Raw genomic sequence first — 57,671 nt, 5'->3', positions numbered from 1 at the left:
TGCCATCCTTTGTCATCAATTTGATTGGCAAAGTATTTAATCCGCGCATCAGCGATAATTTGGTCTAATTGCGCACCTTTACTGGTGTAAGTGTCAGTGATGAAAGAAGCGGCTGGATTGAAGACCGCTGTTTCGGCATCCCGTGTTTCTAAAGAAGCCCGTAATTCAGCAAACGCTTTGTCGCCATCTGTAGCTGGTGCTGCTTTTGGCAACTTCCAACCAGTAACACCCATGGACATTTGCGCATAGCTTTTAGCGGCAGCAGCAACTTCTGTAGCTTCATCAGTGCCTTCAATGGCTTTCGTGAATTGTTTGGTATCATCCGTGTATTCGAAGTTGACGCCTTCAATCCCTGTATTTAACAACAATTGCATATCGTCAGAGTTCATTTCGTCTAAGAAAGTTAAAACACGATCTAAGTCCTCTTCAGTTTTAACAGAAGCTTTCGGAATAGCTAAGAAACCGGAGTAACCATCTGTTGGTAAGGAGTAAGTGTTGCCATCTTCATTGGCTAAGTTCCCTAAAATTGTTACTTTAGCGGCACCAGAACCAGCTTCTTGTTGATCAAACAATTTAGAAATGGAAGCGGCCCGTGAATACGTATCTAAGATAATGCCGGCTTTGCCGTTGACAAAGTTTTCGTTCCATTTTTCAGCATCTAAAGTTGCATAGTCTTTATTGATTAAGCCTTCGTCAATCATTTGTTTAACATACTTCATGGAGTCTAAATATTCGTCCGTTTGGAAAGAAGGAATTAAGTCACCATCTTTTTCCGTCCACGCATTGCCGGCCCCAAACCAAACAGCTAACATATCGTAAGGGCTAGAAGAGTTGATGGAACCAGGCCATTTTGGCATGTTAATCCCAAAAGTATCAGCTTGACCGTTGCCATCTGGATCTTGTTCCGTGAAGGCTTTAGCGACGTTGTATAAGTCTTCTACTGTTTTTGGTTCGTCTAAGCCTAATTTTTCTAACCAATCTTTACGAATAATTACCGTGGAACGAACTAAGTCCCGTGAGCGATACACGCCGTAAACTGTTCCGTTGACGCTAGAAGCTTTCACGACATCTTCATTGGCTTTTGCTAAGTTCGGATAATCTTTTAATTTATCGGTTAAATCCCAGAAGGCACCATTTTGGGCGGATTTAATAAAGCCGGCATCTTTACCTTGGATGACCATGACTTCTGGAATATCATCACTAGCTAAGGTGATATTCATTTTATCGGCGTAAGAAGTATTGGGTACCCAAGTCACGTCAATCTTTTCACCCGTTGTTTTTTCGATTTCTTTTTGGATTGCGTTGCCTTCTTTAGGGGGTGTCGTTTCAATGTAGGGCACCATCAAACTGATTGTGTCATCAGAACCAGACTTGGCAGAGCTTTTATCACTGCTACCGCCACAAGCACTTAAGGTTACCGCAGCTAAGGCACCGAGCCCTAAAAGAGGTAATAATTTTTTTAATTTCATCTTTCTTTCCTCCAAAAAATTATTTTTTATTTTCAGCGGGTAAGTACTCGCTAATAAACTCTAAACACATAATGACATTGAGACACCATTGGGAAACACAATTGGTGGAAATCCACGGCAACTCTTTCACCGTCTTAAAAATAGTAACTTCTTCAGCAGAGTCAGCTACGGGTAAAGGAATACCTCCCAGCTCTTCATGGAGCAAGATATCCCACGCGTGACGCGCAAAGCGCTCTTCATGGAAATACTTAGCCGCATAGCCCATTAAACCGGTGGCAAACATTGGCCAATTTAATTTACCTTCCACCAGTAAGCCGTTACTATGAGCTGCTTTTTCTTCCGGCGTATAGGCATAATGACGACCAAACTCGGCTAGCATCCGTTTCAACTCTTCATCGTGGGTATTTTCAGCAATTTCCAGCCAATATTGTGGAGCGCCAAAAGAGATGATCATGTGGTAACCTCCGACGCTGTTATCGCCGATGTAATTCATTTCCTTGGTTGCTTTATCAAAGAGGTACGTAGGCCCAGACATTAAACCATAAGGCGTTTGCTTAATCGTCTTTAACCCCGTTTCAATTTTGGCTAAATAAGCTGGATTGCCGGTACGTTCCCATTCAGTAAACCAGTTGGAACATAAGGAAGACCAATCTGGACCGACACGAATCGGATACTTATCGTCGACTTTTTCCGGATAGAATTCTCTTAAAGGCGCTAACTCATCAAAGATTTGATTCTCGTTATCTTTCACCGCCGTTAATAAATCGCCAATCCGTTCATCGCCAGTTAAATAATAGTAGTAACGGTGCAGACCCGCTGCGGAAATCCGAGCTTCTTTACACTGGCAACCCCAATGTAAAACGTTATGGCGTGAACCTAAGCCTTGATATTCTCCTAAGTGGTATTGATCCACATCGGCAGTGTGTTTCGTCATGGCTTCCGCCAGCTTAAAAGCACTAACATCGCCGGTGCGTAAGAAATCTTGCCACAGCCAGATGTTCGGAACTAGCTCGGTATTTTGCCAAGCATAGCCGCCAAGGTCATAGCGCCAGACGTGACGGTCAGCATCATAGGTATGCATTACATCCCCGTAATTCCAAAAACCGTACCAGTCTCGTTGTTCGACTTCCTGGACATAAAACTCCCGCAAATAAACCATTTGATCTTCTAAAAAGTTACCAACCGTTGTCGTGCGTTGCGGTAAGGACCAGACACCAAAGACTTGCGTTTGATAGTAGTCCTTGGGGGTAGCCACGATTTTTTTAGGCTCGGTAATTTCTGTGGCAAAAGCTAGTAGTTCTTCACTGGTGATGGCATCTTGGGTGAACTTAAAAGTGACGGTATTGGTATTGGCAATCCCTACCGGCGTGGAGCGAATCTCTTCCATCCCTTCATAAGCACTTAACATGTGATCACGTTTGGAATAATGGCTAAAGTCCATTGTGCCGCCATGAGGACTCCATAACCAGATAGTCATGGTGGTGCTGGCTTGATTCAAGCCCCGAATTTCCAATTGGCGGGGCGCTTTTTGCCAAAAGTTTTCCACCCCGACACTGACGGAACCATTGATACCGCCAATCGCGACGACCCCTTTGGCGCGACTGCCGTAACCAATATCAATGGGGGCGTAACCATCTTGCGTTTGTTTAGTTAAGCGATAGCTGCGATGATTCCCTTGTACTAAATCAAAATTATTCCAAATGGCATTTTCTTTAGCGTGGCGCAACATTTCTTCGTCAGCCGCGGAAATTTTTACTACTTCGCCGTTGACTTGTTGGTGATACAACGCATTGTTTTTCCAGTGGCGCCGGGAAATTAATAATTGCGCCGCTTCCGTGTAGACGCCATCTTCCCCCACTAAAGAGATGTGGCGATTCCAAGGATTGCCTGCTAATGGCGCTTGGGCACTTAAGTAGACCCCTTCAATCCCTAAGGCTTCCCGAATCACTAAAGTGTGCACCACTTCAAAAGTATTGAGGTCTTTAAAGAAGCGTAAGCGCAAAATAAAATCTTGCACCGGACTGCCATTTAAAAGCAAGCTCCCGGTAATTTTAATGACGGCTTTAATGGGACCATTTTCTTCTAAGGCTAAGCTTTCGATTTGAGTGGTGGTAGGTTTCCCTTCCATCCGCGTGCCTAAAGTTAAATCCGTCAGTTTGATATCGCCATCTACTTTTAACCACTCCATGATGTTTTTGCCAGCACCATGTTTCGGCAAGTAAGCCCTTAAGTGGCCGTTATCAATGTAGATGCCATTATATTTTTCTTCAGCGATAAAGTTTTCCTTTGGGACCGGTTGAAAAGTAAGGGCGGCCGCTAAAGAGCTTTGCGGCGGGAAAATTCCAGTATGTGCGGTCCATTTAATGGAACCATCAGGCCAATAGGCTAAAATTTTTGACTGGAGGGGCGTTGCCCCCAGTGTTGCGTTGGTGGTGAAATTATCTTTGACTAGCGCGCCCTTTGTCCACGGATGGCCAAAGGTGATGGCTTGCGGGAGCGTCGGTGCTTGGGTTAACCACTTCAGCGTCATGATTGGTTGTCGCCTCTTTCGTTAATTTTTCTTCGTTGACTTCAAACAAACGTAAATGAATACCCATTACTACCATGCACCAAAACCCGATGGCAAAAAAAGGAATAATGCCTGGTAATAAGTACGAACCGTAAAAACAAATGCCGCTAAAGAGTAGCGTCAAGATACTACCGAGAAAATTGTAGAAGATAAATTGGAACGCTTTTTGTAAACAAACTTTCGGGGTCAATTGATAAAACTGCCACATGCTGCTGGCATAAATCACCATTAACGCCAAAATTACTTCTACCACTACTAAGGCTACGAGGACGCCGCGACTGTCTTGGAACAAGTAGCCGTCCCAGATGGTAAAGGCCATCACGATAAACAGCGGCAATAACATTTTGTTAGCGGTTAAAAAATGTTCCTTGTAAAAACGCCAATACTCTTTAAAAGGATGGTTCAGCTCTTGACGATGATGTAACTTCGCCAAATGGAAAGTGGTGAGTAAACTAGGTGCCAGGCCAAAAATTCCTAAGCCGGCGACTGTCCCTAAAAGGAAGAGCACATTTAAACCGGCACAGACATAAATCAAGGACAAGCCGCGATAAATTTTCCCCACCCAAGAATCACTGTTCATAGAAATCCTCCTTTATCTTTGGTCTAAGTCATAAATTTTCAAGTTGCGATACTTAGCCACCATTGGGGCCATCTGTCTTAAGCCAATATAGCCCTTTTCTAAGACCGGTCCAAATTCTTGGCCGTCATCTTGCCATGAAAAAATTGCTAAGTCGTTAATATAAAATTGAATTAAACCATTACGCTTCATGATTTTCATTTGATAAAAATCGGTTGCATCCTTAACGTCTGGTAAAGGGTCGCCCCCTTGGGTAATAAAATGAAAGCCGGCACTCTTCCGTAAGTTACACGTGCGAAAAGCTCGTTCGCTAGGATGTTTATGGCGGAAATAAGAAATGTGATAGGCGTTAAGGTCACCGGAATGATATTGCGGATAAAAGCCATCCCGTTTGGCTAAGTTTTCACTAAAAATACTCTCGCCGTTTTTCCCTAAGGCGCTGAAAAACATCATACATAAGCCCGGTTCCGCAATAGGTAGAAACTCCCATTCAATTTGTAGATTTTTTGGAAAGACTTCAGGCAACCAGTAAGTGAAGTGGGCGTGATCGCCAAAGCTGGCATCCTTGCTGCTAGCTAAAATCAAACCTTCTTGAAAACTTTGGTTAATGCCTCCTTCGGCTACCCAACCCCTTACATCGGTTGCTTGCTGCAATGGATTGTCATAAATTAATTTGCCAATACTCGCCAAAATTTTTCATCTCCATTCCTTGGTACGCTCCTAATGTAACCGCTTTTCTTTTTTCTAACAATTGACTTTTTTTGCTCAACAAAAAAGAAACGTTGATTTCTCAACGTTTCCATGGATAACGGTCAATATTTTACAATTTTTTTAGTGCTTAGGAAATTTTTATTGCTGTTGACTCTCGTTAAATTTTTTCCGATATTGTCCAGGAGTAATGGCAAATTTTTTCTTAAAGAGGCGATTAAAGTAGCTAGGATTGTACCCCACTGCCTCGGCAATGTCGTTAATTTTTAAATTGCTTTGGGCCAATAGATTTTTCGCTTGCTCTAAACGGAAGTCCGTCAAGTAATCGATAAAGTTGACTTTGGTAATCCGTTTAAACTCGCGGGAGAGATAGCTAGCTTCTAGACCCACGTAATCAGCGGTTTCTTCTAAAGAAAGACTAGGATTTTGATAATCTTCCTTCAAGTAGGCGATGGCTTTTTCCACCGCGCCTTCTGTTGAGGTTTGTTGACTTTCTTTAATCAATTCCATGCCCGGTGCTAAATAACTCTCCATAAAGACGGCGGTAATTTGTTGCGGCGTTACTTGGCGCCGAATTTTCCGCAGCAATAATTTTTTCGCCATATAGCTAGTTTCTGAAACGTGTTTATTGGTTAAGACATAACTAATTTGATCGTAGAGCTTGCCAAAAGTTTTGACAGCCACTTCTAATTCAGCCCCACTAGGCAAGACAAAATCGCTAAAGGCTTGCAAATCTTTTTCCACAGCCGCCACTTCTCCCCGTTGAAATTCCCCGACAATTTTTTGAGCGATGTGTTCAGGATAGCTGTACTCCCTTAGCCGTTGCGGTGCTTCTGCCGCAATTACTTGATTTTCCGCGACAATTTTTTGGTAGTTACAGAGTCGTTCCACTTCATTCACGCGGAAACTCAGACGCCCTAATTCATTTTCGGGGCGGCTAATGGTAATCACCACGTACTTATGAATAATTTTATTGACAAAGGTAAAGACATTTTGCGTGAATTCTTGAAGTGCTGTACTTTCAGGATTAGCAACAAATAAAACTAAACCGTCTTCGCGGTACTCCACCTCACTAAAGTCAGGGAAGAAACGCTGCGCTAAGTCGTGGATGAGGTTGCCTAAAATAAAAACTTCCGAAGTGTTTACCATTTCTTCGGCTTGAGCTGTTAACTGCCCTGTCACACGAATAAATAGTATTTGGTACTGACTGACAGGTTTATTCCAGCCATTTTTTTGCAGGAGCTGTTGTAAATCTTTTTCGTTTAAGTAGCTGTATTTCCCTTCCAGCATGTGGGACAAGACCGCCTGCTTTAATTTGCTAGCAGCACTGTGGGATTTCAATTCCAACTCACTTTTTTCTCGCACGATGGTTTGCCAACGCTGAATCAAGTAATCAAATTCGTTACCTTGGGGATTTTCTGTTTTATCGTCTAAGATGCGGGCCATTAAGTTGTCCACTGGTTGATACGTTCGGCGCGCAAAAATTTGTCCTAAAATTAAGGAAATAAGGAAGAGCAAAAACCCAATTAAAAATAAAATATTGGAAAAATGGTTTAACGGCTCAATGATTAAAGAAATGGGACTAGCCGAATAAAAAATCCACTCTTGCGAAAGGCGCGTCATGCGGGCAGCCACCAAGCTGTACTTGACGCGGTTTACTTTTTCTTGCCATGCTAACGTATCTTCTGTTAACTGCGGTAAAGTTTCGTGGCTAAATAAAGCGCCCGAACTGACGACTAACTTTCCATCCACCCCTAAGGCTACTGAGCCATCCTCGGTGGCACTGACTTTCAAAAGCGACAAAACTTTTTCTTTATTTAAAGTGGTGGCCAAATAGGCAGAACCTTGCGCCACAATGGAGCTGATATTTTGCACAAAGACGACTTGCTCTTGATTATCGGTCAACCACTGATAATTTTTACCGTTATTGATAATGTATTGACGATAACTTTTTAAGTTACTCATGGGATACGTTCCCCCATCGCCAATTAAAAAAGATTCATCGCCGTTAAAAACGAGGATCTCTGCATTTTTAATTAAGGAATTACTATTTTTTAAAAAGAATAAATCCTGGCTCAAATTGCCAATTTCTTCATAAGAGCTTAAGCCTTGCAAAGGTCGCAAATCAAAATCCGTCGTGAAACTTTGCCCTTGAGAGCTAACTAATACTTCGATTTGCCCCAACTGTTGATCCAGGTAAGCGACTTCTTGCATCACGGAGTCATTGTGTTGACTAATATAATTGCTTTGGATTGGTCCGTTAAAATAAATTTTAATGACAATGGCAATGAGAATAATAGGCAAACAAAAAAGTACGCTAAATAAGCGCATGGAATTCTTAAAACTGCGTTCTTTAAAAAAATGATTCATTGCTCCTCACAGCCCCTTTGTCCTAAATTGTACCGACTTTTAAATTCAGACACAAGGATTTTTCCGCCTTCTTCACCAGAAACTCATCCTTGCTGGCCTTCTTTCCTACAACGAAATATTAATTGTGCACTCCTTTAGCAAAGGAAGAAAGCGCTGTACCTTTGATTGTAGAGCTTTTCTTTAGAATTTCCTTTCACTATCTTGATTAACGACTACACTATCTTGTCAAAGAGCTCAAGCTCTCCTTAAAAAATAAAAAACAGCGACTCCCACTACTGCCGTCTTCCGCTTTGTCCCCACTAATCGGAGGGAAGGACAGCCCTACGTAATCAGGGTCGCTGAATTATTTAATTTAAGTTTAGGCTTTTTTTAAAGCCGCCGCTAACCACTGAGCGTATTGCATCGCTCCTTTTTCATTTAAATGGACGTGGTCTGCTAAATAGTAACTGTCTACTTCGGCTGAGCTTAATTGACTGAAGTAGTCGCTACTTATTTGACGTAAGTTGATAAAAGGGATGTCTTGGTCGGCAGCATACTGGGCCATCACTTGCGTATAGGCCCCTAACTCTTCATCTAGCGCTTTTAACGTCTCATCTTTAGTGGCTGCTAAACTAATTGGCGCCAGTAAAAGTGGCGTCGCCTCGTTTTCTTGAGCCACAGCGACAAATTTTCCTAAAGCCGTGGGAAAATCAGCTAGGGGCACGTAGCGTTCTGGTTTTTCCCGATTGACATCGTTATGGCCAAATTGAATTAATAAGGTATCGCCTGCCGTAATTTTTTCCGCAATCTTGGCTAAGCGTTCTTCCGCCAGAAAGGTCTTAGTAGAACGGCCCGCTTTAGCAAAATTCACAACCGTGGTAAATTGGTTCGTAAAACTGGAACTTTCTGCCGTGTGTTCTGCGGCAATAAAGTAATCTGGCGCCAGGGCCGCTAATAATTTTTCACCCCAACCAAACTGCGGGCGTTCTTCAGAACGATAACTTTGGGCCGTACTGTCCCCGGCAATAAAAATTTGTGGTTTCCGTTTCAGCGCCGGAAGGACTTCCGACATCTCCATGTCGCTAGCGTAATAAAAACTTGGGTAACAAGGTTGATTGTAGCAATTATTTTGCCAAGCTACACCACAGCGATATTGCGGATCATGCATCAAGGTCATTAATTTATGTTGACTGACTTCTGTATTAGTATAAATCCGCAGTGCAGCATCATCAGCGGTCCGCAAAACTAATTCTTCCCGATAATCGCCAAAAAGATCGGCCACTAAACACGGATTGCCTTTCGTACCATTGTTAACCGCTGTACCTTGGGGTTGTAAAACAACACCGTGACGATAATCATTCACTACCCCGGAACCATTGTTGGCTAAATAATCCACACCGTCAATAATTTGCGTTGTAAAGTCGGGGGTAAAACGAATCGGCATGTTGGTGCCTAAGGTTTCTTTTTGGACAAGGTTTCCATGACAATCAAAGGTCCCGATGGTATTCACCCAACAAGAATACCCACGACCATCAAGAATATCTCCCACCATACAGCGCCCAAGGTCGCGTACAGCTTCATGTTCACCAAAAATGGCCGTCCCATCTTCAGCCCGTCGCAAGGCGTACCCATAAGGCGCATGACTGGCTTCTTCAAAGACGTTAAAAATTTCTAAACCAGGGCGATCAGGATCAATATCCGCTACGTGCATAGCATCACCGTGACCAAATTTCGCTAAGGTCCCATCCGGCAAGTAATCATAAGAACTGTACAGCAGACTACCGTCGTGATCGATTGTCGCGCCACCGTAAATAATTTCCATTTTACCGTCTTGATCCACGTCGGCAAAAGAAAGAGAGTGATCCCCTTGGGCCGCTAGTCCACCGTAAATTGGATCCGTTCCTTCTTGTACGTGGAGCTGATTGTTAAAAGGATTATCCATCGGTACATGACCACTATCGGCCCGCCACTCTTCTTGCAAGTTTTGACCATCAAAACGATAGGCAGCCACACAAGCTCTCGTATAGTAGCCACGACAAATCACCAGGGATGGATGGACACCATCTAAATACCCAACGCCGGCTAAGAAACGATCCACCCGGTTACATGGTTCGATGCGGTTCCACGCATAATCCCCCCACATTAAACCATCATCCCCCCGTTCAAAAGGAAAAGGAATCGTTTCAAGTTCGTGCCCATCACCGGCAAAAATCGTCAAGTACTCTGGCCCTTGATAAATAAAACCAGCAAACTCATCTAAAAGATTTTTACTACTTCGTTGTAAGGCATATTCTTCGATAAAATAAGTTACTAAAGTTTCGGCATCCTCATGACTCAAAGGATAATCGTAACGCACCGGAATCGCGAAACATTCTTCTAAGGTTTGGGGCCAATGATGCGCGATAACTTCCGGCTGACGCTGCCAGTCCATAAACAGTGCCACTAAATGTTGGCGATAATCAGCCGGTGAACAAACGTAATTGTCCGTATGGGTTACCCCACTAGCGATATCTTCTGCCGGTAGCGTAATATAACTTTCTTTGGTGACCTGACCATCAGCGTCAAACCATTGAATCTTCGTTCCCGGCGCAGTTTTAAAAGCAATCTCCCCGCGGCCATCACCATCAAAGTCGTAACACATAAATTGCGTATAGTGGGCCCCAGAACGAATATTGACCCCACAATCAATGCGCCATAACAAGCGACCGTCCAGCCGATAGCAATCTAAATAAGTATTCCCAGTATAGCCCCGTTGGGAAACATCATGGGAATTACTAGGATCCCATTTTAAAATAAATTCATAAGCACCATCGCCGTCAACATCCATCACCGATAAATCATTGGCGTGATACGTGTAGGCATCCCCCACAGGTGTTACCCCGTCGGCTGGCTTTTGCAAAGGTAATTCTAAATAGCTGTCGGCCCACGGTGTGACGCTAGCACAAGGCGTGCCATTAGTTGGCGCCACGCTGTAAGCATCGGCTGCCGTTCCTTTAGCATCTAAAAAGTTCGTGCTATCGGTGACGTTGGCAATGGCTTCATCATTACGATACACAGTGAAGTCGGCTCCTGTTAATTGGCGCTCATTAAACCCGGCAACTTCATTTTTTAAAAAGCGCCACGTCAAAAAGATGCCTTCCTTAACCGGCACGGCAATTAAACCGCGATCTAATTTTTCTAATTGCACTTCCGGTTGCCAACCAATCGGCGTTTCAAAAACCGCGCTAGTTTCAGTACCAGCAACTACTTTTAAATAATGAGGAACGTTAGTCGCTTTAGCCAAAGTAAAAGAGGTTGTCCCCACAACTTGCCCAACTGGTAAAAATTGTGACGTTGGCAAATTTTTGTCCGACCATAATATTTCATAAGAACCGCTAGTGCCAAAAGCGGTCCATTGAATCGTAACAGACGCTTCGTTTAGTTCTTTGACTCTAATCATTGTAATTCTCCTTCCAGTGAAGCCCTTTCTTTAATTGTAAAGCGCGGCGAAAAGAATTGCTTTTCACTTTTTTGGGAGACCCTTACATTATCTTGGTGGACAGTAAAAAGACTACCCATTCTGTGGTCAACAACCTATCATGGTTCGTTTCCTTTAAACGAGTAGTCTTTACTAGCGTAACAAAAACAAATTATTCTGAATTATATTTTCTTTTTTGTAACTGATGATGCAGCAAACCCCAAAATAAAACGACCCCTACTAAACCTGTTGCCGTTAATATTTTTAAGAAAAAGAGACATTCATAACTCGAATCCATGGCTAAAAAGACAATCGCTAAAAAGCCTTTAAAAAAAGTTGCCAGGGCCAACGCTAAAAAGGTGACAATCCACTTCATGTTACGAACCTCCTTTATCTTATAGTTTAAGCTTATCAGAGGATTCCGTTATTTAATATAGCTTAGAATAAATTTAAATTAAAAACAAAATAAATCTAATTTAGCTATCAGCAAACTATCACGTAAGTATTGTGTCCCGATAATTTTTCTAAAAAAAGACACCAACAACTCAATTGTTAGCGTCTTTTTGTAATTTTATTTTTTTAGTGCAGCTAATGCTTTAGGGGGAATTTTATTTTCTTCAATATTATTGGGACCTAGGACAATTCGTTTTTGACTAATTTCCGCTGTAACATAACTGCCTGGGGTTAAAGGTTGCGGATTGCTACCGGAAACTTCTACTTCCCATTGACGAATCTTTCCCTCTTTGTCGGCCCAGGTAATATCATAGTTATAGCTATACGTATCTGGAACTTCTTTGCCACTGTTATCCACGGTGGCTTCTTTAACGGGAACCTCTTGCGGTACGATGGCATAGTAAGATTGTCCTACGTAAGTTTCTTGATAATATTTGTAACCGAAGTAGCCCCCGGCCGCTAAAATGACTAAGGCGATGACGCCAAAAATTTTTTTCATCTGGTAACTCCTTGCTGTTTATTTATTAATGAATAGTAGTAAAATTTATTTTTCTTTTTTCAACACGATACCTGTATAAATCCAGGTGGTAACAAAGTAATAAGCCAAGTAAAGGACAAAGAAGATAGCAAAAGGTAACCAAATGCCTTGATAAGGATCAGCCAACAAGACGGCAAACATTTGTAAGCCAAAGAGCACGTGGACCACGCCTAAGATACCCGGTAAAGCGAACAAGACGCCGATTTCTTTGCGAATGGAAGACCGTAATAAGCTGTGCCGGGTCCCAATTTTATCCAGCATGCTGTAACGTAAGACATCGCTGTTGGCCCCTGATAAAATTTTAAACATTAAGCAGCTGGCTAACATGGTTAAAAAGGCTAGCCCTAGGAAAAAGCCCATAAACTCTAAACTAGAGTACATGCTGTTAGACACTGAGTAAGCATAATATTTTTGCGTAAAGTCTTCCATCGGTAAAATAGATGGATTATTGGTTTCGTTTTGGGTGACTAACTTGCTAATATCATCTAATGTATCTTTAAAGTCGGCGACCTGCACCACTTGTAATTGCGTTTCCGGCAAACTCAAAGCCGCAAATTCAGCCGCTGGGAGTACTTTGATTTCTTTAAGACCTTCTTCAGAAAGTTCCAAGTCTCGCAATTGACTTTGTGCCTCTTGATTGCTGGCTAACGTTGCACCATCTAGTTCTACTGTTTTCCGTGGCGCAGTGCTGTCGACAAATTCTTGATAGCGCAAAGGATGTTCATCAAACTCGGCTTGAGAATAATAGATGGTATTGGCATCTGATTTTTGCGTATAAGTGACATTTAAGGTTGGTTGCAAAGCCGTTACCTCTGCTTGGTCAATCTTTTGCGCATTATTTAACACGAGATCATAGCTGGCCATCGCGTTAGTGAGACGATCAATTTCATTGTGAAAACCAAGACCCACCGTGCTGGCGCCTAAAGCTAAGGCAAAGAGAATCGCCACCATGGAAAGCATTTGCGTGTAATCCCGCACCCGAAAAGATAATTGGGACAACGTAAAGTTGTTTAACCCTTTAAAGGCCAACTTATCCGATTTTTTCAAGAGGGTAATAACCGCCACAATCACGGAGCGGAACAAAAAGTAAGTGCCTAAAACAATGGTGACTAATGCTAGCTCAATGCCAAACATTTGCAAGTCAGCAATATGGGCTAAAGCCGTGTAACCCACTCCTAAGAAGACAAGACCGATAATGGCTTCAGCGAATAAACGGAATTTATTTTTTTGCAGCCGGTTAGGTGTCGCACTAGCTCGTAATAATTTTAAAATTGGTTTTTTAACGGTGGAGCCGGCATTCAATAAGGCTGCCAAGAAGAAGAGTACCGTATAAAAAAGTAAGGTGACCACAAGGCCATTGACACTGAAGGGTGAAAAGTTAGCTGCACTAACATGGAGTTGCTGGGTTAATAACTTATTTACCAAGGCAGTCAACCCTACCCCCACAACTGAGCCGGTAACGGTGGCCAAAATGCCCACCGCAAAGGTTTCAATAAAAATCATTTGCGCGATTTTACCACTTTTCGCTCCTAGCATCATAAACATCCCGTAATCTTTTTGGCGCATCGCCATTAAAAAGGAATTGGCGTACAAAATATAGACTAAGGTAATCAGCCCCAAGAGAATTGAGCCAAGACGGAAGGCTAACATAATCATGGACATGGAGATGACTGAAACACTGGCGAGAAAATCTTTATTGGTAGCAATGGCTTCAAACATATAAAAAATAGCTGAAGACATGACGAGACCGAAGAATAAGACGACGTAGTCCCGCAGACGTCCTTTAATTCCCGTAATTGATAATTTCCAAAGCATCATTTTTCCCCCTTACTGTTCCAAGTTGCCTAAAATTTGGAGGATTTGGCGATAAAAATCTTCCCGCGCCTGATTTTCCCGGTGCAATTCTTGGTGAATTACGCCGTCTTTAATAAATAAGATGCGATTACAATAACTCGCCGAAAAAGGATCGTGGGTGACTAATAAAATCGACACTTGGTCTTTTTGATTCAGCTCTTCCATCATATCTAGTAAGTCCCGCGCACTTTCTGAATCTAACGCCCCCGTTGGTTCATCCCCTAAAAGGATTGTCGGTTGCGTGATTAAAGCGCGAGCCGCAGCTACCCGTTGTTTTTGTCCGCCAGAGATTTCTGCGGGATACTTGCTTAGGATTTGGGTAATGGATAAGCGTTCAGCGACAACTTGAACTTTTTGCCGAATTTCTTTGCCGGATTTTCCTTGTAGCGAAAGAGGTACGGCAATGTTTTCAAAGGCCGTTAAGTTTTCTAGCAAGTTAAAATCTTGAAAGATAAAGCCAATTTCTTTGCCGCGAAAATCAGCTAGCTTATTGCCCTTTAGACGTGTAACGTCTTGCTTACTAATTAAAATTTTCCCGGCCGTTGGTTTATCAATGGTGGATAAGATATTTAATAAAGTAGACTTCCCAGAACCAGAAGCCCCCATAATCCCCACAAATTCGCCTTTTTCTACTTCAAAAGAAATGCCTTTTAAGGCGTGGGTTTGCTCTTCATTTTTTTTACCGTAAGTCTTTTTGACTCCTTGTACTTCGACAATTTTTTCCATCTGGTTTCTTCACTCCTATAATGATCGCCGTCCCGCTGAAAAATTGGTTACTGCGGCCTAAAATATTTTTTTAATAATCATCAATAATTCCTGTTAACAGTTGTGATTCTAGCTTACCTTTGGGGGATTGACAAGCTATCTGGTCCTTCTTAACTTTTACTGAACCATTATTACATTTTTGTTAGACGCTGGTAAGCTGTTGCTAGCAACAAGTGACAAAATTGTCGGGAACAAGAAAAAACCTGCGCAATTTTTTGCGCAGGTTTCGTTTTTTTTAAGTAAGCTTACATTAAGCTTTGATACAAAGCGATAATGTCTTCAATGTTCGTATCTCTTGGGTTACCTGGTGTGCAGACGTCTCGTAAAGCATCTTCAGCAATTGCTGGTAGATCTTCAGCTTTGACCCCTAATTCAGAAATTGTAGCCGGGATGCCGACTTCTTTACTTAAGCTATCAATAGCCGCACAAGCAGCGTCTCTGGCTTCTTCAATAGACATTTCTTCAATGCCGGCAACGTGTAATACACGAGCGATGTCCCGATATTTTTCACCAGTGAAGTCTTTATTGTATTTCATAATGGTTGGTAATAAGGAAGCGCAAGCAACTCCGTGAGGAATGTTATACCAAGCAGATAAAGGATGCGCCATCCCGTGAACTAAACCTAAACCAACGTTAGAAAAGCCCATGCCGGCAATATATTGACCTAAAGCCATTTCTTCTCTAGCAGTTTGCACACCTTTTACGGAATCAGGTAAAGATTTCCCAATGATTTCAATCGCTTTGATATGGAGCATATCGGTCATTTCCCAAGCGCCTTTAGTGATGTACCCTTCAATGGCGTGGGTCATGGCATCCATCCCGGTAGAAGCACATAAACCTTTCGGCATCCCCATCATCATATCTGAATCAATGAAGGCGACGATGGGCACATCATGCGGATCGACACAAACGAATTTGCGGTTGTTAGCTTTATCCGTAATGACGTAATTGATGGTGACTTCTGCGGCCGTACCGGAAGTAGTTGGAACAGCTAAAATTGGTAAGCAAGGATTTTTCGTATCGGCGACACCTTCTAAAGAAAGGACATCAGAAAATTCAGGGTTGGTGGTGATGATCCCAATCGCTTTGGCGGTATCAATTGGTGAACCGCCACCGATAGCGACTAAACAGTCAGCTTCAGCTTCTTTCACAAAAGCTACACCGTCTTTCACGTTTTCAATCGTGGGGTTAGGTACAATGCCGTCGTATACTTTGAAGTCGATGCCTGCTTTTGCCAATAAAGCCGTAACTTTCGTAGCCACTTCAAATTTAATTAAGCCAGCATCCGTAACGACGACAACTTTTTTAAAACCCCGCCGTTTGATTTCAGGTACGATTTCTGCAATTGCCCCTTTACCAAAATAAGATGTTTCATTTAAGATCATACGATTTGCCATGATAACTTCCTCCTAAAATATATTTTTATTTTTTATGAGCTTTTGCTCAAACAATCACAAGAAAGTTTAGGAGAAAAGGCCAACCACGCTGGCTTGACCTTTTCATTTTTTAGTCTAAATGGAAAACTTCTGGTAAGTCATAACTGACAGGTGAATTGTCAGGATTCGTTTCCATCACGTCTTTCATAAAGTCCCACCACTTACGATTAATAGCGGTGTCGGCCATTTCCCCCCACAACTTTTCATCCGTAATTTCTACATAACCAAAAAGTTGACTGGTTTTTTTATCTAAGAAAATGGAATAACTTTTTAAACCGTGCGCTTTCAACTCCGCCGCCATTTCTGGCCACAACTCGTTGTGGCGTTTTTCATACTCAGCATGACAATCTGGATAGACTTGCATACAAAATGCTTTACGAATTGTATTCATCTTATTTACCTAAATAGCCAGGATGCGGCGTAACACCAAAAGCATTGGCTAAGGCCCAAAGATTTTCATCAGTAATGGTTTGTTTTACGCCGCCTTGTGCTTGAACGTACGTGTAGACTTTGGCTGCTTTTTCAGCTGTTTCGATTAAGCCGAAGACTTCATCCATCGTTTCCCCAGCGCCATAAACACCGTGTTGCGGCCATAAAACTAAACGCGTTTCTTTCATTTTTGCAGCGGTTGCTTCGCCGATTTCATTAGTTCCAGGCACCATCCAAGGAATAATAGAAATACCTTCAGGGAAAACAACTAAACATTCCGTACACATTTGCCATAACGTCCGGGTGAAAGCTTTTTCGTCTAATTCATGGGTGAAGGTCATGGCTAACAAATGGCTAGCATGGTTGTGCATCACAATGCGGTGCTTAGGATCGACGGCTAAACGGGCAATGTGACTCATTAAGTGACTAGGAAGTTCACTAGTTGGGACAGCATCGTTTTCTAAGCCCCATAATAAATCTAATGTTTTACCATCTTCACAAATGCGGATGATGCCCATATTTTCAGCAGGCGCTTTTTCCACATTTTTAAAATATTTACCAGAACCAGTGACGATAAAGTAACGACCTTTTAAAGCAGAGGCATCAAAAATCATGGGAATTTGACGGACAACTTTATTTACATCGAGAAAAGGCGTCACGTCTTTTTCGTCTAACAAGTAAGAAACGTTCCCACCGTTACGTTCATCCCAACCTAAGCGGTATAAGTTAGCCGTTGTTTCCATCATTTCTTGGACATAAGGGGCCGTTAAAATATCTAATTTTTTCATGATTGTTCTCCTATCTTTTGGCTAAAACATTTTTTTCGTAATTTTTAACTTCTTCAAACCAATCTAAGCCAACAGGCACATTGTTTTGTTCACAGTAATAATTCCAGACATCCGCAAATGGGAAATCTTTTAATTCTTCAGTGAAGACTAAACGTGTCGTAAAGTCGCCGGCCAATTCTTTTTCTTTTAAGAAAGCAGTTGGTTCCAACATCGCTTTTAATAAAGCTTTTTGCGTATTGCGCGTTCCAATCACCCAAGCGGCTACCCGGTTAATGGTGGCATCAAAAAAGTCTAAACCAATATGGGTTTTTCCTAAAAGATCGTTACGGACTAATTCTTTACCGATTTCTTGTAACTCATCATCCATAATAACTACGTGGTCAGAATCCCAACGTACGGGGCGAGAAACGTGTAACAAAATACCTTTGCTAAATAAAGCTAAAGAAGAAAGTTTGTTAGAAATTACTTCCGTTGGATGGAAATGGCCAGCATCCAGACAAACTAATTTGTCCCGCGTTAAGCCATAACCCATATAAAATTCATGGGAGCCTACAGTATACGCTTCAGCACCTAAACCAAAAAGTTTGCTTTCTACCGCATCTAAGGTGTATTCATCCCCAAGATCTTCAGCAAAAATTTCATCTAGTGCTTCCATCAAACGTTTGCGAGGGGTGTAACGATCAATGGGATTATCTTTATAACCATCTGGTACCCAGAAGTTATTGACACAGACTTGCCCTAATTCTTTCCCAAAGTAAGCGGCAATTTTGCGGGAACGTTTGCCGTGTTCAATCCAGAAATCCCGGACTTCAGGATCAGGTGACGCTAAAGTGAAACCATCTTTAAACATCGGATGGGAGAAGAAGGTTGGGTTAAAGTCTAAACCTAAACCTTGTTCTTTAGCCCAAGCCACCCATTTTTCAAAATGTTTGGGTTCAATTTCGTTTAAATCTACTTTTTCATCTGTATCTAAATAAATAGCGTGTAAGTTTAATTTATGTTTCCCAGGAATTAAAGAATAAGCTTCTTCTAAATCTTGACGCAATTCAGCAGGCGTCGTCGCTTTACCAGGATAATTTCCTGTTACGGAAATTCCACCGCTTAACGCTTCATCGCTTAAAAAGCCTTGCACATCGTCTCCTTGCCAAACGTGCATGGAGATTTTAACGTCCGCCAAACGTTTTAAAACTTCGTCAGTGTCGACGCCAATTTCAGCATAGCGTTCTTTGGCTTGTAAATATTGATCAGTAACTTTAGACATGTTGTATTGCTCCTTCTTGTAAGAATTTTTCATAAGCTGCTAGAGGAACAGCTTGGTTAGACTGGGGGGTAAAAACTTTTTGCGGGAAAGATTGTTTTAACACGTGGCGCGCTTCAGTGACATCTTTAAGTTCGCCGGTGGCTAACATTTGCATCATGACATTCCCTAAAGCGGTAGCTTCCACGGGACCGGCATAAACGGTGAGTCCGCTGGCATTAGCTGTCAATTGATTTAAAAATTCATTTTGACAACCACCACCCACAATATTTAAACTGGTGAGGGGTTTTCCTGTCAGCTGTTGTAACTCTTTCAACTCTTTGGCGTAACACAAAGCCAAGTTATCATAAATGGCTCGTGCTAGTTCACCCGGTGAAGTGGGTACTTTTTGTTGCGTTTTGCGACAATAATTTTGTAAAGCCGTCACCATATTATCGGGATGCAAGAAATCATTGTCGTTAACCTCAATAAATTGGGCAAAAGCAGGTTCTTTTTTCGCTAGTTCCACAAACTCAGCAAAAGAAATATTGCCATCAAAGTTACGAGAAACTTCTTGAATCAACCACATACCCATAATATTTTTCAAAAAACGATAGGTGTGGTTGACGCCACCTTCATTCGTGTAGTTAGCGGCAAAACTTTCAGGATTAGCGATGGCCGTCGCATTCTCACTACCTAGTAGCGACCACGTGCCACTGGATAAGTACGCCCAGTTTTCGTCAGCTTCTCCTGGCGTTGCTAAAACCGCCGACGCGGTATCATGAGAAGCAATCGCAATCACGGTCACTGCTGGTAAATCAAAACTTGGAAACTGCGCCGCGTTTAACTTACCTAAAATGGTGCCTGGTTCCACAACTGGCGGGAACAAGTCACGGGAAATATTTAGAACCTTTAATAACTCTTCGTCAAAGTCATCTGTTTTTAAGTTAATTAATTGAGTGGTAGATAAGTTAGTTTTTTCTAACGCTTTGACACCGGTTAAGCAGTAGTTCAAATAATCAGGAATCAACAATAAACTTTGCGCTTGGGCTAAGCGTTGCGGTTCTTCTTTCCACAATTGGAACAACGTATTAAATGGTAGGATTTGAATCCCGGTCTTTTCATAAATCTGCGCAATGGGGAACACTTGATTCATTTCCACAATAGCATTTTCCGTACGGTCATCCCGATACGCAATCGCCGGTCCTAGCCGCTTACCTTCAGCATCTAATAAGCAGTAATCCACTGCCCACGTGTCAATGCCCAACGTACACTGGGTAATCCCTTGCTTTTTCGCTTGGGCTACACCAGTTAAAATTTCTTTTAAAAGACCATCCACGTCCCAAACTTTATATTTGCCTTGTAACGTGGCGCCATTTTTAAAACGGTGGAGTTCCGTCAATGTAATTTTACCAGTGTCATCGCGTTGACTTAACATCACGCGACCGCTGGATGCCCCTATGTCCACTCCTAAATATGCCTTCATCTTTTCACCTCGGAAGTGTTGTTATTCTTTACTATGTATCCGTTTCACATCCTTAATTTAAAACAAATTAAAGACTTTTACATCAAACGATTTTGAGATATAATTGCACTATCTTGGCAAATAAGTTTGCGCTGTTTTTTTAACAGCCCTGCCAAAATATGTTTAAGAAATGAGGGCTTTGGATGAACTACTTTCAAAATGCTGACTACTCTTGGTCGGAGGACTCCCTGCGCTACATTCACACGCCATCGCAAAAGACACAGGAACTTTTTTACTATATTCAAGAGATTGGTCACTTTAAGGCCTTTCCGCCGTACTTTACGGAGCGGGCCGGCTTGCCTTCTTACTTAATGAAGTTTACCCTCAAAGGCCAAGGGGAATTAACGTATCACGACGAAACCTTTACCTTAGACGCCGGCTCGGTTTTCTTCATTGACTGCAAGGACTATCAGTACTACCACACTAAAAGTCGTGACACCCCTTGGGAAATGGACTGGATTCATTTTTCTGGTGGCAATACCGGGCGCTTTTACCAAGAATTTATGCGCAGCGGTAAAAATGTTTTCCAAGTTACCGGTAATCCGCAAGAAAATGCCTTGCATTTAATTATGCAGCAACTCTTAAAATTGCAAGACCACCCTAACGCCAAGTCGGAGTACCAAGCTTCCGTCTTGATTCACCAACTTTTAAATGAACTCCTCTTGCAAAAATTTCAACAGGATTTTACCGAAGAAGACATTCCCGCCTATATTTTGGGGATGAAGGATTACTTAGACACCCACTTCCAAAAAAATATTACGTTGGACTCTTTAGAGCATCGCTTCCATTTAAATAAATTCCAGTTGAATAAGGAGTTTTCTTTTTATATGGGCTTGCCCCCCATTGACTACGTGATTTCCAAAAAAATTTCCTACGCCAAAGATTTATTGCGCTACACTAAAGAAAATATCCAAACCATTTCGGTGGACTGTGGCGTTGATAACCCCGCCTACTTCTCCCGCCTCTTTAAGAAAAAAACCGGCTTTAGTCCTAGCGAGTATCGGAAGATTAATTAAGGACTTCCTTCTTAGCTTGAAAATTAGTTGCGCCTAACTTTTTTTTAAGCCAAGAAGGTTTTTTCTTTGACTTTATAATAATTCTAATGTAACACTATTGAGTGGGAATGCCCGAGAAAATTTTAGGAGGTCTTTGTTATGTCATTAGTTGGAAAAAAAATCGGTGAATTTAGTGCTGAAGCTTATCGCCAAGGAGAGTTCATTACGGTTAGTCACGAGGATTTGTTAGGCCATTGGTCAGTAGTCATGTTTTATCCTGCAGATTTTTCTTTTGTCTGTCCAACTGAATTAGAAGATTTACAAACGCAATACCAAACATTAAAAGAGTTAGGGGCTGAAGTATATTCTGTTTCCACCGATACTCACTTTGTTCATAAAGCTTGGCATGATCACTCCGCAGCTGTCGGAACAATTGAATACACCATGATTGGTGACCCTTCACAAAAAATTTCTCGTTTATTTGACGTTTTAGATGAAGAAGCAGGCCTTGCCCAACGGGGAACTTTCATCATTGATCCTGAAGGTGTCGTACAAACGATGGAAGTCAACGCAGACGGCATTGGCCGTAACGCTTCTGAATTAATTGATAAAATCAAAGCTGGTAAATACGTAGCCGCACACCCTGGGGAAGTTTGCCCGGCCAAATGGAAAGAAGGAGAAGAAACTTTAACACCCGGTTTAGATCTCGTAGGTAAAATCTAAGGAGGTCATTACATGTTAGACAAAAATTTAATTGCTCAACTTAAAAGTTATTTAGCGCTATTAGAAGAACCCGTGGTAATTGTCACTGACTTTTCTAGCCGTGAAAAAGAAGCACAAAAAGTCGCCAGCTTTTTAAATGAAGTCGTGACTCTTTCTGATAAATTATCTTTAGAAACAGGAAATTTCAGTCGACAACCCGCTTTTGGTTTAAAAAAGCCTCACGATGAAAATCCCCGGCTAGTTTTTGCCGGACTGCCTTTAGGTCATGAGTTTGCTTCTTTTGTTTTAGCGTTACTGCAAGTTTCTGGTCGCCCGCCAAAAATTAGTCCTGATGCTCTAACTCAAATTCAAAGCATCGCCACGCCTTTAAACTTTGAGACTTATGTCAGTTTAACGTGTCACAATTGTCCTGATGTAGTACAAGCTTTAAATATTATGGCCGTCTTAAATCCCAACATTACTTCTACTATGATTGAAGGAGGGATGAATCGCCCTGAAGTTGAAAGCAAAAACGTTTTAGCCGTTCCTACTGTCTTTTTAAATGGTGAAGAATGGGCCAATGGTCGTATGTCTTTAGAAGAAATCTTAGAAAAAGTTTTACAAGCAGCTGGTCCTAGTCACGTAGCACCGGAACTTTTAGCCACTACCTTTGATATGCTAATTGTCGGCGGTGGCCCTGCTGCCAGCAGCGCAGCCATTTATGGCGCTCGTAAAGGCTTAAAAGTCGCCATGGTGATGGGTCGCTTTGGGGGGCAACCCTTAGAAACTCTAGGAATTGAAAATATCATTGGTACACCTTACATTGAAGGGGAAACCTTAATGGCTAACGTGGAACAACATGTTGCTAAATACAATGTTCCTTTAATTAAAGGTCACCTGGCTGAAAAGCTCACGAACCAAAACAATTTGAAAGCTTTAACTTTAGACAACGGCGACGTTTTAAAAGCTAAAACTGTTATCTTAGCTACTGGTGCTCATTGGCGGGCTATCGGCGTGCCTGGTGAAGAAGAATTTAAAACGAAGGGCGTTTGCTACTGTCCTCACTGTGATGGTCCTTTATTTACAGATAAAAAAGTAGCAGTCATTGGTGGCGGGAATTCTGGTATTGAAGCGGCTATTGATTTAGCTGGAATTTGCCAAGAAGTCACCGTTTTAGAATTTTTACCTGAATTAAAAGCAGATGATGTACTGCAAGAAAAGCTAGCAACTTTAAGTAATGTCCGCGTAATTACTAATGCCGCCACTAAAGCAATTACCGGCCAGCAAAAAGTGGAAAGCATTCAATATGAAAATCGCACAACAGGTGAACTCCAGCACCTAGATGTTGCAGGCGTCTTTATTTTAATTGGCCTCCAACCTAATACTCATTGGCTACAAGATACCCTTGATTTAAATTCCCGAGGAGAAATTGTAGTGGATGAGCACAACACGACGAGTCTTTCTGGCGTTTTTGCTGCGGGAGACTGTACAACCGAACCTTATAAACAAATTGTCATTGCTATGGGGTCTGGTGCTACGGCAGCCCTTAGTGCCTTTGACTACCTGATTCGTCAAAAGTAATAACAAGAAACGCCTCATTAAAGTTTATTGGCCAAAAACTTTAATGAGGCGTTTTTTTAGTTACACCGCAAAACTTTTAACACCTTCCATAAATCCTTTTTCCAAAGGGTTATCTTTACTCAAAATTTAGAAAAGGTGCTATGCTCGACTCATAATAAAGCTTTGGAAGGAAAGGTGTCATGATGAGTAACGAAGCACAGGAAAAGTCAGCAGCCCACTATGAAGACTTGCATCCAAATGAAGTCTTCGACGCTCTGGCCACCCGCGCAACGGGTCACACAACAGCGGAAGTGGCAACGCTGCAACAAAAGTATGGAGCTAATGAAATCGCTGAAGTAAAAGGTGAATCCACCATCATTAAATTTTTAAAGAACTTTATTAGTTTGATGGCGATTTTACTTTGGGTAGGCGGTGCCGTAGCATTTTTTTTCACCGACACGCCGCAACTAGGGATTGCCATCTGGTTAGTCAACGTGATTAACGGGCTCTTTAGTTTTTTCCAAGAAAATAAAGCCAGTAAAGCAACGGAAGCTTTGAAAAAAATGTTGCCACAATACGCGCGAGTGGTGCGTAACGGGCAAGAAGAAAAGATTTTAGCCGAAGACTTGGTGCCAGGAGATATCATGTTGATTGAAGAAGGCGACCGCATCTCGGCTGATGCCCGCTTGATTGCCACCACCGATTTACAAGTCAATCAGTCCGCCTTAACTGGGGAATCTAATCCCGTGCGGAAAAATGAACGGCCAGTTTTCCAAAAAGATTTAGCCGTCTTTGAAATTAAAAATCAAGTCTTTGCCGGCACCACTGTTTCTGCCGGTAGCGGACAAGGGGTAGTGACTAATATTGGGATGGCGACGGAGTTTGGGAAAATTGCCGGCTTAACTCAAAGTATGGAAGAAGTGAAGAGTCCTTTACAAATTGAGCTAGATAAACTCACTAAACAAATTTCCATTATCGCCGTTTCCATCGGGATGTTTTTCTTAGTGGCAGCTGTTTTATTTGTGAAACAACCCGTGGCGCAAGCCTTTGTCTTCTCCTTGGGGATGATTGTCGCCTTTATTCCTGAAGGCCTCCTCCCTACCGTGACCTTGTCCTTAGCCATGGGGGTGCAGCGGATGGCTAAAGAGCACGCCTTAGTCAAAAAACTTTCTTCGGTAGAAACGTTAGGCTCCACCTCCGTGATTTGTTCCGATAAAACAGGCACCTTAACGCAAAATGAAATGACCGTCAATCACGTCTGGTTGCCCCATGAAGAATTAACAGTCACCGGACTTGGGTACGCACCTACTGGCGATATTTTAGCCGGCAGTACAAAAGTCAGCGCCAAAACCGATACGAATTTGCAATTAATTTTAACGGCAGCAGCTCTTTGTAGTAACGCGCGGGTCTTGCCCCCTGATGAGGAGCATCCTCGTTATACCGTCTTAGGAGACCCCACGGAAGCTTGCCTTGGAGTGGTGGCGGAAAAAGCAGGACTAACCTTAGCTGATTTAGAAAGAGATCTGCCGCGTTTGCGGGAATTGCCTTTTGATTCCAGTCGCAAACGCATGACGACCATCCATCAATTAAAAGAACCTTTAGCCGGCAGCAAACGCGTCGCCTTTACTAAAGGTGCACCGAAAGAAACTAGTGAGCTTTGTCAGACGATTGCTGTTAATGGTGAACTGCGCCCCATGACTGCAGACGACCGTAAAAAAATTATGGCCGCCAACGACCAATATGCTAGAAATGGCTTGCGGGTTTTAGCGGTGACTTACCGCCCTCTCGATAATGCTTCCGACTTACCCAAAGCCATGAGTGCTTACACGCCAGAAAACATCGAACAAGATTTAACCTTTGTTGGTTTAGTCGTGATGGCCGATCCTCCGCGGGTGGAAGTGGCCGCTGCGGTGGAAAAATGTCGTCAAGCTGCCATTCGCATTATTATGATTACCGGTGATTACGGGTTAACAGCAGAAAGTATTGCCAAGCGCATTGGCATTGTCCAAGGTGAACATCCGCGGGTGGTGACTGGTCAAGAGCTGGCTAAAATGAGCGACGAAGAACTAAAAACGGCTTTAGCTGACGAAATCATTTTTGCCCGGGTGGCTCCGGAACAAAAATATCGCGTGGTGACTAATTTACAAGCCATGGGGAAAGTTGTCGCCGTAACAGGTGATGGTGTCAACGATGCTCCGGCTTTAAAGAAAGCCGACATTGGGGTCGCCATGGGGATTACCGGTACGGATGTCGCCAAAGAGTCCGCCGATATGATTTTAACTGACGATAACTTCGCTTCGATTGTGCGAGCAGTGGAAGAAGGTCGGGCCGTTTACAACAATATTCAAAAATTCCTGCTCTACATCTTTAACTCCAACATGTCAGAAGCCGTGCCTTCTGCAGCGTTCTTGTTTTCCCGCGGCTTGATTCCTTTGCCTTTAACTGTTATGCAAATTTTAGCCGTTGACTTAGGGACAGATATGATGCCTGCTTTAGGGCTAGGCACGGAAGATCCAGAACCGGGCATTATGGAACGGCCACCGCGGAAGCTTTCTGATTCCTTGCTAAATAAAAAAATCGTCATTAAAGCCTTTTTATGGTATGGCTTACTGGAAGCAATTATTTCCATGACTGCTTACTTTTATACCAACTGGCTGAATGGCAATACTTTCCAGACTTTAGCTAGTAGCGGCGTGGAATACCGGCAAGCCACCACCATGGCCTTAGGCGCGATTATCTTTTGTCAAATTGGAGCGGCCATGAACTGTCGGACCGAGAGCCAGTCTGTTTTTAAACTGGGATTATTTAAGAACCGTTTGATTAACCTAGGGATTATTTTTGAAATTTTGTTATTCTGTGCATTAACGTATCTGCCGTTTCTCCATCAATTGTTTAACACTGCACCCCTTGGTCTCCCCCACTGGATTTTCCTCATCTTGTGTCCGGTTCCCATGGTGTTGTTGGATGAATTAAGAAAGGCACGGCTGCGTCGCAAAAATCAAGGAGGGCCAGTACTATGAAAATCATTATTGTCGGTTGTGGGCGCCTAGGCTCCGGCTTAGCTATGGAGTTAGATCGCCTCAAGTATGAAGTCACCGTCATCAGTTCCCAACCTCAACAATTTCGCGCTTTAGGAGATGACTTTAACGGTCACACCTTAACTGGGGTAGAATTTGACCGGGAATTATTGGAAAAAGCTGGCATTATGCGGACAGACGGTTTGATTACTTGTACGGAAAGCGATGAAACCAACGCCTTAGTAGCCCGCATCGCCCGCAATCATTATCGGGTCCCGAAAGTCATCGCGCGCTTGTATGATCGGCGGAAAGTTGATATTTATAACGCTTTAGGTATTCAAGTCATCGCTACTACGCAATGGGGCATCGCCCGCGCCAAAGAGCTTTTGACCTTTAGCCATTTGGAAAGTGTCTTAAGTATCGGCAACACGCCAGTGGAAGTGGTGCGGGTGAATATCCCAGCGCTCCTAACTAGGCGCACCATTCAAGAAGCGTTTCCCATGAACGAAGTCCGGGTGGTGGCCTTGAGTCGCGGCAACGACTCCTTTATTCCCGCCAACAACACCTTACTGCAAGAACACGATACCCTTTACCTAGCGGCCCAAGCCGAAGCGATTCATGAAATCCGCCGCGTCTTACAATTTTAAAGGAGAGAGACACCATGAAAATTATTATTATCGGGGGCGGCCAAGTAGGTTCTTACGTGGCTAAGTTAATGTTAAAAGCGGGCAATCAAGTCAAAATTATCGAGCAGCGGGAACGAGTCATTCGCTTTGTGGAAGGAGAATTTCCTGCTAACGTCTTAGTAACTGGCGATGGTGCCGACCCGAATATTTTAGAAAAGGCGGGCATCACTGACGCAGACGTGGTAGCAGTGGTGACTGGTCAAGACGAAATCAATCTGGTAGCCGCCACCATTGCAAAATTTGAATTTGGTGTCGAGCGCGTGATTGCCCGAGTGAATAATCCCAAAAACGAATGGCTCTTTACCGCCGAAATGGGTGTCGACGTGAAGATTAGTCAAGCCAGTTTACTGGCGCGAATCATTGCCGATCAAATTGATATGGAAAACATCGTCACTTTAATGCAACTCAACCACGGCGATAATTCCATCGTAGAAATTACCGTCAATCACGGGGCGGAAGCCGAGAACCTACCTCTGAAAAAAATTCCTATTCCGCAACAAACCGTTATTGTGGCCATTCAGCGCCAAGATGAAAATATTCCCGCCCGAGGTGAAACGATTTTGCGGGCTGGCGATCATTTGATTGCTTATACTCCCACTAGCGAAGAAGCCGCCTTACACCGCTTGATGCGCTAAAGCGACAAAAAAATCCTGAAAGTTCCCTGCCCCTAAAAGGCGTTAGGGGAAACTTTCAGGATTTTTTATTTTAAGTCGCGCTTTAATGCCTGCAGCTCTTCATCCCGAAGCTCAGCATTGGAATAGCGCGCTTTTTGGTACAGCTGTCGCAAATTTTGCGCAGCGTTAGGTTTTAATTTTAATTCCGCCGTCAAAGTCGTCGGGGTATCCCCAGGGCGGACCATTACCCGGGCTTTTTTTACTTGCCGCTTAAAAAGACGGCGAACTTTTTTCCGATTGCTGCTCTCTTTTTCCGGCGACGACCTTTTAGTTAAAGGCGCGCTACCGACAACTAAATCGGCGAGGTCAGCGTCTAGCCACGGCTGAACTTCTTCCTCCTTAGGCTTAATTTTTTGCACCGCGTGATAAATGCCCACAATTAAAAGAGTCACTAGCACGGCGCCTCCGACCCACGGCAATAAGAAAGTCACGATTTTTTCCAAAATTTGCCAAAAGGCTGACCACTTGGAATCTGGCTGTTGGGCCTTTAACGCCGCCATGATGTTGCCTGACTTGTTACTTACCGGCGGTGTACTAGGTAGCGTAATGTCGACTTTTTTGGTGGTGGTGGAAAAGTGCCACGGCGTAAAGGTAGCAAAGGGACGCCAAAGCGTGAGGGTTATAAAGAGTAGGCCCGTTATGCCTAAAAAACCCACTAGGAAATAGTGCCACTGCCGCTGCACTAATTGTTGAAAAATTTTTAAGGGAAAGTCTGTGGTGGACTGCCCAAAAATTTCCGCTGCTTGCACTTCTGCTTGATAGCGCAACAAACACCAGACAAGTAAGCTAATAAAAAACAATAACGTGGCGGCAATCCGGGTGAACTGTAAATTTTGGAGATAACCCAGCACGTAAAAAACGCCACTAAGACTAAGGTAAAAAAGAGGCAAGCGTTGTTCCTCTTGAACTAAAGCTAGAGCTAAACTCAACAGCACCACTAGTGTATCCCAAATATTTAACGGACGCACTAGCACAAAGAGCACACCAAAAGCCAGCGCGAATAAACTGCGTAACAACAAAGGATAACGTAAAGCTAAGCGACTACCGCTGTAAAATAAAAGCAGTGCGCCGACCCAACTAAGCCAGGTCACTTGATTATTTTGGTGCATCGCCGTTTGTAAACTGTAGCCCGCTAGCCAGACAAAACCACTTTTTAAAAAGGCTAACAACCACGCTAAAGATTTAGCACTCCTCATACGGGTCGCACCTCCCAATATTGTTCCATGGCCGAACTTTTTTCTTGTAAGGCGGCCTTTTCCACCACCGTGAACCAGAGGGCGGCCCCTTGACTTACTTGTTGTAAGGCGGCTTGATGTTGCGCCTTTTCTTGATTGGCGTAAGACACCACCACCCAACTGACCGCATCACTAGTTAGTGGGGAAAATAACCCTTGTCGCGGACCACTCTTTTCTGCTACGACGTAAGCCAACTGCCGAAAAATTGCCAATGAATTAAATACTTGGCCTGTTGTGAATAAGTTAGCTCCTGCTTCATCACAGGCGTTACTCGTAACTGTTACTTGCCACCCTAGTGCCGTCGCTTGTTGAGCCAACGTCGCCACTAAAGAAAGCTCTTCTTCCACAATTTTAGCCAGTTGAAAATGATAGGGTTGCGGTAATTCCAAAATAATCCGTAAACTTCCTTGGGCGACGGGTTGATATTGATTGACTACTAAATTTTGTTGTTGCGCCGTTTTTTTCCAGTTAATTGCCCGATAAGGATCCCCTGGTTGATAAGTGCGCAAGCTAAAAAAGCGCAGCGGGTCTTGCGTCAAAGAAATTTTAGCTAAGAGATCCCCTAAACCCATTTGATACCGTTCAAAAAATTTTTCTGGTGGCACTAAAGCTGGATAAACAAGAATATCTTTTTGCATCGGATAGACTTTTTGATAACGAGGCGTGAAAAAAAGGTTACGACTGTGAACTACCAGCGTCCTTAGGGGATACGCCCCCCGCTTTTCCGCTTTTAAAGGAAAGCGTCGCTGCAAAAAACTCCCGCCAGCTAGAGCAAAAATTTGGTGAAAATCATTGACGGGAACACTGTGTTGCATTTGGCGATCCACTAAAGCAATGCCGTTAGCTTTAAAAGGAATCGTCAATTGTAAAAAAGGCAGTGGTAAACTTTTGCGATTTTCTACCTTTTCCGTTAAAGAAAAAGTTTCGCCACAAAAAATTTCAGTAGCACTTAATTGAATCACCACGAACAACTCTTGCTCCCACCGGCGCTGAAAGTACTGCTCTAAGCCCCACAGGAAGCCCAAGCAGACTAAAGCAATGATTACTAACACAGCCAACATCTCCTCACATCTGATAATCCGCTTTCATTTTTCCTATTTTACCACGATTTAGGTCGCTAAATAATGAAAAAAAGAAGAAGATTCCTCTTCTCCTTTTTTTCGATAAATGGCCGCTCACACCTGAAGCAATCGCCCTTTACCCTTCGTACAAAATATGCGCTTGGCGCAGCGCTGCTTTTAAGGCGTTGACCTCTTCAACGGTCGGCGTAATCACCGTGTGTAAATGGACGCCACCTGTCAAGCTAGACAATAAGACGCTGTCAGTGGCGGCAAGTTCGGCCATAAAGTTTTCGATGTCTTGGGGCGTTTTAATATAGAGGCTGCCCTTCAGTTCGCCATATAATGGATGCTCTACTAAGACGTCCACGACTTCTGCGCCGCTGGCCACCATAATTTGTAACTCTTCTGCCGTTTGTTCCGGCGTATGGAGGCAAGCAATTTGACTGACAATCCCCGGTGTCTTAGGAGCATTTAATAAATAGCCGCGAGCAGTTGCCGTAATCTCTTGGCCACTAGCTCGTAATAAGGCCACGTCCCCCACAATAATTTGGCGACTGACCCCCAGCTCTTTGGCTAAACGGCTCGCCGATAAAGGACCATCTTGTTTTGCAAGCTGCGCTAAAAGATGCTGGCGCCGCTCTTCCCCTTTATTATTGGTCATGCGCGTCCCCTCCTAAACCTAAAGCGCCTTGATAGTCTTTGGATGCTTCCATAATTTTAACAAAAGTTTCTCCTAAGTAGCGTTGGCTTAAGTCGGTCGAATCCGTAACATACTTGGCGACAACTTCTTGTTCCCGTTGACTATTTAAAATCGGTAAGCCGGCTGCTTTTTTCGTAGCGGCAACTTCTTTCACCACTGCTAAACGTTCTTTCAGTAACGGTGCTAATTGTTGATCCAAGCGGTCAATTTTTTGCCGCAATTGGGCTAACTTTTCTGTGGGTGTTGCCACCGGTGCTTCATTATCTACCGCGATCGTCTTTAAGACCCGCGCCGGATTACCGCCTAATACAACGTTATCGCCAAATGATTTCGTCACCACCGCGCCACTTCCTACCACAACATTATTGCCGAGGGTCACGCCAGGTAAAATGACCGCACCGCCACCGAGCCAGGCATTATCGCCAATTTTAATCGGTTTGCCGTACTCTAAGCCGCTGTTGCGTTTCACTGGTTCTAACGGATGAGTTGCCGTATATAATTGTACATTAGGACCAAACATACAGTTGTCACCAATGTGAATCGGACAAATATCTAACAAGATATTATCGAAGTTACAATAAAAATTTTCTCCGACAAAAATATTGTAGCCATAATCAAAACGCAACGTTGGTTCCACATAAATTTGTTGCCCCGTTTTGCCAAAAATTTCTTTAGCTAAGGCGCTGCGCCGTTGGTTGTCGCTTTCCCCATTTAACAAGTGCATCACTTGTCGCGCCCGCGTGCGGTCGGCCACTAGTTCTGGATCTTGGGAAAAATAAAGTTCCCCCGCAATCATTTTTTCTTTTTCGCTTAAAAATTTCTCAGTCATAATGCCTCCTAAAGTTCTTTAAAAATTTCTTCGGCTGAGCCGTAATATTCTAAAACATCCGCTGCTAAGGGGCGACTAGGGGCTTCACGGTTAATCACCACCACTTGGCTGTCTAGCTTTTTGGCATCCAATAAGCCAGCAAAAGGATAAACCTTGAGACTCGTCCCCACCACCACCAGCAGCTGCGCTTGCGCCACCATTTTTTCGGCCACTATTATTCGTTGCAAAGGTAAACCTTCTTCATACAAAATAATATTGGGGCGCAAACGGCCACCACAATTGGCATGCACATCACTAGTTAAGTAATCCGCTACCGGCACTGCGGCTTGACATTTTTGACAATAAACGTCACTTAAATTGCCATGAAAAGCGACCATCTGAGGTGTTACCGCCCTTTGGTGTAACCCGTCAATATTTTGGGTCACTAAAGCCGAACCTTGACGACAATACTCGGCAATTTTTTCATGAATGATATTAGGTTTCGCGTCAGGGTGATATAAATGTTTGACAAAAGCATAAAATTTTTCTGGCTCGTACTTTAAACAAGTGGCGCTTAATAAATACTCCGGCTCTTCCAAGCCGTGATAGACCCCCGTTAAGGAGCGATAGTCAGGAATCCCTGAAGGCGTTGAAACCCCCGCACCAGTTAAAAAAGTAATGTGTGCTGCCTGTTCTTGCATGAAAGAAATTAATTTTTCGCCACTGATTTGTGTCATTGTCCTCACCCTCCCTCATTATAGCCGAAAACTCTAGCTTTTTTCACGGAAAACAAAAAAAGCGGCAGCGAAATCCTACCGCAAAATACTTATCCTTTATTTCGTCGCCGAGCAATCCCTTGTTTTAACGCTTGATAAAACGTCAAGGAATGCACTAAACGATCAGCTGGTACATATTTATTAATGGCCCGCAACACTTCTTTGGGTTTTTTCGAGGAAAAAGTGTACGTCCCGTTTTTCTTCGTACGGATGGCATAACGGGGAATCCACTTGCCTTTAAACATGACTGAAGCAATCACGTAGTCCACCTCTTCCCAAGGAATTTGCATAAAATTGTTGGGATTGCGGTTATCGTAAAACTCAAAAGCATGATCCCCCACCATTACTTTACCGTAATCGGCTATGCCGAGAAAAGAAGTTGCGTCACAAGTTAAATCTACTTTCGTATTTAACGACTGCACCATGGCTTGCGCCCCTTTCTAAAACTGTATGTACTTTATTATACCTGTCTTTTTTTATTTGCCAAATAGTAAAGAAAGCTTGCTGCCTACAATAAAGAAAAAACAAAGGACTTGGCTGTAGATTAAGCCAAGCCCCTCGTCCATTTTTTACATAATGTGTGCTAAGTGAGCTAAGACACCCACAACGAACAAGCCGATAATGATAATGATTGGCGAAACTTTTTTCTTCAACAACCACATACATAAGAGCGTCAATAAGACCCCTGCTAAACCAGGAATTAAGCTATCCAAGTTTTGTTGCAAAGTGGTTTCTTTAAAGTTTGTCATGGACAAACCATTTTGAACATCCGTTAGTGCTTGTCTAATTCCGTCTGTGCCAGCTGGCAATTTATCCCAGTCGATAAAAGCACCATCTGATAATTCAACTTTGGAAACCACGGGTGTAAACTTAATGGATACCCAACGTTGAACTAAAGATCCTAAAACGAACATCCCTAAAATAGAAGCTCCTTTAGTCACCTTTTGCAATAAACCACCAGATAAGTCATCGGTAATTTTAGAACCGGCTTTGTAGCCGAACTCTTGCGTATACCACATGAAGGCCCAACGAATTAAGTTCCAGAAAACGAAGAAGATAATTGGTCCTAAGATGTTTCCGGTTAACGCTAAGGATGCACCGAGAGCACCTAACATTGGACGAACAGTAAACCAGAAGACTGGATCTCCGACACCGGCTAAAGGACCCATCATCCCAATTTTAACCCCTTGAATCGCTACGTCATCAATGGGTGCACCATTGGCACGTTCTTCTTCTAAGGCTAAGGTTACCCCGATGATTGGGGAAGCCAAGTATGGGTGCGTATTGAAGAATTCCAAGTGACGTTTTAAAGCCGCTTTACGATCTTCATCAGATTTGTATAATTTTTTAATAGCGGGAATTAAAGAGTAACACCAGCCACCATTTTGCATCCGTTCATAGTTCCAAGACCCTTGAATGAAGGTAGAACGCCATGCAACGGCTAAACGATCTTTTTTACTTAACGTAATTTTTTCTGCCATTTTATTTCTCCTCCTTCAAGTTTAATAGTCATTTAAAATGTCGCCGAGAGGATCCCCGGTACCGTGATTACCACCACCAGCTGAACCACTACCTGAACCACCTTCTGTGATGTTCAAGTAAATTAAAGCGATGGCTACAGCTAAAGCCCCGATGGCAATTAAAGTTAATTGTGTAATAGCAGCTACTACAAAACCGATAACGAAGAATGGCCAAACTTCACGAGTAGCCATCATGTTAATAACCATGGCATAACCAACGGCTACCACCATCCCACCACCGATAGCCATCCCATCAGATAACCAAGCAGGCATCATTTCTAATAATTCTTTTACGCTGTCGGCTGGAATCATTAATAGCAAAGCAGCTGGTATCGCAATCCGTAAACCTTGTAAAATGATAGCGATAATGTGCCATGTTTCTAACTTGCGGATGTTTCCTTCTTCAGCAGCCCCATCCATAATGTGAACGATTGGTACAGCTAAAGTACGAACTAACATGGTGATGAACAAACCGGCTACAGCCAACGGAATAGCAGCAGCAAAGGCGGCTTGAATTCCTTTTGTGTCGTAGTTCCCACCTAATACTAAGATGATGGCTGAAGCAACGGAAGCTAACGCTGCATCCGGTGCAACGGCGGCTCCAATATTGGCCCAACCTAAGGCAACCATTTGTAAGGTTCCGCCTAAGATGATACATGGTACTAAGTGACCCGTTACTGCCCCGATTAGGGTACAAGCAACAAGTGGTTGGTGGAATTGGAATTCATCTAAGATACCTTCCATCCCAGCAAAGAATGCCACAATAATAACTAAAATTGCTGAAACAATATTAATTGACATTTCCTAACCCTCCTATTTTTTTATTATGCTTTGGCTAATTCCGTTTTAGCCTTTTTCAAGATTTCGTCCATATTATCTTTGGAATCATTAGGTACTTTCCGTACGTCAAAAGTAATTCCTTTGGCTTTTAATTGTTCAAAAGTATCCACATCATTATTCCCCATGGACAACACTTTACTTACGACAACTTTACCAACAGAATGGGCCATGGAACCAACGTTGACTTCTTTAATTGCCACGCCGCCATTTGCTGCCCGCAAAACATCTTGAGGATTTTCAAAAAGTAACAAAGCTTTCGTTGCGCCAAAGCGAGGATCTTTTGCGATTTCAATCATTTTGTCTACTGGAATAACGTTCGCTTTAACACCTGGAGGCGCTGCTTGCTCGATTAATTTCTTCCGCAAGTCATCTTTAGCTACATCATCAGAAACTACTATGATCCGATCTGGATTCGTTGATTTCGTCCAAGCAGTAGCAACTTGCCCGTGAAGTAAACGTGAGTCTACCCGTACTAAAACAAATTTGATATGCCCGTCCCCTAAAACTGTACCTTTAGGAATACTTCCTTGAACAGGTGCTGCCGCAGCTTCGGCTTGTGGTGCAGCTTGTGGTTCTAAAGCTTCTGGCAAAATCCGTACGCCTTCTCTTGCGGTGGTCACAATGTGTGCCGCAATTTCGTGAGCTGTGTTCATGGAGAATCTTGAAGCATAAGCCTCAATCACCATTGGCAAATTCATGCCGGAAACAATGGCCCATTTGTCCTTGTGTTCTTCAAAGAAGCTGTTTGCCTGATTAAAAGGCGTGCCGCCCCAAAGATCAACTAAGAATAAAACTTCTTCTTGGTCGTCAAAAGAAGCAACTGCATCTTTGATTTTACCTTTGATGTCATCAGGTCCTTCGCTAGGCATCAGAGTGACTGCTTTGACGTTTTCTTGTTCGCCAAAAATCATCGCCCCTGATTGTAAAATACCGTTAGCGAATTCGCCGTGACTCGCAATGATAATTCCTACCATCTTTCTACCTCCTCTTTTATTGTTACAGTCTAGCTTGATGCGTAGCGCAAGCGACGTGTCAAACCGTTGTGCAAAAAAGTTTTTCAACTTCTGTAACCAAATGTTAAGTGTGAAGCATTTTGTCCTTTTGAATCAGTTGCAAAAGATCCAGCTTGCGGTCGTTAGGCACTTGGCGAATTTCTAACTCAATGCCATATTGGCCAAGTTGCTGAAACGCAGCGACGTCTTGTTGATCCAAAGAAATAAAATTCGTCAGCATCTTTTTCCCTACCGTGTAGCGCAAACCGCCAATGTTCACTGACGTTAAAGGAATTCCCGCTTCCACCACCGCCAAAACATCTTGCGGGGTAGCAAAAAGCAACATCACCTTTAGCTGGTCAAACAATTGATGGCGATAAACTTCCACTAGCTTTTGCTTAGTAATCACGTTGGACTTAATGCCAGGGGGGGCTGCTTGTTTTAATAAAAACTTGCGCAACTCATCATGGGCGACTTCATCACTGATCACCAGAATGCGTTCTATGCCAGTGGTTTTGGACCAAACCGTCGCAACTTGGCCATGAATCAAGCGGTCATCGATGCGCACTAAACGGATATCCATTCCCATTTCCTCACCTCCATGTTTACTCAGGTGAATGGCAGAGGTTATACTCTATTGATCACCTTGCTATAAAGCAAGAACCGTGCCACAATACACTAGAGCAACTTCACGAAGAAAAGCGTTTCCTAGCGATACACAAAAAAACGATACACTGTTGTGTATCGTTTTTTGTGTATCGCCTGTTTTTTACTTAAAAGATAAGAGGGATTCGGTGATATATTGCTGAACATAATATGCTTCGCTGGCGGGAATCGCCATTTGCAGTTGCTGCCCTAAAGCGTGTAAGGCTGCCGTCACTTGTGGATCAGCTTGTACCGTTACACCTTGGGGTTCTTTTAACGGATGCTGCAAGATAGTGCGCTCCACACTTCCTGCTAGATGCAGCACTAGATTCATTTTACTGCCAATGGCCTCGGGCGTTTCTAGCGTGCCTAAGAGTTCTTCAGCCACTTGCCAAAGAGGAGCGATTAGCTTCTTCCCATTGATGAAGGTATAGCTTTCCTCCATAAATTGAATACACAAGCGGTACCCTTGCTCTTTATTTAAAGGAACTTGTTGAACTTCTTGTAATTCACATTCTAAAAGCAAACTTTCTAAAACATCGTCGGCAGCTTGATTAATTAAATTTTCCATCGGGATGTGGGGCACACTTAAACTCGTTTTCACAATTCCCGTGGTGGCCACAATTTCATATTCTTGTTTTAAACGCGGCAGTTGACTCTTTAAATCCGCAACGGATAAAGTTAAAACTTGCAACCGTTTGAAGCCATGCTGTTGTAATGCTTGTTCTAACAATTCTTTTAAGCGCAATGCGGTCCCTTCCCCAGAAGCACAGATAGCTAAAATTACTTTTTCTTTACTGGGATTTTCCGTCAGCTCCACCGGCAAAGCGCGCTCGTAGCCGCGAAAATCTAAAAGGGACTCATAAAGCTCTTCGGCATCGGCCCCCACGGTAGAAGATTTACGTGCGGCTTCCAGTAAAAGTGGTGTCGTCACCATATCTAAGGTGCGCACCAGGACGCCGGTTTTCTCTTGTAACTCTTCATTGAAAGAAGCCAGGGATCCCATATCCACTAAGAGTAAAACCCCGCTCCCTTCATCGACTTTTTCCACTGCTAATTGAATTTTTTCAAAAGCTGAGCGCGGGTGCATGTCTAAAGGCATATCCACCGCTAAAATATTCGTGGCATCCAGCAATTCCCGCACAACTTGGACCATGGAAGTGGCGGTAGTGTTGCCGTGAGCTGCCACAACAATGCCAATCCGGCCCGCTGGTTGATTTTCCCGCAAAGAAACCAAGAGGACGGTTAAATAATCATCTTCACTTTCGGGAATCACCACGTGAAGTTCCTTTTCCACCATTTGGCGGACTTCGCGAGCCACCCCTCGTTCTTGCGGGTAATCCTTAGCCATTTCATTAATATTATCGTTAAGTTCCCGACTTTCTCCCATGTGCAACTTTTTTAATAAGGATGAAATGTGAAGACTTAAGGCATAAATAAAGTTTTGGTGTAATTTTTTTTGGAGCCGCTGACTCACCATGACCGCCACTTGATTACTAATTTCAATTACTTTCTCGTCAACAAACTCTGCCAGACGCGTCTTCGTATCAAAAGTAAAACCGTGATCTTTGTAAAAAGACTTCAGATGGATATTAATATCAGTAGAAATAAAGTGATTGATTTTTTCTTGGTCGAGACCTTCTGCTTTTAATAATTTAGCTTTGTCGCCGATAATGTCGTACAAGTTGTATGGCAACTCGTAGGGATCCGTTTTAATCAATTGATCGATGGCATTAGGCGTAATCACCATCTCTGATTCCAAATAAGGAGAAAGATCCATCGCCTTTAAACGGTCCGCCGCTAGTTGAACTAACCCCGACTTAATATTTTCCGTTAAATCATTAATAGTAATGGAAATTTCTTGCTGATTCATGTGATTCATAAAACCACGCGCACAAATCAGCTGGACATTGGATTTTAGCTGTCCGATATTGCCATAAGAAACGCTACCAATTAGCGCCTTCACTACATCTTCAGTTAAAATTATTTTCCGCTGAATACGGTTGGCCTCTAAAGCGACTAAAACCCGCACCAAATCAATTTGCTCGGCAGCTGGTCGTTTGTCAAAAGGCGGCAACTTAATGGTAATAGGAATGCGCCGCGTAAAAGTATCCAGCAAACTAGAGCTAGGGTTTTCCGTTGTCGCCCCCACAATCCGGACGTTGGCGTGATTATTTTTACTACTTTCCCCTAAACGAGAGTAGCTGCCATGATCCATAAAATAAAAGATCATCTCTTGCCCTTCTGGCGGCAAACGGTGAATTTCGTCCAGAAATAGCATCCCGCCATCCGCTTTTTGAATGAGCCCTACTTTATCTGTTTCCGCCCCGGTAAAAGCCCCTTTGACATAACCAAAGAGATGACTCATTAAAAGCTCGCCATTGTTGGCATAATCGGCACAGTTAAAAACCACCAGCTCGTGATCTTGCGAAATAATTTTTTGCGCCTGGGCAAATTGAAACATGGAGTGGGCAAAAAAAGTTTTCCCTGAGCCGGTGGGGCCGGTAATTAAACAATTTAACCCTTTCGGCGGATATAAAATCGCCGCTTTAGCCTGATCGACAGCGTTACGCATACTCCCCGTCGAACCGATAATACTGGCAAAAATATCGCTGCTCACATTCGTCTCCGTGTCTTTGGTCTTTTCTTTTTTGTGAGGCTTATTTTTCGTAGGCGTTGTTGCTTGCCACGCAGAGGGCGCTTGTTTCACACTTGCTAAGCTGTCGTCCCCCACACTAAAATAGCGCACCGGTCGACTACTGGTTTTCCGGAGCAGACCTTGGGCCACCAGCTCGTTTAAGTCTTTACTAACATTCGTGCGCTGTAAGTTAAGACTAACGGCGACATCTTGTGTCGTAACATTATTATGTCCTTTGACAAAATCATAAATGCGATCAATTCTTCGTTCCATACCTTCACCAATCCCTTTAATCCCTTAGCGACGTGTCTTTTGCTGTAAAAGAATACACTAATCATGTAAATAATACACAAAAAAAGCTATTTTGTCCTGTAAAAAAATTTATTAGTAAAATTATGTTCGCAAAAAAGCAATTTATGCCTAAGCTTCGACAATAAAAAACAGCCACCTCGATAAAAGTCACTGCTTTTTAACGAGATAGCTGAATTCTTTTAACTTTAGCCGTCATAAAAACCTAATACAGCAATCGCAATCATCACAAATAAAACCGCTACATATTGTTTGTTGCTGAGTTTTTCTTTTAAGAAGATACGAGCAAAAATGATGGACACCACACTGTAAGAAGCAATCATCGGTGCCGCGACAATAGCGTTCCCACTCATGGCAAAAACATAGAAAAATTGCCCCAAGGTTTCAAAAATTGCCGCTAAACCTTTATCTTTTTCCCGGAAAGGATTGACCTTTTCCTTTTTCACCAGGGCTAAGTACCCCCACACCAGCAAGGCCACGATAAAGAAAGTCAGCTCGTAGCTCATGTTGGCCTGATCTTCCGGTAAAATTTGTCGGTAGTCTAAATAAATGCCATCAAAAAAGGTCCCTAAACCGTCAATCACACAATAAAGGAGGGGGAAAATGATGGCGATCGCTCCCACACGATACTTTGGATCGACCTTTTCACCCCTAGCTGCTAATTCATGGTCAAACTCTTGCTTTTCAAAAACAGAGAGTAAAAATAAGCCGAGTATAATGACAATAACTGCCGCCCATTGCAGTGGCGCCATCGTTTCTTTCATAATGAAAAAGCTTAAGAGCACCACCACTGCCCCTGATGAGTTACCGATGGGACTAGATACCGAGACTTCAATATAACGCAACCCGAAATACCCTAATGCCATGGAAAGAATGTACATACTAGAAACCGGTAAATATAAAATTAAATTGCTGAAATCATAATGAATTCCTTCATAGACAACATAATAAAATAGCGCGTGCAGCCCCATGACAAGCCCCACCATCACCACTGTCTTTAAAGCACTATAGCGATCCTTCGCGTTATTGCCTTTTTTATAAAATAAATCCGCCGCGCCCCAAGCCACCAGAGTGACTAGCGCTGGTAAAAACCACATATTCTCATCCTCCTTCATTTACCTTTGTGCTGTGTAACTACCAACCAACACGCCTTAAGCCTACAAGAGACTGCTTTTTTCGTCAATAAAAAGTTAAAATTTGGTCTGAATCTTTTATGCGCCAAGCAACTGGTCGGCCGCCTCTCAAAAAAGTATCAATAAGCTCCCTTTACTGGACAATAAAAGAGAGGCCTTTTAGGGGACCTCTCTTTAGCTAAATTATTTTGCTTGCCGTCTCCGCCAGAACCACAAGGCTACAGCAACTAACACTAAAGCACCTAAAATGGAAAGGCCGCTTTGAATCGTGTCACTGGTTTGTGGTAAACCGGTACGTGGTAAACCAGGTCTTGGAGGTGTCGGTGGTGTTTCTGGTGTGTGAGTATTCGTTAAATCATACCCAGCAACAGCTACCGTGTACCCATCAGGTACATTAGCTTCACCAATTGTGTAGACATAAGCTTCACCATTAGGCGCAAGTTTTGGCAAATTACTAAAGGTATATTGCCAGTTGTCTTTAGCCGCAACCTCTTGTGTTTGGAAAGCTGTGCCATTTTGATAAAGCGTAACGGTAATTTTTGTTGGCCGCAAGCCATCTTGATCATCTTGATCATTCCACGTCTTGGTACCAGAAATTTCGGTGGTGATTAAAGTATTGGTGACGTTCATGTCCTTGGCTACTGCAGTGTAGTTAGCTGGAACGTCTACTTCTTCAACGGTATAGACGTATTCTTGACCTTCCGCATCAAGCTTAGGTAAATCGGTGAAGGTATATTGCCAATTAGCCGCTGCGGTGGTGTCGGCAGTGAAGCCGTCTAACTTGTCACCGTTTTGATAAAGTTGAACCGTGACATTTGCAGGGCGACTGTTAAATTGATTGTCAAAGTCGATCCAAGATTTTTCGCCGCTGACTTCTGTGGTAACCAAAGTGTTGGTAACGTTCATGTCTTCAGCTGCGGCGGTGTAGTTAGCAGGGACGTTTACTTCTTTAACAGTGTAGATATAGTCTTTTCCTTCTTCATCTACTTTAGGTAAGTTTCTGAAGGTGTAACTCCAATTATTGTTGGCGGTAGTTTGTAATTCGTAACCTTCAACTTTATTGCCGTTTTGGTAAAGTTGCACCGTTACTTTTTCTGGTCGACTGGTAAATTGATTATCAAAGTCGGACCATTCTTTTTCACCAGAAACTTCCGTGGTGATTAAAGTATTGGTGATATTTAAAGTTCCATCCTCCACCTTGTATGCAGGAGTTTGTTGGTAATTTTTCTTAATATTTGTTTCTGTGACAGTGTAGGTTAACTTGCTACCCTCTTTGTCATATGCTGGCAAATCAGTAATGGTATACCCTTTAGTATAATCAGCAGCTTGCAGGGTAAATTCTCCTGACGGATTATCTGGTGTTGTCACTGAGGTAGTAACGCCAGCCTCATTAGTTGCGGATAATTCAAAGGTAATTTGACTTGGACGCAAGTTAAAGTGATCATCAAAGTCGACCCAATCTTTGGTAACGGTAATTTGTGTTTTGGCTAAATTATTTTGTAGTTCAGCATTTTCCCCATTGGCCACTACTTGACCATCCGGCGTTGTCGTATAGGTGTTGCCATTACTTAATTCTTCTTTAACTGCATAAGTAATTTCGTTGCCGGCAGCATCGTAAATTGGCAAGTTATCAAAGTCAGCTACCCAAATATTTTGATCACTAGTTTTTGTTAAAGTAGCTGTTTTTTCAAGACCAAAAGCATCGAAGAATGTCTGCCAATCGTCACCATTTTTAACCATCAAGGTGGCCTTTAACTCATCAGGACGAGTTTGATAGTAGTTATTTACGTCATCCCAAACCTTTTTCACGTGAATCTGCGTTGTCTTTAGTTTGTTTAATAAGTTGGTTTTATCCGTTACTTTCGGCGTGAAACCAGGAATGTCATCTGTAACGCGATATTCTAACTTATTATTATCTTTGTCGTAAAGTGGAAGGTCTGAAAATTCATAGTGCCAATTGTCGGCGGTGACTTCTGTGGTAACCGCGGCGCCCTCTTCGTTCGTAACATTTTGCCATTCATCTTTACTGTCTGCAATACGAGATTGTAGATTTAATGTTACTTGATCTGGAATTAATCCGTGAGTATCCTCTAGAAGGTCATCCCAAATTTTATCACCAGAAAGAGCGGTGGCTTCGACGTTTTTCACCGTTGTCGCCGTTTCTTCTCCAGATCCTACTTCTACAGTTGGATTGGCATTAGTTATCAGGTAACCCGTTGGCGCACTCACTTCATGCCATTTGTACTTCCCAGGTAGTAAATTATCTACGCTAATCTCGCCATTCTCATTTGTTGTATATTCAGCGGGAAGGTTTTTACCATTCGCATCGGTAGTTACAATCTCATCGGTATCGTTTTGTAGCAATTGGAAAACTGCGCCTTTTAAGGGCCGACCATTAGTATCTTCTTTAATTAACTTTAAAGCTCCCGTTGGTGTATTTTCGACCTCATAGGTAGCTGCCACTTTATCTTTAGTAACTTCAAAAGTCCAAGTTTTATTTGCTTTAGCGTAACCTACTGGTGCGGTATCTTCTTGTAAAACATAAGTACCGTACGTTAAATTATTAAAGGTTACCAAGCCCACATTATCCGTTACTTTATCTGAAGCTACAATGGTATTTTCGGAAACTGCTCCACGGTAAAGGGTAAATACCGCACCTGCTAGTACTTTGCCATGATTGCTAGCATCAACTTTTTTGAAGGTTAAGCTACCGGTAGTCCACTCAGTATTTCCTCCTGTAACCAGAGTTTTAATTTTAATATCTACGTCTTTACTAGGTATCGACTTGTCAACATTATCTCCTGTAATTGTTACTTTGTTGGTGGCTTTAGCATTTTCCTTATTATAGATTACAGTTCCTTGGTAGGAAATACGATAATGCTTAGTAATTGGTCGCATCACACTAGTGTCAACTTTACCATCAGCACCCATCACAACATCTTCATCACTTAAGTAAATGACCATTTGTTGTTCTTGGAAGCTAACATAATATCGAGAAGCCGCAACTTTTTCTTCGTTACCTTCGTCGGTTACTTCATAAACTGCTAATGATTCTTTGATAACATTTAAGTTTGTCCGTTCGTCAACAAGTTTAACATTTTGCAAAGGCAACTTGTCCTTGTTAACTTCAATCGTATAATCTACGGTGTCGCCATCGTTCTTTTCGGTCCCAGATGCTACATTGGCAGTCTTACTGATATAACTATCTACCTTAGTATAATCCGCCGTACCGGTTAAATCTTTAGGTTTAACATTATCATCGTGGTAAGTAGCGGTGTTAGTTACTTTCCCTGTTGGCAAAGTCGTAGTTTCCTTAAGCTGTGTACTAAAGGTAATTGTATATGGCGCCGTGCTATCTTTGGCAAAGCCGGTAACTACCAAGACACCATTATCGCCGCCGTTAACTTCTTCTCCAAAGAATGTTTTTGTTGCGCCAGCTTCCACTAACTCAGCTGTTAACTTGCCAGCAATTTCTGCACCTTGTTCATCCAAGGTCGTGCTTGTAAAGTTGGCTTTAGCTTCATCATAGGTAACCCCAGCAGGAATTGGGTCAGTTAAAATACCATTCTCTCCTAAAGCAACCTGGCCATTATTAACAACAATCTTCCAATTTACTTGCTTATTGGCAAGGTCATATGCTCCCTCTTTCGACCCACCAATTTCTTTGCGGAGATCTTCGTGAGGATTAAAATCATTCGTTCCTTTAGTATCCGTTTGAGGATTATTTCCCAAATTATAAGTAAAGGTTGCGCTATTATGAACTTTATGGTCATATTCATCTGCTTTGACTTGATAGCTTGATGTGTAAACCACTACAATTTCTTGCGTAGTTTTACTGTTGTCTTTACTTTGAATCGTAAAACTCTTAGCGTCTTCAGTTTCAGTCAGAGTATAATCTGTATCTTTAACCAATTTTTCTGCTTTAGTTAAATCATCAGCTGTTTCTCCTGCATCCAAGGCATAAACGGTAATGGTGTCATCTTTCCCAAATGAACTGCCCGTTAAGGTATCGGCAAAAGACCAACCTTCAATCGCATAATGTTCAGGATTGGCGATTAATTGCCACTGCGCTTGCCCTGCTAATTCTTTTGTTTCATTTAAGTTATCAAAGTGTAGGCGTTCCTTATCAAAGCTTGGCTGATTAGTAGTAACATGACCAATTCCATTGCCGTCAATCCCATCACCATTTAACGTATTAGTAAACGCACCGGAGGAAAGATTAGAATCTGGAGTACTCGTTTGATAATTAATCGTAAAGTCATTGGTAACTTCGTCAAGAAAGTGCCAGGTGTACGTTGTTTTGCCATCAGCATCCGTAGTACCTTTTTCAATCTCAATTTTAGGACTTTCGCTGAATGTAGCTTTACCATTTTCAAAGACCAATTCGTTACCTGAATCATCTAGCAACACTTGGTTACGGTCCATGGTGTCGGTAATCGTCGTATCTTTAGCTAATGGTTCATCATTGACAGTGAAATTAACTGTCCAATTAATTTTTCCATCTTTCACTTCGCCACCAGTTTTAGTAAATTGGTGCTTCTTTAACGTATAGGAACCACCTGGATGTTGGTCGTTCCAGTCGATAGTGTTTTTATATTCGGTTCCAAATTCTGCGGCTATTTTGGTGTAATAAGTAAAGTCAAAGTCTGATGAAACGCCATCAGGAAAAATTAATTTATATTGGCCGGCTGTATCGGTAATTTCGACTTTAATATTAAGACCACTTTGTGCAGAAAGATATTCGCCAATTTCATCCGCCTTCGTGAGCTCAGTACCATCTTCTTTGGCGAAAACTTGCCCATTAGTCATGGTTTCAGTAAAAGTGGTCCCCGCTGGTAAATTCACTCCTGTTTTAGTAAATTTCAAATGCCATGGTGCGATACCATTTTTTATCTCTTGATTTGAGCCGGCTGTTTTTTCTAATTTAGATTCATAACCAAAGCGTGTAGCAGCATCCACAGTAAGATCATCCCAACCATTTTGAGACAAAGTAGCTTGGTTTACAATTTCTTTAGTGGGGTCACTTACTAGGGATTGATCATTAAAGTTCACATTGGTTTCTAGATAAAAGGTGTAGGTGTCATTGCCATCAGGAACTGACAATACTAAATCTGGCTGTTCAGATTTAACATAGCCATAATCGCTAACCGGGACTTCTACACCATTTTTTTCCACTTTAGCTAACTTAGTAAAAGTTATCCCTTGTGGTAAAGCGTCTTTGAGTGAAGCACCATTTAACTTTAATTTAGCTTCGTTAACTGTAATCTTCCAAGTAATCGTTCCTTGATTCTGCTCATCAGCAGGTGACGTCTGACCAGAAACTTCTTTTTTCAAGACTTTTTCTTTGGGAATATTTATTTTAGGAATCTCAATTTCATCATTGTCGACAAAAGGAATCGTTAGATCATTATTTCCTGGGTTATCGTTTTCCCCTTTTACAGCTTGACCTGAAATATAAAAATCACCATGAACATCAGAGTGATCTTCGATTGCTTTTTCAAAAACAATATGCACTTTTCCGTCTTCGGTAATCGTAAAATTCCCAAAAACAGTTCCTTGCGCATCTTTTAGCTGCCCTGATAAAAGTTGACCTTTTTCTACTTGAACTTTGAACTGTGCAGGTAAATCAAAGTCAAAATAATCGCCTGCATGAATTTGTGTCCGAATTTCTTCAGGGATATCCCAAGTATATTCTAAAGAAATGTCTTGTCCGTCAGAAATAGTCGTATCTTTTAATAACGGGTTCCCATCTTTATCTAAAATTACTACATCAGAAAAAATTGTCTCTACACCGTAACTTGTAATATTTTTTGCTGACTTTGTCGGTGGACTCAGCAATTTTACAGCGTTATCTGTAATTTCTTCAGTTGTCGTTGTTGAATCAGATGTGGTGGTTGTACTTTCTGTCGTGGAAGGACTTACCGTACTAACTGTACTTTCTTCAACGCTTTTTGCAGCAGTCGCAGTGGTTGTACTATCGTTAGTCGCGGTAGAAGTAGTGCTCGTTGTCGCAGACGTTGCCACCTTAGCGGCTTTAGTGTCGATAGTTACCGGCTTTGCTGCTGCCAGTAAATTTTTCACCGTCCCATCCCCTTGCGTTTCGTTCCAGCTAGAAGTAAACGTTACGGCATCTTTAGCCGGTATGGTAAAGGTCAAGGCTACTTGTTCTGGCACTTGACTGGCGACATTTTCCACCAAAGCATGCGTTTCTTTTTGATAACTAAACAAGTTAGCAGGCGTTGTTTTGACAGCGGTTGGCTCGATTTTTTCAGTGCCGGCTGTTAGTTGAAAGCCTACTTGGCTTGTTGTCGTCGTTGTTTTGGTCAATTGAATTGTCCAATCAATTTTTCCGTCTTCGGTACGCTGATAAGCTGCAGTTGCAGTTCCTGCTGGCAGCTTAAATAATTCTATCGTTTTAGCTTTAGCTGCTTCTTCAGCTACAACGGTTACCCCTTGTGCTAAGTATTGTACAAAAGGTAGCAATGTAATAATTACGGTTAATAAAGAAAATATTCTGGTTGAAAGCTTTTCTTTGTCCCTCATTTGTTTCTTTCATCGTCCTTTAAAAAGATTTTATTTTGTCTCCCATTCCTTAGCGGCTCATCTTAAAAGCTGCTCCTTCCTAACACCGCTGCTTAAGTTTCCATTATCTCGTCCACGAACATTTTTCTGGGGGCAATGATTATTTTGTGAACTTTGCCCCTCCTGTTTTGATATTAAAAAATGTTCGTTATTTCACAGCCTTTATTTTAGCTCACACTGCTATGTAAATTCAACCTGTTTCTTCCCATTTACGGGAAGTTTTCTGTAAAAAATCCAACTTTTTTCGTGGTAATATCTTACCCCTCAGATTTTTTAGTTACAGCAAATTTTTTTGTGAAAAAGTCCTCGTCTTTGACGACTGTTTCATGACAAAAAAGAGAAAGTCTGTTAAACTGTGAACGTAGAAATAAAAGCGAGGTGAAAAAGTTGGTACCCTTCTTTATTTATTGGGCGGTAATCTTGGTTTGCTTGGCCTGGGCCGTCTTAAGCCTGTGGTTCACTATTTTTTATCTTTCTCGGAAAGAAAATGGAAATTTATGGGCCTTTGCCTTTTTCAATGTTTTAGCCGCTATCGTTTTAGCGATTCTCTTAGTCTTTTATCGGACATGGGGCTGGGGCATTACCCAATACTCAAGCTTCATCTACCTAGTACTAGGCATCCTTGGCGTCTTAACAATCGCACAAGCAGTGCTTGGTCGGGAGAAAAAAGAAGTTAAAGCTGCATAATTTAGTCAAAGAAAAAGAGCTGTCTCGGTTGGAGGCAACTCTTTTTTGCTGTTTATAAATAGTTGGCGATGATTTGCACTAAACGTTGCGGCAAGGTTTGTAAATCTGTCAGGTCGATAGTGTTTTCACTGCCGTAAATCTGGCTAATTACTTCTTGGTCTTGGCCAATGGCACAAGCGAGATAGGTAATGCCTTGGTGACGAAATTCTGCCAAAATGGTCTGCATATCGGCAATCGCCCGCGCTCCCGCGTAGTCCGGTAAGGCTTTAGGTTGACCGTCACTTAAGCTGATTAATAGTTTAGTAGTTTGGGGCATTTGCAATAGCCGTTGGGATAAAATGCGTAAGGCCATGCCGTCACGATTATTACTGCGAGGTTGGATATGCATTAAAGCATATTTTTCATCTGGATTTTGGCTCGCAAAGTCCACGTAAGCGTAAATGGACATTTGTTCCAGGCGCGTACGGTCAGCCGTGTCCCCATAAATCATGATGGGAATCCCGCAAGCGTGACAAAATTCATAAAGAGCAAGCGCTGCTTTTTGCGCCGCGGTGATGCGCCCAAAAGCTGACATGGAGGCCGATTCATCGATGCGTAGAGTCACCGCCAAGGTTGGATTTTCGGTTGGCGGTGTTTTGCGAGCAAAGTAGTGCAAGTCTGGTGTGGCGACACGTGCTGCTTGAAAGGTATTGCCGTAAAGTTGGCCGCCCCGCAATTCATTAGTAGTCTCGTGGACCAGTAGCGGCTGGGTGCGCTGGATTAATTCTTGAATCACCGGTCGCAAGACGCGAGCTTCTTTGTTATACGCCGCCTTTTCTTTCGGCGTAGCACTAATGCGGTGCACCACTAGTTTTGTTTTTTCATGGATGCTCCCTTTAACACTAGCCCGCGCCTCTTGATTCAAGGTTTTCCGCAATGTTTTTTCCGCATCAGCCAACGTTATCGGACTCGTTAACTCGTGGTAAATAGGCGAGCCATCTGTACCGTTTTCGCTGCTTTGGGTTTGGGCGCTAGTACTGGCGCTAGTGGTTTCCGTGTGCCCTGTACTGTCGGCGGCGCGCCGCAAACGCAAGGCGTTAGGATGAGTCGCTTCCGTTTCCGTTGCCGCAAACGTGCCATCAGTTGCCACATGAACATCAAGCACTTCCGTGTCCGTTGCAACGGGCGTTTGAGTCTGAGGCTGGGATGGTGCTTGTTCCGTAAGTTCGGCTAATTGTGTCATGAGACCTTGCTTGGTAAGGGCGGCAATTAAAATAGCAAGCTCAGTGGGATCGGTGGTCATTTTATAAAGTACTTTCTGATAGATACTGGTGGCAGCCGAAGCGCCATTAAAGACCGCGTCCAACCAGAAAAAGTAGGAACGCATACCGGCCGCACCTTTAATTCCATTAGCTTTAGCCGTTTGATCCAAGACCATAATACTTTCTGCTAGCACCGACAGTACTGCCTCATCCGTACAACCCGTCTTGGCTTTCCCTCGGGCCATCATCACCTCTTGCGGCGGCAAATCCATTTTTTCACTGTGTTGCATCCGATCCCGCAACGCTTCATTTAAAGGTCGACAGCCATTGTAGCCGCGATTAGTGGTAATGACGGCGATAAAATCTGGATGCCGTTTTACAATACGGGTGGGTAAATTAAGCGTGCCTTCTGCTTCCAATGCCGCATTTAAAGCCATCAAGACGGCGGCATCACGAATCATGGTGGGCTCTTGAATTTCCAAAAGCCAGCCATTTTCAAAAGCTTGGACGATTTCGGAGGGATAATAAGTATAGCGCACTGGACCCGTACTGGTGGCGTCCGCTTCGTCAACGACAGGCAAAAGCGCCCCCAACACGTCGGACTTATCCATATCGGCAAAGCAAGTAATTTTCGTGTAGGGCAAACCGAAGTCAGCAGCTAAAGCTTTGGCTAGCTGCGTCTTACCAGAACCTGCGTCTCCTTCCAGTAAAATATTAGTGATTTTCAACTCTGGATGGTGCCAGTTGCGCTGCACCTCGTGACAAATGCGGGTCTCGTATGCACTAGTAATATGGGTCGCCGGCTTATGCCACAGGAGCGCTTCTTCGGTGGCCGTCAATTGGCGGGTCGGATCAAGCAGATAAGGTGCCCTCATCTTAATACTCCGCCAATTCATTGATTAGGCGGGTTAAGACCCGTAAACGCTCACCCGTCAACTCGCCTAAATTCGCTAACGCTTGATCAAATTTTTTCAAGTCCGCTACCACCTCAGGATTCTCTTCATTGACTTGCACCGTCATGGCACTTCCTTGCAGTCCTACTCGCGCCAAAACTGGTTGATTTTCCGGATACATTTTAGGAAAACGATAAGCTTCTTTAAAATGTAACATGGTTTGGGTCACGATAATCCCTAAGTCCAACACTTGGTGCACCGGTAGTTCCAGCGCTAAAGTTGGCTGGCCGTCAGCATCCTTTTGCCAAATTTGAGCAGCGATTTCCATTTTTTGATTGACGGCAAGCTTCGGTGTGCCTAGGGTAATTTCCGTAATCGCGGAAGCGTAGGCGTTACGACCGTCCACTTGTTGATAATCTGGCACGGCAATCACCGTTTCCTGATTCATGGGATTTATTGTTGATTTATTTTCTTCCATTATATTCACCTCGCCTTTATTATGGGGGCGGGTCGGCGAAAAAACAATCCACGTTGCGTAGAGTCCCAAAGTAAGCTTTATTTAATGACTAGTAATTTTTAGTCCGATAATACCGATTAAAAGTACTCCGACAAAAAACCAAGTGCTGCCACTCAAACGATCACCAAAGAAAGTAACGCCAATCACCACACTCCCCACTGCACCAATTCCCGTCCATAAAGGATAGGCAATACTCATAGGCAAACGGTGCGTCGCTTTTGCCAAACAAATAAAACTAATAACCATCCCGATAATGGTTAAAGTGGTCATACTGGGCTTACGGAAACCGTCACTCATCTTCATAAAAGTCGCCCATACTACTTCAAAAATCCCCGCTACTACTAAGTAAAACCATGCCATCTTTTTTTCTCTCCTTAAAATAAAAAACACCGCGCCTTCATCCTATTTAGCCTAAAGGATGAAAACGCGGTGCTGCCCGGCGGCAGAATGATTACCTTGTGCATTAAGATAGCACAAGATTTTTGGTGAGTCAACTCGGAAATTTTAAGAAGACAGCAGCTTTTTGTAGATTAATTTGTTGCTGGATTATCAATTGTAACTTTTTCTAGGGTAAATTCTTTTAAGGATAATCTTCCTAAGCCATTGTAGCGAATATAAATTGCTTGTACACCGTCTGGTAGCAATACGTTCACGTCATGTGTCCGCCATTCAGTACTCCCAGCTAAATTAACTGTAGCTATTGCTTTCCCATCCCATGCTGTGGCAATTTCAATATTCGTTAAATTAGATCCCCGCGTTGTCAAACTTTTTAAGACCGTATTTTGACAATCAAAATATTTAAAGCCCATGACTGTTCCCTTGCGAAGATTTGAAATATAACCTGGCTCTTGATCGCCATCGCGCCCTTCTTGGGTAATCCGTGGAAAACGTGCGTCCATGAAATCGCCTGGGGCACCTACAGTAGCTTCAGGAGTGGCACCGAATAAATTACAAGCAATATAAGCAGGATATGTTCCTTCCCCTCGTAAAGGACCATTATTAGGGCCACAAGAAGTCATCTCTACTTGCGGAATCGTGCCATCCGCCAAAATAGTGATGGGTTCTATTAACCCTTGCCGGCTGAAGTTTGTACCATTCGTATGGCGATGATAAAAAATGTACCATGCGCCATTAATTTTTTCAATTCCTCCGTGGTTGTTTCCACCGTACGCCGTCGTCATCGTTGCTGGTTTGTAAGTATCAATATGTGAATCATTGTTGCTTACAATAACTCCGCGATAGACAAAATCACGATTTGGAAACTTGCTTGTCGCATAACATAATTCATGATTGACAACAGAGGAGTACACAAAGTAATACGTATCGCCTACTTTGCGAATGGAAGAAGCTTCAAAAAATTCATGACCTTCATAGCCCGTTCCTTCCCCATAAGGTTTACTTGGTACAATGTACTCAGGATTAGTCTTCACCGTGAGCATATCTTCTTCTAGTTCGGTCACCATCGCACCGTGTCTGGTTTTGTCATGCGGCATGGAAAATCCGGTATAAAGATAGACCCGCTTTTCTTCCGTTAAAACGCCGGGATCAAATTGTGGCTCATCTGTCGCAGCTTCCCCTAAACGCGTTCCATCAGGATACTTTACATAGCCATAAAATTCGTATTTTCCTGCAGGCGTATCGCAAACAGCAACGGAGACAATTGGCGCATGACTTAAAACATAATATAGGTAGTATCTGCCATCTGGCCCTTGTGTAACATCCGGAGCAAATAAGCACATATCCCCATCTCTATTTTCTGGATCATCTGTTTTTTTTGAAAATGACCCCTTCGTATTGCCAATCAGTCAAATCATTCACTGAAGCAGAATAGCAAATATAATCATTTAAGCAATAAGCATAGCCGTTAAACCGATCATGAGAGCCATACACATATACTCTGTCCCCAAACACGTGGGGCTCTCCATCTGGAACATATTCCCACGAGGGCATATAAGGATTAAATCCTTGTTTTTTCATCGTTAACCTCCTTAAATTCTACACATTGACAGTACTATTAATATACCTATCCCCTACTAATTTATCATAAAGTAACCCAGCGGTTCAGCTGATTGGAATCATAGATTCCCCAAATGATAGCCAGAGCGTACCGCGCGTCCAATCCCGGTAAATACTCATCATTCAAAGCGTATTGTCCATTAAGCCGATGACAAAATGCTTCAATTAAACGCTTATGACTGTCCCCCCACTGTGCCTTATGCTCAGCAGATTGGGTGATGCTTTGAATATCGACTACTTGACCATCAATCATCAAGGTTTCCATGGATAACACAATCGATGATTTTTCAAAATCAAAAGTAATAGTTGGCGAAGGGCTGGAAGAAAAATTGTTAGAAGCATGAATGACAATCGGAATCTCACCGATTAAGCCGGTGGCCATCGCTGCATCCTCAACTTCAATGACATCTTCCAGTAAGCTAGTCATAATTTTCCCTTTAATTTTATCAAGAGGAGCAATAAACCAAGTAATGGCATCAAGCGTATGAATCCCTTGATTAATTAAAACACCACCGCCTTCTTGGACTAAAGAACCTTTCCAGTCAGCAGCTGCATAATAGGCCTGATCCCGATGCCAAGTCAGTTCACACTTCACACCGTTTAAGTTACCAAACTTATTTTGCTCAATCATTTTTTTCAACTTAATAAAAGGTGGATTAAATCTATTTTGGAAACAAACCGCGTAGACTTTTTTACTTTTTTCAACGGCAATCGCTAAAGCAGCTGCATCTTCTTTCGTGGTGGCCATTGGTTTTTCACACAAGACGTGTTTACCTGCTGCCAAACTTGCCAAGCTCATTGTCGCATGTAAATAATGTGGCGTTGCAATGATGACGGCATCCAACGTTTTATCAGCCAAAAGGGCGTGATAATCATCGTAAAAGCGACAATTATTTTTCTGAGCAAAAGCTTGACCGCGTGTCACGTTGATATCACAACACGCGCCAAACATCGCACCATCCAGCTGTGCAATCGCTGAAGCGTGGGTATTAGAAATCGCACCACAGCCGATTATTCCAAAACGAATCATCTTATCCCTTCTTTGTAATTAATAGGTATTTTCCGTATCTAAAACTTTTTCTTCTACCGTTTTCAGTTTTGACGTTGCAATTCTTTTTTGCAGCTCTTCAAAGAATAAATCTTCATCAATTGGCAAATCAACCCAACGTTCTTGCCAAGCAGATAAGTGAATCGCATTTGAAATCATTAAGCCATTAATGCCTTCAACCCCTGGTGATTTCAATTCTTCGCCAGTCAAAATATTATTCACAAAATTTTGAACAACTTTTGAATGACCGCTGGCGCTATCAAAGGTTGTTGGCACTTTGATTTCCCAGACTTCTGGTTCTCCAAAGCCGCCTTCATAAGTGGCATTCCATTCTGCTTCATCCACACGAGTTTGCCAGAATTTTAATTGATTATCTTCAATGACGATTTTTCCTTTTGAGCCAACGATTTCAAAACGATTGGTTCCTGGAGTCTCCGTCGTCGTTGTTACAAAAACACCGGTAGCTCCATTTGCATACTCCACGTAAGCTGTAACGTCCGTTTCAACTTCCACATCGCGGAGTTTTCCAAAGTAAGCAAAACCCATCACTCGTTTTGGCATGCCGCAAATCCACTGCCATAAATCCAATTGATGTGGATCTTGATTAAGTAGCACGCCGCCGCCTTCACCGGCCCAAGTTGCGCGCCAACCCCCTGAATTATAATAACTTTGCGAACGATACCAATTGGTAATAATCCAGTTAGTGCGGCGCAGTTCACCAATTTCACCTGCTTCGACTAGCTCTTTAGCTTTTCGGTAAGTAGGATTCATTCGTTGATTATACATCAAAGCAAACGTCAATTCAGGATACTTTTTGGACTCTTCGATTAACTCGCGGACTTTTTTCGTGTAAACACCCGCTGGTTTTTCGCTTAAGACGTGTTTGCCTGCTTTTAAAGCAGCCATGGCGATGACTGGATGATCATAATGTGGCGTTGAAATGATAACCGCATCAATTGCTTCATCAGCTAGTACTTGTTGGACAGAGTCATAAAATTTATAATTTTCACCGTATTTACGTTTAGCCACCACCAATTTATCGGGATTAATGTCGCAAAAGGCTACTAACTCTGCTCCTTTAATTTCGTTGTTGGACAAGTATCCGGCATGAAGATTCCCAATATTCCCAACCCCAATGATTGCAATTCTAACTTTTTCCATTATTTCCACTCCTGATCCATCTCTTCAACAAGAATTTTTTTCAAAGCGTTACTAGCCACAGTAAATAATTTTTCACCATCAGAGTCGCTTGGTTCAATTGAAACATTTTCTTTTTCCAATTGAGCAAAGCCATCAAAAATCGATAAATGTGGTTCTAAAGACGCAAAGCCTTCAAAATTTTGGACTACTAATCCTTTTAAGACGTCTGCAACTTTACCATCCCCGAGACCCGCTGGCGTTACTTTGTGGTTAGCATAAAGCGCATCTTTGATATGCAAATACGCGATTTTTTCTTTTAACATGTCAAAAGCGTGAGGATAAACTTCCACTTCACATTGAACAAAATTCGCTGGGTCAAAGGCGACTTTCACTTGATCGTCATTTAAAGCTTCCAGTAGTGCTGCACAACGTTCAGGGGTATCACCATAAATACCTTTTTCATTTTCATGCAAAAGAGTGATTTCAGGATAGGCTTTAGCACTGGCTAAAAATTGTTGCCACCGTGCTACAACTTTGTCTTTGTAATCGTCAGGATTTTTTTCATTTTCCATAAAGAAGCTGAACATCCGAATGTAAGGCGCTTTAAAAATACGCGCAATCGCTAATACATGTTTGAATTTTTCTAGATGCGCTGCAAAATCATCTTCAATCCCAATTTTTCCAATTGGCGAACCGATACTTGACACTTTGATTTGATTTTCATTTAAGATGTCAACGTAATGCTCCGCTTCCTCAAGCGTGAAATCACTAACGTTTTTACCAGCAATAGCTCGTAATTCAAGATGACTGATTTTATTTTCTTTTAACACACGAATTTGTGTAGCCAAATCGCCACTAATTTCGTCAGCAAAGCCTGTAATCGTAAAATTATTTTTCATTATCCATAATGCTCCTTTTTATTTTTAGTTAAGCGCTTTAATAAGACCATTGTAAAGTAACAAAATATTAAACTAAATCCCCAAAGTGAACAAAAAATAGGACTTTTGTGCTATTATTCTAGTGAAGTCACATGTTGCAAAAAAAATAGGAGCGCCCATGAATAAAATACTTTCTAAAAAGTCGAATGATAGTATCCTCTCAGCAAATTTTGATCTCCATTATCAAAAAAATGAAGCTATTGACGGTGTCGATTTTCACCCAGAAAATCATTATCACGAATTCCATGAATTATTTTTTTTAATTGAAGGAGAAGTGGATTTTTTTGTTGAAACCGCCCGCTACCACCTTACGGCAGGGAATACCTTGTTGATTCATCATCATGATATTCATCAAGCCATTTTAAATAACATCACTAAATACCATCGTGTTTTCATCTATTTGGATCCTTCCCTATTAAAAAAATATAACAGTGTACAAACACCCTTAGATTATTGTTTTTCATCCATCGACGGGCACCATAGTCATTTAATTCAAACTTCTTTAGAAGACATCCTCCCTTATCTCCGGCAACTTGAAAGACTGCAAAGAGATAAAAGCTATGGCAAAGATACCTTGGCTCTTTGCACGATGTTAGAATTACTCATTTTTTTAAATCAAACCTTGATTGACCAAGAAGAATTATTAGATAAACCGCTTGTAACGGTTACCTCTCCATTAATTAAAGCTACTTTCGAGTATATTCAAGAAAATATCGCTGAACCTTTTACCGTACAAGATTTAGCTCAAAATTTATACGTCAGCCGGGGACACTTATCGCGGGAATTTAAAAATTATACCGGCGTCACTTTGCATGCATATATTTTAAAAAGAAGACTCCTATTGGCAAAAAAATATATCGCTCAAAATGAAACCATCAGTAACGCGGCACTACAATGCGGTTTTGTTGATACTTCCTATTTTATTAGAGCTTTTAAAAAGGAATTTCAGATTACCCCCAAGCAATACCAAAAAAAAATAAACAAAACACCTTTCTTAAACCTTTGATAGCTAAAGCGCCTCGGCCTTCTTGTTCCCTGTTTTCTCTTTCGTATTTGTGGTTGCTTTCGACAAAAAAATTAGCAGCTCCCAGAAAAAATTTTTCTGAGAACTGCTAGTTTTTTATTATTGAATCGGGTGATAGGTGAAGCCACGCCCGTTAACATCAGAAACATTGTAGGCCACCATAAAAGTCGTGGGATCTACTGCGTGAACCAGTTCTTTAACGCGGAGATATTCTTTATCGGAAACAATAATTAAAATCATTTCCCGACCTTCATCGGCTTGACCCCCGCGAGCATCAAAAATCGTCAAGCTGCGATCGAATTTTTCCAACAAGGTTTGGCGAATCACTTGGGTGTTATTAAGACTGAAAATCATCACCGCTTTCTTCCGATCAAACCCGGTTTCCATATACGCCATTACAATAGAAGTAATTACTAAGGAAAAAATCGCAAATAAAAATTCTTCAAAGCCAAAAACGTACAAACTGGCAAAAACAATGACCGTATCAGTCAAGAGTAACCCTATCGAAGTGCTGAGGTGGAAATACTTTTCAAAAATCAGCGGCGGAATCGTCGTACCACCACTAGAAGCTTTCGTTTGATACAACGTGGCTACCCCCACCGCAAAAATCGCACTACCTACAATGACCGACAGCAAGCGATCACTGGCAACCATTTTCCCAGGAACGATTTCCAAGAAAAAGGGAAAGAGAATACTGCCGTATAACGTGTTAAAGAAAACTTTCTTCCCTAAAAAGAATAACGCCAAGACCAACATGACGACGTTTAACACCAGCACCACTAAGGCGCGGGGAATTTGTAGCGTGGCTTCCAGCAAAATCCCAATCCCACTGACGCCACCAGCCGCAATATCATGAGGCGCTAAAAATAAATTAATCGCAATAGCTAAAAGCAAACACGCCAAAGCAATTTTTAAAATTTTAAATGTAAATTTTTTCATGGAGCACCTCCGTTAAAAAATTGTGGTGTTCTTCTTTTATTTTAGCAAATTTCATAACACACAACAAATAGTCCTTTAAAGAAGCGCTAAATTCTTAGGAGACTTTCAGATAACGTTTGTTCGCAAATAAGAAAACCCTCGGATAATTATCCGAGGGCTTCTTTGATATTTGCGCATGCTGTTTTATTGCTCGCTGAATCG

General features: G+C 42.4%; 45 protein-coding genes (1 of these 45 running past the window's edge). 8 read left to right on the top strand and 37 right to left on the bottom strand.

All coding sequences use genetic code 11. The features are described 5' to 3' along the window. The 15 genes from FFM57_RS03875 to rhaB form a co-directional block, all read right to left on the bottom strand. A protein-coding gene (locus tag FFM57_RS03875; protein WP_137599203.1) for an extracellular solute-binding protein crosses the window boundary here: on the bottom strand, positions 1 to 1,469 show its 5' portion. It extends 73 nt beyond the left edge of the window; the window shows 1,469 of its 1,542 coding nt (coding positions 1-1,469); it begins with the start codon at positions 1,467 to 1,469; its stop codon lies beyond the left edge, outside the window. 19 nt (positions 1,470 to 1,488) lie between these two features. Further along, positions 1,489 to 3,999, bottom strand: coding sequence for an exo-rhamnogalacturonan lyase family protein (locus FFM57_RS03870; protein WP_137599202.1), 2,511 nt, complete (start codon positions 3,997 to 3,999; stop codon positions 1,489 to 1,491). Next, positions 3,908 to 4,618, bottom strand: a complete 711-nt coding sequence (locus FFM57_RS03865) for a YesL family protein (RefSeq protein ID WP_137599201.1) — start codon at positions 4,616 to 4,618, stop codon at positions 3,908 to 3,910. The genes FFM57_RS03870 and FFM57_RS03865 overlap by 92 nt, the downstream gene beginning before the upstream one ends. Before the next feature lie 12 nt (positions 4,619 to 4,630). After that, positions 4,631 to 5,305 carry a DUF1961 family protein gene (locus FFM57_RS03860; RefSeq protein WP_137599200.1) on the bottom strand — a complete coding sequence of 225 codons (675 nt, stop codon included), beginning with the start codon at positions 5,303 to 5,305 and terminating at the stop codon, positions 4,631 to 4,633. 159 nt (positions 5,306 to 5,464) lie between these two features. Continuing rightward, complete coding sequence (locus FFM57_RS03855) at positions 5,465 to 7,693, bottom strand: AraC family transcriptional regulator (RefSeq protein ID WP_137599199.1); 2,229 nt, start codon at positions 7,691 to 7,693, stop codon at positions 5,465 to 5,467. Positions 7,694 to 8,051: 358 nt separating this feature from the next. After that, a complete protein-coding gene (locus FFM57_RS03850; protein ID WP_137599198.1) occupies positions 8,052 to 11,111 on the bottom strand; it encodes a rhamnogalacturonan lyase family protein in 3,060 nt (1,019 codons plus the stop codon). A 190-nt stretch (positions 11,112 to 11,301) separates the two neighbouring features. Further along, positions 11,302 to 11,505 (bottom strand): hypothetical protein, encoded by a 204-nt coding sequence (locus FFM57_RS03845; protein ID WP_137599197.1) that lies wholly within the window; start codon positions 11,503 to 11,505, stop codon positions 11,302 to 11,304. 195 nt (positions 11,506 to 11,700) lie between these two features. Then, complete coding sequence (locus FFM57_RS03840; RefSeq protein WP_137599196.1) at positions 11,701 to 12,081, bottom strand: YxeA family protein; 381 nt, start codon at positions 12,079 to 12,081, stop codon at positions 11,701 to 11,703. Positions 12,082 to 12,126: 45 nt separating this feature from the next. After that, the gene (locus FFM57_RS03835) at positions 12,127 to 13,935 is read right to left on the bottom strand and encodes an FtsX-like permease family protein (RefSeq protein WP_137599195.1); all 1,809 of its coding nucleotides are present in this window, start codon (positions 13,933 to 13,935) and stop codon (positions 12,127 to 12,129) included. Between the two features lie 12 nt (positions 13,936 to 13,947). After that, the gene (locus tag FFM57_RS03830; RefSeq protein WP_137599194.1) at positions 13,948 to 14,700 is read right to left on the bottom strand and encodes an ABC transporter ATP-binding protein; all 753 of its coding nucleotides are present in this window, start codon (positions 14,698 to 14,700) and stop codon (positions 13,948 to 13,950) included. Between the two features lie 284 nt (positions 14,701 to 14,984). After that, positions 14,985 to 16,136 (bottom strand): lactaldehyde reductase, encoded by a 1,152-nt coding sequence (gene fucO / locus FFM57_RS03825; RefSeq protein WP_137599193.1) that lies wholly within the window; start codon positions 16,134 to 16,136, stop codon positions 14,985 to 14,987. A 109-nt stretch (positions 16,137 to 16,245) separates the two neighbouring features. Continuing rightward, complete coding sequence (rhaM, locus tag FFM57_RS03820) at positions 16,246 to 16,566, bottom strand: L-rhamnose mutarotase (RefSeq protein ID WP_137599192.1); 321 nt, start codon at positions 16,564 to 16,566, stop codon at positions 16,246 to 16,248. Between the two features lies 1 nt (position 16,567). Continuing rightward, complete coding sequence (gene rhaD, locus FFM57_RS03815) at positions 16,568 to 17,392, bottom strand: rhamnulose-1-phosphate aldolase (protein ID WP_137599191.1); 825 nt, start codon at positions 17,390 to 17,392, stop codon at positions 16,568 to 16,570. A gap of 10 nt (positions 17,393 to 17,402) precedes the next feature. Continuing rightward, positions 17,403 to 18,653, bottom strand: a complete 1,251-nt coding sequence (gene rhaA / locus FFM57_RS03810; RefSeq protein WP_137599190.1) for an L-rhamnose isomerase — start codon at positions 18,651 to 18,653, stop codon at positions 17,403 to 17,405. Next, positions 18,646 to 20,115: a rhamnulokinase gene (rhaB, locus tag FFM57_RS03805; RefSeq protein WP_137599189.1), complete on the bottom strand. Its 1,470-nt coding sequence runs from the start codon at positions 20,113 to 20,115 to the stop codon at positions 18,646 to 18,648. The genes rhaA and rhaB overlap by 8 nt, the downstream gene beginning before the upstream one ends. Before the next feature lie 182 nt (positions 20,116 to 20,297). On the opposite strand from rhaB, the gene FFM57_RS03800 reads away from it, so the two are divergent. From FFM57_RS03800 to FFM57_RS03775, 6 genes are all read left to right on the top strand, one after another. Then, positions 20,298 to 21,170 (top strand): AraC family transcriptional regulator, encoded by an 873-nt coding sequence (locus tag FFM57_RS03800; protein ID WP_137599188.1) that lies wholly within the window; start codon positions 20,298 to 20,300, stop codon positions 21,168 to 21,170. 138 nt (positions 21,171 to 21,308) lie between these two features. After that, a complete protein-coding gene (gene ahpC / locus FFM57_RS03795; RefSeq protein WP_137599187.1) occupies positions 21,309 to 21,872 on the top strand; it encodes an alkyl hydroperoxide reductase subunit C in 564 nt (187 codons plus the stop codon). 12 nt (positions 21,873 to 21,884) lie between these two features. Beyond that, a complete protein-coding gene (gene ahpF, locus FFM57_RS03790) occupies positions 21,885 to 23,432 on the top strand; it encodes an alkyl hydroperoxide reductase subunit F (RefSeq protein ID WP_137599186.1) in 1,548 nt (515 codons plus the stop codon). Between the two features lie 182 nt (positions 23,433 to 23,614). Continuing rightward, positions 23,615 to 26,431: a cation-translocating P-type ATPase gene (locus FFM57_RS03785; protein WP_137599219.1), complete on the top strand. Its 2,817-nt coding sequence runs from the start codon at positions 23,615 to 23,617 to the stop codon at positions 26,429 to 26,431. Continuing rightward, positions 26,428 to 27,075 (top strand): potassium channel family protein, encoded by a 648-nt coding sequence (locus FFM57_RS03780; RefSeq protein ID WP_137599185.1) that lies wholly within the window; start codon positions 26,428 to 26,430, stop codon positions 27,073 to 27,075. The genes FFM57_RS03785 and FFM57_RS03780 overlap by 4 nt, the downstream gene beginning before the upstream one ends. Before the next feature lie 14 nt (positions 27,076 to 27,089). Next, the gene (locus tag FFM57_RS03775) at positions 27,090 to 27,749 is read left to right on the top strand and encodes a potassium channel family protein (RefSeq protein ID WP_137599184.1); all 660 of its coding nucleotides are present in this window, start codon (positions 27,090 to 27,092) and stop codon (positions 27,747 to 27,749) included. Positions 27,750 to 27,814: 65 nt separating this feature from the next. On the opposite strand, the gene FFM57_RS03770 is transcribed toward FFM57_RS03775, so the two are convergent. The 13 genes from FFM57_RS03770 to FFM57_RS03710 all read right to left on the bottom strand — a co-directional run bounded on the left by FFM57_RS03770 (position 27,815) and on the right by FFM57_RS03710 (position 46,988). Continuing rightward, entirely contained in the window at positions 27,815 to 28,984 is a 1,170-nt protein-coding gene (locus tag FFM57_RS03770; protein WP_137599183.1) for a DUF4129 domain-containing protein, read from the bottom strand. Next, positions 28,981 to 30,075, bottom strand: coding sequence for a DUF58 domain-containing protein (locus FFM57_RS03765; RefSeq protein ID WP_170999879.1), 1,095 nt, complete (start codon positions 30,073 to 30,075; stop codon positions 28,981 to 28,983). The genes FFM57_RS03770 and FFM57_RS03765 overlap by 4 nt, the downstream gene beginning before the upstream one ends. Positions 30,076 to 30,220: 145 nt before the next feature. Next, the gene (locus FFM57_RS03760; RefSeq protein ID WP_137599181.1) at positions 30,221 to 30,745 is read right to left on the bottom strand and encodes a transcription repressor NadR; all 525 of its coding nucleotides are present in this window, start codon (positions 30,743 to 30,745) and stop codon (positions 30,221 to 30,223) included. Further along, complete coding sequence (locus FFM57_RS03755; RefSeq protein WP_137599180.1) at positions 30,735 to 31,613, bottom strand: chorismate mutase; 879 nt, start codon at positions 31,611 to 31,613, stop codon at positions 30,735 to 30,737. Before FFM57_RS03755 ends, FFM57_RS03760 begins: the two co-directional genes overlap by 11 nt. An 8-nt stretch (positions 31,614 to 31,621) precedes the next feature. Beyond that, a complete protein-coding gene (locus FFM57_RS03750) occupies positions 31,622 to 32,329 on the bottom strand; it encodes an NAD-dependent protein deacylase (protein ID WP_170999878.1) in 708 nt (235 codons plus the stop codon). Between the two features lie 89 nt (positions 32,330 to 32,418). Further along, positions 32,419 to 32,793: a DUF956 family protein gene (locus FFM57_RS03745; protein ID WP_137599179.1), complete on the bottom strand. Its 375-nt coding sequence runs from the start codon at positions 32,791 to 32,793 to the stop codon at positions 32,419 to 32,421. A 144-nt stretch (positions 32,794 to 32,937) separates the two neighbouring features. Further along, positions 32,938 to 33,849 carry a PTS system mannose/fructose/sorbose family transporter subunit IID gene (locus tag FFM57_RS03740; RefSeq protein WP_137599178.1) on the bottom strand — a complete coding sequence of 304 codons (912 nt, stop codon included), beginning with the start codon at positions 33,847 to 33,849 and terminating at the stop codon, positions 32,938 to 32,940. Positions 33,850 to 33,870: 21 nt separating this feature from the next. After that, on the bottom strand, positions 33,871 to 34,683 hold the full coding sequence (locus tag FFM57_RS03735) for a PTS mannose/fructose/sorbose transporter subunit IIC (protein ID WP_137599217.1): 813 nt from the start codon (positions 34,681 to 34,683) through the stop codon (positions 33,871 to 33,873). A gap of 29 nt (positions 34,684 to 34,712) precedes the next feature. Beyond that, the gene (locus tag FFM57_RS03730; protein ID WP_137599177.1) at positions 34,713 to 35,702 is read right to left on the bottom strand and encodes a mannose/fructose/sorbose PTS transporter subunit IIA; all 990 of its coding nucleotides are present in this window, start codon (positions 35,700 to 35,702) and stop codon (positions 34,713 to 34,715) included. A gap of 103 nt (positions 35,703 to 35,805) precedes the next feature. Further along, positions 35,806 to 36,309, bottom strand: a complete 504-nt coding sequence (locus FFM57_RS03725) for a PTS sugar transporter subunit IIB (protein WP_137599176.1) — start codon at positions 36,307 to 36,309, stop codon at positions 35,806 to 35,808. 180 nt (positions 36,310 to 36,489) lie between these two features. Beyond that, positions 36,490 to 39,276 carry a sigma-54-dependent transcriptional regulator gene (locus FFM57_RS03720; protein WP_137599175.1) on the bottom strand — a complete coding sequence of 929 codons (2,787 nt, stop codon included), beginning with the start codon at positions 39,274 to 39,276 and terminating at the stop codon, positions 36,490 to 36,492. Positions 39,277 to 39,500: 224 nt separating this feature from the next. Then, complete coding sequence (locus FFM57_RS03715; protein WP_137599174.1) at positions 39,501 to 40,409, bottom strand: EamA family transporter; 909 nt, start codon at positions 40,407 to 40,409, stop codon at positions 39,501 to 39,503. A 219-nt stretch (positions 40,410 to 40,628) separates the two neighbouring features. Next, the gene (locus tag FFM57_RS03710; protein ID WP_137599173.1) at positions 40,629 to 46,988 is read right to left on the bottom strand and encodes a Cna B-type domain-containing protein; all 6,360 of its coding nucleotides are present in this window, start codon (positions 46,986 to 46,988) and stop codon (positions 40,629 to 40,631) included. Positions 46,989 to 47,414: 426 nt separating this feature from the next. On the opposite strand from FFM57_RS03710, the gene FFM57_RS03705 reads away from it, so the two are divergent. Beyond that, entirely contained in the window at positions 47,415 to 47,714 is a 300-nt protein-coding gene (locus FFM57_RS03705; RefSeq protein ID WP_137599172.1) for a DUF3810 domain-containing protein, read from the top strand. A gap of 52 nt (positions 47,715 to 47,766) precedes the next feature. Here FFM57_RS03705 and FFM57_RS03700 read toward each other — a convergent pair whose 3' ends face one another. The 8 genes from FFM57_RS03700 to FFM57_RS03670 all read right to left on the bottom strand — a co-directional run bounded on the left by FFM57_RS03700 (position 47,767) and on the right by FFM57_RS03670 (position 55,468). Continuing rightward, positions 47,767 to 49,830, bottom strand: a complete 2,064-nt coding sequence (locus FFM57_RS03700) for an AAA family ATPase (RefSeq protein ID WP_137599171.1) — start codon at positions 49,828 to 49,830, stop codon at positions 47,767 to 47,769. A gap of 1 nt (position 49,831) precedes the next feature. Continuing rightward, positions 49,832 to 50,326: a DUF6530 family protein gene (locus FFM57_RS03695; protein WP_246023385.1), complete on the bottom strand. Its 495-nt coding sequence runs from the start codon at positions 50,324 to 50,326 to the stop codon at positions 49,832 to 49,834. An 81-nt stretch (positions 50,327 to 50,407) separates the two neighbouring features. Beyond that, complete coding sequence (locus FFM57_RS03690) at positions 50,408 to 50,725, bottom strand: DMT family transporter (protein WP_137599170.1); 318 nt, start codon at positions 50,723 to 50,725, stop codon at positions 50,408 to 50,410. Between the two features lie 170 nt (positions 50,726 to 50,895). Then, positions 50,896 to 52,167, bottom strand: coding sequence for a family 43 glycosylhydrolase (locus tag FFM57_RS03685; RefSeq protein ID WP_281275727.1), 1,272 nt, complete (start codon positions 52,165 to 52,167; stop codon positions 50,896 to 50,898). Continuing rightward, entirely contained in the window at positions 52,127 to 52,342 is a 216-nt protein-coding gene (locus FFM57_RS09920) for a hypothetical protein (RefSeq protein WP_212741486.1), read from the bottom strand. Before FFM57_RS09920 ends, FFM57_RS03685 begins: the two co-directional genes overlap by 41 nt. A gap of 64 nt (positions 52,343 to 52,406) precedes the next feature. Next, on the bottom strand, positions 52,407 to 53,411 hold the full coding sequence (locus FFM57_RS03680; protein WP_137599169.1) for a Gfo/Idh/MocA family oxidoreductase: 1,005 nt from the start codon (positions 53,409 to 53,411) through the stop codon (positions 52,407 to 52,409). Positions 53,412 to 53,429: 18 nt separating this feature from the next. Further along, positions 53,430 to 54,590 (bottom strand): Gfo/Idh/MocA family protein, encoded by a 1,161-nt coding sequence (locus FFM57_RS03675; RefSeq protein ID WP_137599168.1) that lies wholly within the window; start codon positions 54,588 to 54,590, stop codon positions 53,430 to 53,432. After that, positions 54,590 to 55,468, bottom strand: coding sequence for a sugar phosphate isomerase/epimerase family protein (locus FFM57_RS03670; protein WP_137599167.1), 879 nt, complete (start codon positions 55,466 to 55,468; stop codon positions 54,590 to 54,592). Before FFM57_RS03670 ends, FFM57_RS03675 begins: the two co-directional genes overlap by 1 nt. 157 nt (positions 55,469 to 55,625) lie before the next feature. On the opposite strand from FFM57_RS03670, the gene FFM57_RS03665 reads away from it, so the two are divergent. Beyond that, a complete protein-coding gene (locus FFM57_RS03665) occupies positions 55,626 to 56,513 on the top strand; it encodes a helix-turn-helix transcriptional regulator (RefSeq protein WP_137599166.1) in 888 nt (295 codons plus the stop codon). Between the two features lie 117 nt (positions 56,514 to 56,630). Here the strand turns inward: FFM57_RS03665 and FFM57_RS03660 are convergent, their stop codons facing one another. Further along, the gene (locus tag FFM57_RS03660) at positions 56,631 to 57,470 is read right to left on the bottom strand and encodes a YitT family protein (RefSeq protein WP_137599165.1); all 840 of its coding nucleotides are present in this window, start codon (positions 57,468 to 57,470) and stop codon (positions 56,631 to 56,633) included. Positions 57,471 to 57,671: the final 201 nt, after the last annotated feature.

The organism is Enterococcus nangangensis, from assembly GCF_005405245.1.
GTDB lineage: Bacteria > Bacillota > Bacilli > Lactobacillales > Enterococcaceae > Enterococcus_J > Enterococcus_J nangangensis.
This window is presented reverse-complemented; position numbering and strand designations above follow the sequence as displayed.

What these genes read in the sequence shown, in the direction of transcription:
- FFM57_RS03870 (WP_137599202.1), bottom strand. Translation starts at nt 3,999, where the DNA reads ATGACGCTGAAGTGGTTAACCCAAGCACCGACGCTCCCGCAAGCCATC.
- FFM57_RS03865 (WP_137599201.1), bottom strand. Translation starts at nt 4,618, where the DNA reads ATGAACAGTGATTCTTGGGTGGGGAAAATTTATCGCGGCTTGTCCTTG.
- FFM57_RS03855 (WP_137599199.1), bottom strand. Translation starts at nt 7,693, where the DNA reads ATGAATCATTTTTTTAAAGAACGCAGTTTTAAGAATTCCATGCGCTTA.
- FFM57_RS03850 (WP_137599198.1), bottom strand. Translation starts at nt 11,111, where the DNA reads ATGATTAGAGTCAAAGAACTAAACGAAGCGTCTGTTACGATTCAATGG.
- FFM57_RS03845 (WP_137599197.1), bottom strand. Translation starts at nt 11,505, where the DNA reads ATGAAGTGGATTGTCACCTTTTTAGCGTTGGCCCTGGCAACTTTTTTT.
- FFM57_RS03840 (WP_137599196.1), bottom strand. Translation starts at nt 12,081, where the DNA reads ATGAAAAAAATTTTTGGCGTCATCGCCTTAGTCATTTTAGCGGCCGGG.
- FFM57_RS03835 (WP_137599195.1), bottom strand. Translation starts at nt 13,935, where the DNA reads ATGCTTTGGAAATTATCAATTACGGGAATTAAAGGACGTCTGCGGGAC.
- FFM57_RS03830 (WP_137599194.1), bottom strand. Translation starts at nt 14,700, where the DNA reads ATGGAAAAAATTGTCGAAGTACAAGGAGTCAAAAAGACTTACGGTAAA.
- fucO (WP_137599193.1), bottom strand. Translation starts at nt 16,136, where the DNA reads ATGGCAAATCGTATGATCTTAAATGAAACATCTTATTTTGGTAAAGGG.
- rhaM (WP_137599192.1), bottom strand. Translation starts at nt 16,566, where the DNA reads ATGAATACAATTCGTAAAGCATTTTGTATGCAAGTCTATCCAGATTGT.
- rhaD (WP_137599191.1), bottom strand. Translation starts at nt 17,392, where the DNA reads ATGAAAAAATTAGATATTTTAACGGCCCCTTATGTCCAAGAAATGATG.
- rhaA (WP_137599190.1), bottom strand. Translation starts at nt 18,653, where the DNA reads ATGTCTAAAGTTACTGATCAATATTTACAAGCCAAAGAACGCTATGCT.
- rhaB (WP_137599189.1), bottom strand. Translation starts at nt 20,115, where the DNA reads ATGAAGGCATATTTAGGAGTGGACATAGGGGCATCCAGCGGTCGCGTG.
- FFM57_RS03800 (WP_137599188.1), top strand. Translation starts at nt 20,298, where the DNA reads ATGAACTACTTTCAAAATGCTGACTACTCTTGGTCGGAGGACTCCCTG.
- ahpC (WP_137599187.1), top strand. Translation starts at nt 21,309, where the DNA reads ATGTCATTAGTTGGAAAAAAAATCGGTGAATTTAGTGCTGAAGCTTAT.
- ahpF (WP_137599186.1), top strand. Translation starts at nt 21,885, where the DNA reads ATGTTAGACAAAAATTTAATTGCTCAACTTAAAAGTTATTTAGCGCTA.
- FFM57_RS03785 (WP_137599219.1), top strand. Translation starts at nt 23,615, where the DNA reads ATGAGTAACGAAGCACAGGAAAAGTCAGCAGCCCACTATGAAGACTTG.
- FFM57_RS03780 (WP_137599185.1), top strand. Translation starts at nt 26,428, where the DNA reads ATGAAAATCATTATTGTCGGTTGTGGGCGCCTAGGCTCCGGCTTAGCT.
- FFM57_RS03775 (WP_137599184.1), top strand. Translation starts at nt 27,090, where the DNA reads ATGAAAATTATTATTATCGGGGGCGGCCAAGTAGGTTCTTACGTGGCT.
- FFM57_RS03770 (WP_137599183.1), bottom strand. Translation starts at nt 28,984, where the DNA reads ATGAGGAGTGCTAAATCTTTAGCGTGGTTGTTAGCCTTTTTAAAAAGT.
- FFM57_RS03760 (WP_137599181.1), bottom strand. Translation starts at nt 30,745, where the DNA reads ATGACCAATAATAAAGGGGAAGAGCGGCGCCAGCATCTTTTAGCGCAG.
- FFM57_RS03755 (WP_137599180.1), bottom strand. Translation starts at nt 31,613, where the DNA reads ATGACTGAGAAATTTTTAAGCGAAAAAGAAAAAATGATTGCGGGGGAA.
- FFM57_RS03750 (WP_170999878.1), bottom strand. Translation starts at nt 32,329, where the DNA reads ATGACACAAATCAGTGGCGAAAAATTAATTTCTTTCATGCAAGAACAG.
- FFM57_RS03745 (WP_137599179.1), bottom strand. Translation starts at nt 32,793, where the DNA reads ATGGTGCAGTCGTTAAATACGAAAGTAGATTTAACTTGTGACGCAACT.
- FFM57_RS03740 (WP_137599178.1), bottom strand. Translation starts at nt 33,849, where the DNA reads ATGGCAGAAAAAATTACGTTAAGTAAAAAAGATCGTTTAGCCGTTGCA.
- FFM57_RS03730 (WP_137599177.1), bottom strand. Translation starts at nt 35,702, where the DNA reads ATGGTAGGAATTATCATTGCGAGTCACGGCGAATTCGCTAACGGTATT.
- FFM57_RS03725 (WP_137599176.1), bottom strand. Translation starts at nt 36,309, where the DNA reads ATGGGAATGGATATCCGTTTAGTGCGCATCGATGACCGCTTGATTCAT.
- FFM57_RS03720 (WP_137599175.1), bottom strand. Translation starts at nt 39,276, where the DNA reads ATGGAACGAAGAATTGATCGCATTTATGATTTTGTCAAAGGACATAAT.
- FFM57_RS03715 (WP_137599174.1), bottom strand. Translation starts at nt 40,409, where the DNA reads ATGTGGTTTTTACCAGCGCTAGTCACTCTGGTGGCTTGGGGCGCGGCG.
- FFM57_RS03710 (WP_137599173.1), bottom strand. Translation starts at nt 46,988, where the DNA reads ATGAGGGACAAAGAAAAGCTTTCAACCAGAATATTTTCTTTATTAACC.
- FFM57_RS03700 (WP_137599171.1), bottom strand. Translation starts at nt 49,830, where the DNA reads ATGAGGGCACCTTATCTGCTTGATCCGACCCGCCAATTGACGGCCACC.
- FFM57_RS03695 (WP_246023385.1), bottom strand. Translation starts at nt 50,326, where the DNA reads ATGGAAGAAAATAAATCAACAATAAATCCCATGAATCAGGAAACGGTG.
- FFM57_RS03690 (WP_137599170.1), bottom strand. Translation starts at nt 50,725, where the DNA reads ATGGCATGGTTTTACTTAGTAGTAGCGGGGATTTTTGAAGTAGTATGG.
- FFM57_RS09920 (WP_212741486.1), bottom strand. Translation starts at nt 52,342, where the DNA reads ATGAAAAAACAAGGATTTAATCCTTATATGCCCTCGTGGGAATATGTT.
- FFM57_RS03680 (WP_137599169.1), bottom strand. Translation starts at nt 53,411, where the DNA reads ATGATTCGTTTTGGAATAATCGGCTGTGGTGCGATTTCTAATACCCAC.
- FFM57_RS03675 (WP_137599168.1), bottom strand. Translation starts at nt 54,590, where the DNA reads ATGGAAAAAGTTAGAATTGCAATCATTGGGGTTGGGAATATTGGGAAT.
- FFM57_RS03670 (WP_137599167.1), bottom strand. Translation starts at nt 55,468, where the DNA reads ATGAAAAATAATTTTACGATTACAGGCTTTGCTGACGAAATTAGTGGC.
- FFM57_RS03665 (WP_137599166.1), top strand. Translation starts at nt 55,626, where the DNA reads ATGAATAAAATACTTTCTAAAAAGTCGAATGATAGTATCCTCTCAGCA.
- FFM57_RS03660 (WP_137599165.1), bottom strand. Translation starts at nt 57,470, where the DNA reads ATGAAAAAATTTACATTTAAAATTTTAAAAATTGCTTTGGCGTGTTTG.